Source organism: Enterococcus sp. DIV1208 (genome assembly GCF_050530455.1).
Taxonomy (GTDB): domain Bacteria; phylum Bacillota; class Bacilli; order Lactobacillales; family Enterococcaceae; genus Enterococcus_B; species Enterococcus_B hirae.
This window is the reverse complement of the sequence record NZ_CP172887.1, coordinates 563,185-620,855: the sequence shown is the minus strand read 5'-3', so window position 1 is coordinate 620,855 and position 57,671 is coordinate 563,185. Positions and strand designations below refer to the sequence as shown.

Here is a 57,671-nt window from a genome sequence, read left to right as displayed (position 1 = left end):
ATCGCTACTTTTTCAAGGGTTTCTTGACGATTTAAGGCTTTTTTCAATTCAATCGGTCCTAGCTGGATACTAAAAACACTTGGCAGAAATTCATCTAATCGTCCAAGATTTTTTTCGCGACTGCCACATAACGCAATAACTTTTTTCCCATGTTTCTTTGCCAGTTTAGCTACACCATATGGTACTTTCCCATTGATCGTCTGCTGATCGATTCGTCCCTCACCTGTAATCACGAGATCTGCTTGTTTGATGGCTTCTTCTAAACCAATCAGTTGAGCAACAAGTGAAAAACCAGAAACCATTTTACCACCGACAAGCAATAACGCTCCACCGATTCCACCAGCAGCCCCACTTCCAGAAACAGCATTTAAATCAATATTAGTCGTTTGTTTTATCTGTTCGGTTAAATTCGTTGCCTGTTTGTCCAGAAATGCTAAAGTTGTTTTTGTACCACCTTTTTGCTTACCGTAAATTTGAGCTGCTCCTTGTGGGCCACTATAAAAACTTGTCACATCAGCAGCAACTAGCAATTGAACCTTTTTGAATTTTTCACGGCTTTTGCCCCACTCGATTCGTTTCGTCGTCAGCAGTGGATTTCCCTCTGTAGCCCCAACTAACTTGGCTCCTAGCGACTGCAACAGACCTAAGCCACCATCTGAACAGCCACTCCCACCTAATGTGACAATCACCTGATCAACCTCTTGTGTCAAAGCATCTTTCAAAAGTTCTCCCAAGCCAAAGCTAGAAGCTGATCGAATCGTTTGATCAGTTGGCTCCTTTAATAAATCAAGACCGATTACTTCAGTTGATTCAATCACTGCCAGGCGTTTTCCCGCATAAACCGTGAGTAAATATCTGCAACTTACTTTTCGAAAAAGCAGATCTACCCCTTCGATTACCCGCCATTGACCACCTAAAGCATGATAGATCGCCTCTGCTGTTCCTTCTCCTCCATCAGCAATCGGGCGATTGATTTTTTCTCCTTTTTTTGAAAACCAGCCGTTCAAAGCTGCTTGATTTAATTCAAACGATGAGGCACTTCCTTTAAATGAATCAATGGCTGCTAAGATCGTCATTGTCGTTCCTCCTCTGTACGTTGCTCTCCTTACTAGTAAGACATGTTTCTCTTTTTTTGACAACCAATACAAGTTGAAAATTTGCAAAAAACAATACGCGGATGGGGCTAAACAATTAGCGAGGCTGTTTTTCATAAATAGAAAAGTGACGTTCAAGAATTCACTTCCTTCTTGAACGCCCACTTTCGATTATTGCTATTTGATTCTTGCTGTTTATAAGTGCTTTTTATTTGAAACAACCGACCATGTGGTATTAAGATGCTCATATTTCCTGTTCAAAGAAATTGGTATCACCCTCGTGTTTTCAGTGTCAAATCCACATTGATATACAGTATAATCACAATACACGATTCTGTGCGTAAAATACAAGCATTCATCTGGTAATTCTTCTAACGAATGATAAATCATTGGATTCAGTTCAGTATATTCATTCATTTCGGACATGAGTAGTTCACGATAAAAAATTTGCTTTACAACACTAGGAGCCACAATGAAAATTTCAGTAGGTTGTTCTTCTTTTTCGTCTGTAATCAAGGTCATACTTTTGACAAATTTTCTGATCAAGTTGTGATTCCATCTTACTTTTGGATAGTATGTTTCCTTCCAATCATTGAGAATAACTATGATATCCTCATACAGTTTTTTTTCTGCAGTAGTTAATAAATAGATTTGATCAGGGAGAAATACTTGACCATCTGCCCAGATCGTACGAATAAACTGTAAAAATGATTTTTTTAAAATAAAATCATTTTTACAATTTTTGTCAATTCTAGTTACAATTTTTTCGATTAGCTCATGGAGACAAGGCGTGTTTTCAATGAAACTGGTATAAACAACTTCAAAATCTTTTTTCAATAATTCCATATTTTCGTTCGTATAATTTCGTGTGTTAAATAACGAAAAAATATAATACACGTCTTCTTCTTGTATATCTAAATGTTCTTTTTGTTCAGCTAACCCTTGGCTAACAATATGAAATAAAGGCTTTTTTTCAGCTGACTTTTTATCTTCTTCATCAAAATAAAGAGGATATTCTTTACGTCCAATCGCTATTTCAATTCCTCGAACAATCAAAAATCTATCTTCCTCAGAATATCTTCGTTTGAAAAAATGTGTTTCGACAAAATCAATCAATTGGTGACAAGCATCTATTACTTGATGATTTTTATTTTCATACCCTTCCCAATTAATGTATCTCACTAAGGAAAGTAAAAGATTTCGCACGTCAAATTCAGGAATGATAATTTGTTTATTTCTTAAATAGGAATTAGCTTTAAAGAAATCTAAGACTGTCTTTTTGATCGTATAAACTTTACTTAAAGAGATAAAGTCAAGATCTGATAATTCCGTACTAGTGAATTGCCCTCTAAAATAATAACTTAAAAATTTTAAAAAATACGATTGTCCATATAAAAACTGTGTTAACTCTGATAATTCAATACCATGTTTAAATATGACTCTATAGATATGCTTTTCTCGCTTAATGTCTTCGATACAATATTCTAAACATTCGGTGATACTTTCAAGATCGTGTAACACAGTAGGCATTGTCACACCTAACATTTTGGCAATATATTCGATATCTATTTCTTGAAATTCAAATAATTGCTCACAAAGATAGACTTTTCTCGAAATATTCCGCTCAATGTAATTTTCCAACATGCCTTTTTCGCTCCTCTAATTTATATATATACTTATTTAAACATATTACTTAAAACCCATTTTTTTATTCCCTTAAAAGGAAAACGTTTACAAAAACAAAATAAAAAAGTCTGAGCTGGGAAAAAGCTTCTTCCCAGCCCGAACAAACCAATCATTAACTATAAATAAATGACAGTGAAGCATTTTTTGCATCGAGTAAAAAAGATTCAACTAAGGAGGAATCTGTCTTTCATCATTCTGCTTAATACTTTCTCGCTAATTTTAGTCAAAAATATCAACATCGAGTTTTTCGACAACATCTTTTAAAAGTTGGATTCCAGCTGCGCTATTACCAAAAGCATCTAATGCTGGGCTGAAAACACCCATGCCATAATAATTAGGAACAGCTACCATTAGGCCCCCACCGACACCACTTTTAGCTGGAACACCGACATGAACAGAAAATTCCCCTGATTCATCGTACAATCCTGCAGTTGTCATAATTGATTTGACAATCGTTGCGCTTTCTTCTGTAATGATTTGTTGTCCACTCCAAGGAGCAATACCTTTATTCGCTAAGACAGCGCCTAACTTGGCAATCCCTTTAGCAGTCACATTTACTGAACATTGTTTAAAATACACATCGAGGATTTCTGATACATCTCCGTCGATCATTTGATTACCTTTCATGTAATAAGCCAAGGAGCGATTAATATCCCCAGTTCTTGATTCAGAATGATAAATTTCTTCGTTCAATGTAATTTGAGGATCATCACAAATTTCTTTCATAAAAGCTAAAATACGATTGAATTTGTCCTCTGGATCTTTTCCGGCAATCAAAGAAGTGGTTGCAATCGCACCAGCATTCACAAATGGATTCATTGGATGATGACGATGATTGAGTTCCATATTCAAAATCGAGTTAAAAGCAAAACCTGTTGGTTCTGTATTGATCGTTTGAAAGACTTTATCGATGCCATTATCTTGGATGGCTAATAATAATACGGGGACTTTTGACATGCTTTCAATCGCAAAACGAACTTGCGAATCACCCGCTTCGATTAATTGATTTTTCTTCAAATCATAAATTGCCATTCCTAATTGTTCCGGATTTACTTGCGCAAGCGCTGGGATATAATCTGCTACATGTCCTGTTTGATAGTAGTGGAAATTTTTCCCAATCAATTGTTCTAATTCTTTGACATCCATTTTAATAACCAGCTTTCAATTTTTATTTATTATTTGCATGTTGAAATTTATGACGACATGCATAAATCGTAAAAGGAATAACTGCAACAATGAGATATGAAATGACTAAAATCGTTTCATAGATTCCATGTTGTCCTGCAGCAATACTTGAAGGTGGTACAAAAGAAATACAAAAGGCAAATAGTGAAGTCAATAATCCTAAACAAGCGACAATAGTTTTGACAACTTTTCCACCTGGCACTTGATAAGCCCGTTCTAATGAATCATCTTTGTAAACTAATTTTAAATAGCCAATAAAAAACATAAAATACAACATCAAATAGATAACTACTGTTAGTGACATAGCTGCAAGGAAGGATAAATTATTTCCGCCACCACTTAATGTAAAGACAGTTGCCCAAATGGATGCAACGATCCCATTAGCAATCATTAAGTTTGCCGGTACACCATAAGCATTTTCTTTCGCAAAATGTGCGGGTAATAAACCTTCTTCGGCAGCCACATGTAAGGCTTTAGATGGTGAAGTGACCCATGATGCAATTTCTCCAATAACCCCTAAGCACACTAAGATAGCAAGAATTTTTGCAATCCAAGCAAGACTAGGATCAATGTGTCGCAATAAAAATTCAAGAGATTGAATAACCCCTGTATTGAGTGATAATCCTTGTTGAGGAACAGTTGTTGCCACTGTCAATCCACCAAATGTATCCAAAATAATCGCTAATATAACTAATACGAACATCGCTAGTGGATAATTCTTTTTAGGATTTTCCATTTCATTTGCATGACTAGCGGAAGTTTCTACCCCCATATACGCTAAAATAAATGAAACAAAAACGACTAATGTTGGTAATTTTGAGAAATCAGGTATCAATGTTTTCATTGATAGTGTCGTTTGTAAGGGTGCGCCAGAAGCCACATAGTGGATACCTAATACGAATAGAACTAGTGCTGGTAACAAGATCCCTGCAATAAACCCGATCCGAGCAATCAATGAAGTATATTTTGTCCCTCTTAATTGAGACAATAAAATAGCCCAAAAAATAATTAAAAGAATCGCTAATTTCAAAAACTTATTATTTTGAATCGCAGAGATTCCTGTTGCATAAGATAATGCTCCTGTCAGGAAATACAGCATCGTTAAGTAACCAACTGTGATTTCAAACCATTGGAAAAAGATAGCAGCAAATCCAAATCTTTTACCTAGCGTGCGACTTACCCAAGTGTAGACACCGCCTTTTTCCCAGCCTTTAACAGTTGCCATTTCAGCCGCGCATAATGCTACCGGAATAAACCATAACAAACCGCCTAACAACAGGAAGAAAACCAAACTAAAGCCCGATGTCGCAAATGTTGGGTACTCATAAAGTGAAACAACCATTGAGATCGTCATGGCTAAAAAGCCAAAAAATGTTAATTTCTTCGCAGGAATTTTCGCTTTGCTTTCTTGCATGAAACTTCCTCTTTTCTACTATATTTAATTTATTTATTTTCAAAAAACGTGAAATCTAATCCTTCTTCTTGTTCTTCTTTCGTCGTCGTGATGATCGTTAGACACATGATGCTCTTTAAGATACCTGCTGTGAGCGCATAAGCGTATAAGGCAACTAGACAAACACCGATGATTTGAACACCTAATAGGAACCAGCTGTGTGAATCAGAGAGCAAATGAGCATTTGTAGCAAAAAGCCCAATTAAGATGGTTCCAGTAAAACCACCCATGCCATGTACACCCCATACATCAAGTGCATCATCCCAATTTTTCTTCTTACGAAATGCAACAGCATACTGACAAACAATTCCGGCAATGATTCCGATGATGATGGCACTTCTTGGATTGATATAGCCTGCACACGGTGTAACTGTTGCAAGTCCAGCGACAGAACCAGTTAAAATGTCGACAAAATCAAAACCATTCCCTCTGATTTTCGCTAAGATCAACCACGTCATCATCGCAAATGCCAACGCAACAAAAGTTGAACCAAAAGCATTGACCGCTTGGTAATCTGCTCGGAGTGCCCCTCCAGCATTAAATCCAAACCAGCCAAACCAAAGAAGACCTGTTCCAATAGCTGCTGCCATCAAACTACTATGTCCTGATCGTTCAGAAGCAGGAATCTTTCTTTGTCCAAGTGTCAAAATACATGCCAGCGAGCCGAACCCTGCAGTCGTATGGATGACAGCACCACCAGCAAAATCTCGGAAGCCTAATTGTGCTAAAAATCCGCCTCCCCATATCCAGTGACAAACAGGGAAATAAATCAGAAGATTCCAAAAAATCAAAAGCAAAACATAACCTTTAAGATTCAATCTTCCAGCAAAGGCCCCCGTCATCAATGGAACGGTGATTACGATGAACATCAATTGATATAAAAAGAACATCAAAAAAGGAATCGTTGCTCCATGTAATAAATTAGGTGCGTTAGAGACATGCTTCATTAAAAAAAAGTCAGCTGGATTACCAATTAGTCCACCGATATCTCTACCGAAAGCTAATCCAAAACCACCAAATATCCACATCAAAGTTGTTATTCCTACTGAAAGAAACGACTGTGCCATAATAGTTGTGATGTTATTTTTCCGTGCCAACCCGCCATAAAAAAATGCCAAGCCAGGAGTCATCAAGCAAACCATTGCGGTACATAAAATCATAAATGCTGTATCACCTGTATTGATAGGTAAATGATTCATTCGTTTTCACCTCTTTTCTATGGTTTGAGTATAAGAAATTTTAACATCTGTTTTTTGTTTATCTTTTTGCGTTTTGTATCGTCAAATCCGAAATAAACTAAAATATTGGTCTAATTACTTCTTAAAAGTCTTACCTTATTTAATATGTATCCGTTTTTTTAATCACTTTATCTAGCTGTCTGATGGATTTCCAGAGAAAATTCGCACAAAAATAATGCTGTTTTTTGTTTTTTTATTTTGTTATCGTTCAACTTTTTGAACAAAAATAAACTTTCTCTTTATTTTTTTCATTAAACTGAATCATTAGTAAACAAAACAAAAAAGAGTCTGGATATCAATCCGACTCTTTCTATGTAATACATATAAATATGATGTTCGATTTGCACAGAATTGCTTCACACGTTTAAACTCTATTCAATTGCTTTAGTGTTAATCCAAAGATTGGTCCGATCGCTAGTACACATAGAAGTGTTCCGATACCAATAGGGGCACCTAATAATACGCCCACAATGACCATTAGTGCATCTAAACCGATCCGAATAAAAGTTAAACTAAATCCCGTAAATTTAAAAAGCAATTGAGTCAGTGCTTCTAATGCAGCAGATCCTTTGTTTGAAGAAACATATAATCCCGCTCCAACCCCAAATAAAATAGGGGCTAAAAGAACTGCCATGATCGAATAGCCAGTCATTTTAACTGAAAGTTTATTTAGCCATGGTTCAATCTGTCCAATCAGTAATCCCAATCCAAAACCATTGATTAAACTACCGATCCCTAATTCTTTTCGATTGAAGATAGCAACGATTCCTAACACTACTGCATTAAACAACAAACTAGCTACCCAAAAGGGAATATCAATCAACGTCAACATACCTAATAAAAAAACACTGATCGTATCTGCGCCTTTATGTGCAGTGATCAATAATGTGATCGCTAATGCAATCATACTTGTCCCTAAAATCACTTGTATTATTTTTTTTCGTTCTAATCTATTCATTTTTCCTCCATCAAACCAAAAGATCCGCTTGTTGAACGATCAGATATTAAACAAATGACGATACATTTATCATATCTGATACGCCAACTAAACCTATGGAGCCTATTTTACTATTAAATAGGAAGAAATAACTATCAACTATTACGGCTACCACTGAAATAATTAACGTAAAAGGAAGCGATTTATCTAGTATAATGAGAAAAGGTTTACATCGTTAAAAGAACAACTGTTTTTCTAAAAAATTTTTCCAGCTTTTTCACCCATACATTCTTAATCTTCTTTATGATACTCATATTTTTCAAAGTCTACTTTATCTAGCCATAAAAACCTTTGAGCCCAATTATTGACATCAAAAAAGTTTAAAATGTTCGGATCAACTGGCTGAAAAGGTGAATGCAGAAATTCCGGCAATTCATCCAAATTTCGTTCCTGCAGTAAAAAGATATTTTGAGGATTATAAAAATAGTAGCTTTTATTTGCTTCATTGTCAGTCACTAACTTTTTCTCAAAAAAACTAGATTCAAAAGTTCGTAAAGTGACCCCTTTTTGACCTGCTCTCATGAGTTCTAAAATTCCTTGTGATTGTGCGGTCAATGCTAAATAATCTGCGTAAGAAAGATAATTCGCCTGCTCATTTCCTCGTGAAGGTAAAATATAATAATTGGTTGTAAGTCCACGCTGTTCAAATTCCTTGCGATAACTCTCTGCTAGCTCCTTACGACCATTATCAGTGGCACCAAAAAACAAATCAGAAGTGACTTCCACCTGAGGAATCTTCATCTTTTTAGAATAAAATGAACTATTGTGGCGTAATCCAAGTTTTTGCGCCTCTATCCGGTCAAAATGGTATATTTCATCGACGGCCGATTCGTTTTGTGCTTGTTGAAGCATTCGAAAGTGTTCCTCTTCTTTCAAATGATTCCAAAAGTATAAAACGATTTTAGCTGTTGTATAAGGGCGGATCTTCGCAGCTATTTCCGTTTCGAATCCATAATCTAAAAAAACGATCAATTCATATTCTTTCAATTTGGGATGGAAAAAATTAAAATACACTGGATCTAATAAATCTTTTCCCGAAATGACATCTAATGAATCAATCGAGGGTAAAAAATACAACGCTTTATCTTTTGCAACCAATAAGATAGGCAATTTTGACATTCTGGTTTCCTCACTTTCCTATGACCATTATGGTTCATTTGATTAATTCAATAGTAACATGAAAATTAGTGATTTTTTGCTATCATAATTTCTTCCCTTAGGAAAAGACAAACAAAACGCTCTCTTATTAGGGTTTGCTCCTACTATCAAGTTTTACGCTTACATAGGAAATTTATGACAAACATATGATGTTTTCATTAAAGTAGAAATTTTTATTTACAGAATTGTTGAAATTGTCAGATAATTTGCTATGATATAAAAAGTTATTTTTCTACTTAATATAGTTATCAATCATTTGACTATGATTGTTTCGTCGTCAATAGTTTAGTCTTAGAAAAGGGGTTGCTTATGGAGAAAACTGAAACAAACAAACTAAAAAAACAACTAAGTTCCAGACACATCACGATGCTAGCACTGGGGGGTGCTATTGGTGCGGGACTATTTAAAGGAAGTGGCGAAGCTATTGGGATTGCCGGTCCTGGTGTCTTGATTGCTTTTTTGATTGGTGGGGCTGTTTTATTCATCGTAATGAATGGTCTTGGTAAATTAGTTTTAGATGACGGGGATACCCAGCATGGATTATCGGGGCTTGTTCGACCTTTTTTAGGTGCCCATTCTGCTGACTTTATCGACTGGGTTTACTATTCATTATGGACGATCAATATTATTGCCGAAGCTGTAGCGGCAGCATCCTTCTTACAATTATGGTTTCCAACGATTCCACCTTGGACCTTTGTCTTAATTCTAGCCGTGTTGACAACGTTGATTAATTTATATTCTGTGCGGTTATTTGCTGAAACTGAGTATTGGTTGGCATTTGCTAAAATCAGCGTAATCATATTGTTGATTATCTTCGGGATATACCTGGTAGGTCATCAAATGTTTGACATTGGGGTCTTTCCTACACTAAACAGTATTACGGATCATGGTGGCTTTGCCCCTCATGGTATGAAAGGAATCGTCAACTCGCTACTCGTAGTTATATATTCTTATGGTGGTTCAGAATTGATTGCGATCACAGTAAGTGAAGCCGACAATCCCAAAAAAGCGATTCCTAAGGCAATTCGTGGAGTAATGGGACGAATCATTTCATTTTATATCATTCCATTGTTCTTGTTGTTAATCATTTTTCCTTGGGATACCTTGGCAAACTCATCTGCTAGCCCATTTGTGATGGTATTTGAAAAAATGCATATTCCATTTGCCGCTGATCTTGTAAACTTTGTGATCATCTTAGCGCTCTTTTCTTCCATCAACTCAGGTGTATATGCTTCTTCACGTTTGCTGTATTTCCGTTTAAAAGACAAAAAAGGTGCAGCAAAAAAACTATCTGTTTTGAATAAACACCATGTTCCACAACGTTCCGTATTATTTTGCGCAAGTGTTTTATATTTAGGCGTTGTTCTTTCTTACTTTGTTGGTGACAAACTATTTGGCTATTTGGCTGGTTCTCTTTCCTACACTGTCTTAGTCATCTGGCTTATGATCAGTATTGCAGCCTTTATCCTTGCTTTAAAGAAAGGTTCTCTTTTTGAAAAAGGGGTAAACTTATTAGCAATCGTAGTTTTAGGATTGATCTTTGTGGGAATCTTCTTCACTAATTCAATTGGTGTGACATTATTGACTGCCCTTCTTTACTTGGTGATTTTCTTTAGCTACCGCAAGAAAAATGATATCTTTGCTTAAAAGCCCTATAAATAGCTTGAGTTCCTTAAGCCAAAAACAAGCAACTAAGTTGTACCAAACAATTTAGTTGCTTGTTTTTTTGTAAGCTGAGAAGATAAAAGTTGGGGAAAAAATAAAAGGAGTGTTTTTAAATGACAAAGTATTGGAAATTTTTATTAATGATTGGGGTATCGACCGTCATCATGTTTGGTATGATGTATTTGAACGTCTACTCGATCGATCATCTTTTCTTTAGTCGTACACGGGTGTTCATGGCATTGATGATGGGCGCTGTAATGGCGATCATCATGCTCTTATTTATGTGGAAAATGTATGAGAATAAAACATTGAACAAAATCATTTTAGGGGTAAGTGTCTTAGTATTTGCCGGTTCTTTGTTTATGGTCCGTAGTCAAACAACAGTCAGTGATGTCGCTTGGATGAAAGCCATGATCCCTCATCATTCGATTGCTATTTTAACCAGTAAACGTGCCAATTTGAAAGATCCTGAAGTCAAGAAATTAGCAAACGACATCATCGAAGCGCAAGAAAAAGAAATCGAACAAATGAAGAAGTTGATTGAAGAACAAAAATAAGTATATCGTAAAAAAACGCCCGAAACATTGCTGTTTTGAGCGTTTTTTTGATTCAAATATTCCGAGAGTTTATTCGTTTGTATCGATACCAAGCGTTCCATTCGGCTTTTCGTCTATTTTTTCGATCCCTAATCCAGTAAAGGCGCTAACCATTGAAAAAACTGGTGAGAGTAAACTGAAAAAGACAAATGGTAAGTATGTGAGGGTTGGAATCCCAAAGGTACTAGCTACAAAGCTGCCCGCAATTCCCCAAGGTACAAGGTAATTGATCACTGTGCCACCATCTTCTAACGTTCTACCTAAAACAGTTGGGTCAAACCCAGCTTTCTGGTAAGTCTCTTTGAACGCATTCCCAGGTAAGATAACTGATAAAAATTGTTCTCCAATAAAGAGATTGACACCAATACTTGTCATCAATGTGGTGAAAATCAATTTTGGTGTATTGGTCATTTTCTTAGAAACGACATCCATAACAGTTGAAATCAAACCGAATTCAATGAGTAATCCACCAAGTGATAATGTTAAAATGATCAAAGAAACAGTTGGCATCATACTTTCGATCCCACCACGACTAAGTAATGAATCAATTTGTTGATTGCCAGTAGTTGCAACGAATCCAGATTCAATCACTGTCGCTAAACTACTAAGAGAAGTTTGCGGATTCTGAATAAAGATCATCCCCACCGCCACAGCTATATTTAACAGAATAGTCAAGATAGCTGGTACTTTTTTCCAAGCACATAATAACATTAAGAACAAGGGAATCAACGACCAAAAAGAAATTGTAAAGTTTGCTTCCAGGATATCAGTGACTTCTCGGATAGCCGTTAGACTAGTTTCTCTATTTGTGTGTCCAAGAACCATGAACAAAAAGAAGGAAACGACAAAAGCTGGAACCGTAGACCACATCATATGTTTGATGTGCTTGAATAAATCGGCATCAACGATTGCTGCGGCTAGATTGGTTGACTCTGACAAAGGAGACATTTTATCTCCAAAAACAGCACCTGAAACAATTGATCCCACGACTAACGCTGGATTAATTCCTAATGTCATACCAATACCGAAAAATGCGATCCCAATCGTTGACATGACAGTAAAAGCACTCCCTACTGCACTACCGACGATAGCACAAACAACAAATACAGAAGGAACAAACCACTTGACACTTATCAATTTAAAACCAATAACCATAAGTGTCGGGATAATTCCTGCTTGGATCCACACCGCAATCAGTGCGCCGACTAATATAAAGATAAAAATCGGAATGATTCCCGGTTTGATTCCATTGATAATTCCTTCATGTAACCACTCTGTTGGGTATCTTTTCACTACAGCGTAAAGCATGATCATTCCAATTGCTGCTAAGATCGTAATGTTTGGTGATAATTTTAATCCGACAACCCCAATTGCTATACTTGCCACAATCACCAATAAGACAAATACAGCTTCTTTAAAACTCGGTTTTCCTTTTTTCTTCATAATCATTCTCCTTTTTTAGTTAATCGAAGTACTAAAAAAGAATAGATATCGAATGACTCCGCCACAATTCATGGGCATTTCCCCCTCTAATCAAACAAAAAGAACTATTTTCAACTAAGGACGAATGACTCCGCGGTACCACCTTAATTAAAAACAGTTCTGTTTTTCACTTTGATTTAACTATTTAGTTTTTATTCCTTTTCATGTAATTCGACATTTCGGCTTGATCGGTTCGCAGCTACCACCGACTTTCTGAACAAAACACCTGAAACGCTACTATGTGAAAAGTTGACTTTCATGAAGTTTACCTTCTGCGAGATTTTTTGTCAATACAAAATGACTATTTTTTTCAAATCATAAATCATTATTTATTTAAAAAGTCGAACCAGTTAACTGACTTTTTTCTAAAAGTTGTTGGTGTTCTTCCTGAATCTTTGTCAATAAAGCTGGTTGTTCGAATAAATCTAAAGCGGTAGCCGCTAATAGTTCTGCTGCAATGGCGATCGATGCCAACCCTTTTTCACTTTTTGCGGCTGCTTTAAACTCTTCTGAATGTCCAGCGATATACTCATCTGAAATCGAAATAGTTGGTTGAATCGTCGGAATCACTTGACTGACATTCCCTACATCAGAGGACCCTAAGCTGGTCTTTTCTGTTACATCGATTTCCGTTTCTGGAACTCCAGCTGCTTTTGCATGTGTAAAAAACAACTCATCGAAAGAAGGTGTCGGAATCATATGATCTACCGCATTTTGAAACAAACCAAATTCATAGCTTGTGCCCGTACTCAACGCAGCCCCTTTCACGATTTGTTCCACTTTTTTAAAGACTATATCTAATGTTTGGCGATTGCCAGCCCGTAAATAAAAACGTCCTGCAGCATATTCAGGGATGACGTTAGCAGCAACTCCGCCGTTAGTGATGATCCCATGGATATTGACATCTTTAGGTAATTGTAAGCGTAGTGCGTTGATACCATTAAAAACTTGGATCAGTGCTTCTAATGCGTTAACTCCCTTTTCGGGTGCAGCAGCAGCGTGAGAAGCAACTCCATAAAATTTGATATCAACTGGATCATTAGCTAGCGATTCGGTTGTTTTTCCGTAACGGTAAGCTGGATGAGCACATAAAGCAGCCGCCACATCGTCAAATAATCCCTCACGAACAAAGCTCCCTTTCGCTGAACCATTCTCTCCTCCTTCTTCCCCTGGTGTTCCATACACTCGGATCTCACCACCAATTTCGTCAATTTGTTTCTTAATGATACTCGCGGCTAATACGGAATACGTTCCAAAAAGATTATGTCCACACGCATGTCCAATTCCAGGAAGTGCATCAAATTCAGCTAAAAATGCAATCGTCGGACCTGGTTTATCTGAGCGATAGCTAGCAGCAAATCCTGTACGGTGTCCAGCGACCTCCTTTTCAACTGTAAAGCCTTCTTTTTCTAACTGGCGAATCAATGCAGCAGATGAATAAAATTCGTAATTGCTCACTTCTGGATGTTGATGGATATCCAAGGCAAGTGCTTGATATTCTGGTAATCTTTCTTGGATCGCTTCTTTCAATAAACTGGATCGATTCGTTGAAATAGTTGATGTAGTCATAAAAAAATTCCTCCTTGTATGCTGGCTTCCGATAAAAATTTCTAGTTCATTTGAGCTGTACTTTCTGATGATGCTCATTTACGACCAAAGGTTTTCCATGCTGGAACACTCGAACCTTTTGACGTTTCTTCAATGACTTTAGCAGTTGCTTCAGTTTGATAAGTATCAACGATTTTTTGATACGTACGGTTTGTTTCATCTTCTTTTCGGGCAACAATGATGTTGACATAAGGGCGGGCACGATCATCCACTGGTTCTAAGAAAATTGCATCTTTCGTTGGTGTGAACCCTGCATCGACTGCTACCCCACTATTGATGACCGAAAGACTCACATCGTTTAGCGCACGTGCTGTTTGCGAAGCATCCAATTCTGTGAGCTTAAGTTTTTTATCGTTTTCTGTCACATCAGAAATCGTCGGAGTCTGTCCCTTCGATGGATCAACTTTGATCAGCCCCGCTGATTGAAGAAGAAGTAAAGCGCGTCCCCCATTGGTTACATCATTAGGGATGGCTACTTTTGCACCTTCTTTTACTTCCTCAATCTTTTTGATCGTATTGGAATAGATTCCTAATGGGGCATTTACGGTGTTTCCGATTGAAACTAGATTTGTGCCATGTTCTTCATTATAGTTATCTAAAAAGAACTGGTGTTGAAAGGCATTCAAATCAATTGAGCCATCAGCTAAGGCCGCATTTGGTTGATTATAATCGGTAAACTTTACATATTCTAATTCAATATTCTCCTTTTTTAGACGTGCTTTTACATCGTCCCAAACATCTGTATCTTCACCAATCACCCCTAATTTGACAGTTGTTTCTTTTGTTTTTGTATCTGCCTTTCCTTGACTACAGCCTGCCAACCAAAATAATGCGACGAATGTCACTACAGCAAATCGAATCACTTTTTTCATTTTTTCTCCTCCATTAATGTGATATTTTTTTAATTAGAAAATTACTGATAAATTGACTTAAAAACACCAATGCCAAAATCAATAATGTCGCAACAACCGTTACGTCTGTTTGAAATCGATTATAGCCCCGAGAAATAGCTAAATTTCCTAAACCACCAGCTCCTACAGCACCTGCCATTGCGGTTAAGCCAATAACATTGATGATCGTTAAAGCTGAGACACGAATGATACTAGGTAGTCCTTCCAGTAAATAAACACGAAAAATGATACCCAATGGACTCGTTCCCATTGCTTGTGCAGCTTCGATAACACCGGGATCAACTTCAAGCAAGGCATTTTCGATTTGTCGAGCAAAAAAAGGAACGATGCCGACAATCAAAGGAACTAGTGCTGCCGTTGCTCCAATTGTTGTTCCGACAATAAAACGAGTCGTCAATGCAAGTAAAGAGAGTAAAATGATAAATGGAATGGATCGTACGATATTGATCACCTTATCAAAAAGTTCAAAACATAAGCGGTTTTCAATTAATCCTTTAGGGCGGGTAACGACTAAAACCACCCCTAATATAATGCCCAAGATTCCCCCAATCAAAGCAGACCAGAAAGTCATATATAGTGTTTGCTTTGTCGCTTCAATGAATTCATCTGGGATCAAATAAACATTTGGCAGATAGCTTTTGAGCCATTCGTTCATCTTAAACGCCTCCTTCAACGAGTTTGATTCTTTCTTGTGTTTCATGTTTTTGTAAGAGATTGACTTTGATACCTAATTGGATCAAATAATCTAGAGCTTTTTGTTTTTGAATGCTATCTCCCGCTAAAGTTACCACCAAGCTACCTATCGGTGTTTCTTGCAGCCATTCGATATTGCCATAAAGAATGTTTGCTGTTACTTGGTATTTGCTATACAACTGGGCAATCAATGGTTCATTCGTTTGGCTCCCCACATAACTCAGTTCAACTAGCCATTTATCCGTAAGCTCTTCTGCAAAGCCTTGCTGTCCAGTAATCTTTTCCAATGCTTGATCTAAGTGAGTCGCTGTACGTATAAAATCTTTCGTTAGTTCTTCTTTTGGATGACTAAAAATTTGAACACTACTTCCACTTTCGATGATTCGTCCAGCTTCCATCACCGCCACTTTATTACAAATTTCTTTCACTACTTGCATTTCGTGGGTGATCAAGACGATCGTTAATCCTAATTGGCGATTTAATTTTTTGAGCAACGCTAGAATTTGATGAGTCGTTTTTGGGTCAAGGGCACTCGTCGCTTCATCACAAAGCAATATTTTGGGATCATTTGCTAAAGCTCTCGCAATCGCTACTCGTTGTTTCTGTCCTCCAGATAATTGGTTGGGATAGGCAGAAGCTTTTTCCTTTAACCCTACTAAATCCAGTAAGTCACTTACTTTCTGACGACGTTCCTGTTTTGATTTCCCAGTATACTTTAAGGAGAAATCAACGTTGTCAAAAATTGTGCGACTTTCCATTAAGTTGAAATGTTGAAAAATCATACCAATCGTTTTCCGTTCTTTTCTCAATTCTTTTGGTGTGAGATCACCTAAATTCGTCTGTTGGATGATTACTTCCCCCTTCGTTGGTTTCTGTAAAAAATTCATCACACGAACTAATGTGCTTTTTCCTGCCCCAGAATAGCCCACAATGCCATAGATATCTCCTTGGGACACCGACAAATTCACTTCATTGACAGCTGGGATGTCTTTACCTTTTTGCTCAAAATGGACACTGATGTTTTTTAACTCAATCATTCGTTCTCCTCCTTGTTGTATAATAAAAAAGGCATCCTCAAGAAAATGAACTCAATCATTTCCTTGAGGACGCCTTTTTGCGTGTTACCACCTCATATTCAAGCCACATTCACATGTCGCTCCTCTTCAAGTACAAACATACTCTAGCGAGATACCGGTCGCAGCCGTTACCGCCTCACAAAATGCTTGGGGTAAAATGCTCAGTAGCCATTTTCCAATCGTTCCTCTTTGCTTCTTCTCAGCTCCCGAAGCTCTCTGTTAAAAGATTTCCAACTGTACTTACTACATCATTGCAAAAAAATATATAAAAAAAATCCTCTTACCAACAAAAAATGTTAGTAAAAGGACGACGAATCGTGGTACCACCTTTATTCGGAAGTTTCCTTCCCTCTAGCCAACGTCTCATTCCTGAGAGATTGGGGTTCAGTTTAACGGTTGAACGACGACCGAATTTATCTACTTATCGACAAATTATTCTCCAAGGCCATTTTCAACTTTGCGGATTTGACTCTTTTCACCAAACAGAGCCTCTCTAGGAAATCGTTCAAGTTTACTCTCCCTATCAACGAATATACTTATTTAGTTGTTGCGAATAATTTACCGTACTCATAATTAAAAGTCAAGGAAGAAGTTTACAAAAAAATGATTGAATTATTTTGTTGTTTTTTTATCTAACATTTCAATAACAGTTCGTAAGTCGTTTCCTTCAGCAAGTAAATTTAATTTTTCTTTTTCTTCTGCTGTATAATTTCGTTCAAAACTAGTATCTGGAATTAAAACAACGCCCATCCCAGCTCGGGAAGCAGAAGTAGCTCCAACTAAAGAATCTTCCACTGCAAATGCTTCTGAAGCAACTAATTTTGTTCTTTCTAAAGCGGTCAAGTAAGGAACAGGTGAAGGCTTGTTTTCACTTACTTCATCACCGAATGTCATCGTATCAAAATAATTAGCCAAATCAAATTGGGCTAAGATATCAGTCGCTCTTTTAGTAACTGTCGTTGTCGCTAATCCAAGTCGTAAGTCACGTTTTTTTAATTCAGTTAAAACTTCTTTCGCATAGGGTTTTAATTGTATCCCACCGTTATGAAGCTGTTGATAAAAATATTCTTCACGCTTAGCACGAACTTCTTGAACTTTTTCAGGGCTTCCAGCTGCTTTCACTAAGATGTCAAAACTTTGCTTCCAGTTTTTACCTCCCCAAGCATCTACTACTTCTTTGGGAATCGCTAAATCATACTGTTGGAATCCCCATAACCAACCATCACGATAGGTTTTCTCCGTGTCAACTAATAGTCCATCTAAATCAAATATTGCGCCTTTCATTTTTCACTATTCCTTTCAGAAAACAATATCCATAGTTTAGCATGTTTCATTGTTATTTGCACAGAACGAATCATATTTTCCTTTCATAATAAAATGAAAGGTATAGAAAAAAATGAGTCCGAGGCACTTTTGAAGTGCCCCGAACTCATGATTAGAGGTGAGAACGGACGGGTAAACGGTGTTCATTCATCAACCATTACAATAGTTCACCAAATTTTTTAATATAGAATTTTTTGACCATTGTCACTAATGTCAAGTAAGCTAAAATCGTTACGACTAACCAAGTCCAGTAAGTTCCTGGTAACGGCATCAAACCTAGTTCTGCACCAAAGCCTGTAAATGGCAGAATCGAACCTACAACGATTCCTAATGTCGTAATCGTAAACATCGCAAATGTCGCATTGCTTTGAATAAATGGAATCTTTGGTGTCCGTAGTGCGTGTAGGACTAATGTTTGTGACCATAATGATTCAACGAACCAACCTGCATGGAACAACGCAATAAATACGATCTTTTGTTGTGCATCTAATGTATGGAAATCTCCACCTACAACTGCTGGACAAATGATAAAGTACATCAATAAGTAGGTAGTGATATCAAAAATCGAACTCGTAGGTCCAAAATATACCATAAATTTCCCAATGCTTGATGCTTCCCATTTTTTAGGCTCATGTAGATATTCTTTATCCATTTTATCCCATGGAAGTGAGATACAAGACACATCGTAAATCAAATTCAAAAAGAGAATTTGCAGTGGCAACATTGGTAAGAATGGTAAGAATGTGCTAGCAACTAAGACAGAGAACATATTCCCAAAGTTTGAACTTGCAGTTGCCTTGATGTATTTCATGATGTTCCCAAATGTTTCTCGACCAGATAAAAGACCTCTTTCTAAAATCGTTAAATCTTTTTCTAGTAAGATCACATCGGCTGATTCTTTTGCGATATCTACTGCTGTATCAACCGAAATACCGATATCCGCTACTTTCATTGCCGGTGCATCATTGATACCATCACCTAAAAAGCCCACGGTATGGCCATTTTGACGTAAAGCAGTCGTTAAACGAGCCTTTTGTTGAGGATTCAATTTAACAAATACTTCATGATTTTCAGCAACTTGTGCTAATTCGCGATCATCCATTTCTGAAATCTTTTCGCCAGTGATCAATTCATTAATTTCCAGACCCACTTGACGACAAACCGAACGAGTGACTAATTCATTATCACCAGTTAAGACTTTGACTGCGACACCATGATCTTTCAATGCTTTTAGTGCTTGTTTCGTCGTTTCTTTTGGAGGATCAAGGAAAGCAAGGTATCCAATCAATACCATATCTGACTCATCTTTCACTGAAAATTCGCCAACTACGCTTGGGTTTGTTTTTTGGGCCACCCCGATTACACGTAGACCATCTTCATTTAAATCTCTCACTTTTGCAAGAACTGATTCTCTTTTTTCATTGGTTAATGGACTAACGATCCCATCAATGTCGATGTAATTAGAGATACTCAACATCTCTTCGATCGCACCTTTGGTAATCATTTGTGTTTTACCTGCGGTGTCCTCTACAACGACACTCATCCGACGACGTTCAAAGTCAAATGGAATTTCATCCACTTTGCGGTAATTGATTTTATCGGTTGCTAACGTTTGTTTGGCTTCATCAATAATTGCTACATCCAACAGATTTTTTAATCCTGTTTGATAGTAACTATTTAAATACGCATGGCGTAAAACACGATCATCTTCTTTACCAGAACAATCCATGTGGTATTCTAAAATGATTTTATCTTGAGTCAATGTCCCAGTTTTATCCGTACATAACACGTCGATCGCACCAAAGTTTTGGATCGCATTCAAATTTTTGATGACTGTTCCTTTTTTCGCCATCACACTAGCGCCTTTAACTAAGTTCGTAGTAACAATCATTGGTAACATTTCAGGTGTAAGACCGACTGCTACAGATAAACCGAATAGAAAAGCTTCCAGCCAATCCCCTTTAGTCAACCCATTGATAACGATAACTGTTGGTGCCATTAAAGCCATGAATTTGATCAATAACATGGATGTTTTATGAATACCAATTTCAAAGTTTGATTTGATCGGTTTTTCAGAGAGCGTTTGAGCCACATGTCCAAATAATGTTTCATTACCAACAGATACAATAATACCTTCAGCACTCCCGCTGATAACGTTACTTCCCATAAAAGCCAAATTTTCATAACTAGTTTCACTCAAAGTCTCATCATCGTAAACAATCGCTTGCTTTTCGACAGGGTAACTTTCACCAGTTAAGGCAGCTTGTGAAATAAATAAATCTTTGGCTGACAACAGACGCATATCTGCAGGAATCATATCACCTGCTGATAATCGAACAAGGTCTCCACAAACGATTTCTTCCATTGGAATCTCAGTATAATCACCGTTACGTTTAACTGCTGCGGTTACTTTTACCAATGATTTTAATTTTTCTGCGGCTTGGTTAGAGCGAACAGATTGAACCAACGTCATCGTTCCACTGACGATGACCATCGTAAAGATGATAATTACTCCAAATAAATCTTTATCCCCAGGAGCGGCTAACACGTATTCTGTGATAAATGAAATCACTCCGAGTGCAATCAATACCAAGGTGAATGGTGTAATATAAGCTTTTAAAGCTTCTACAATAAAGGGTGTTTTCTTCCCATAAGAGATTGAATTTTCACCATATTTTTCTCTTGATTCTTCAATTTGTTCGTCTTTCATTCCTTGATCAGTCGAATGAAAGAAGTTCAATAATTCTTGTTTTGTCTTTCCTGCAAATGCAGCATACATTTTTTGTGTATCTCTCTTTTTTTCCATCTCATTTTTCTCCTTAGACCCAGTAAATATAAGCAATACTTATTTAAGCTGGGTTATTTTTAGTTAGTTGAGTAATGGAGAAAATGCTGTATTTAAAGGGGCTGAAAACAGATAGATAATAGCCTCAGCCAGCAATTTCTCTCGCATTATTTTCTTCGCAGGACTGTCATCCATTTGTTCTCATCTCCTTTAACTTGATAGAATTGTTCTTATTTCTCTTTCGTTTTAAAAGCATCAACTTCCCAACGAAACCACCTCCATTTTTTGTTTGTTAGGATTGTTTCAACACAAAAAGACCTTTCATCAAAAATTCAGCGAAAGGTCGAAAAAGCACATAAAAAAAAGCTTCTTTGATCTCATCGTTGAGTTTTGACACTGTACAACGTAAAAAGCAATTCCTTGCTTTTAGCTACCTTATGAAAAGCCTTGTCTCGACAATTCCTGTTCTACCCATTGGCGTCTCTCGACGTTTTTGGGCAGTAGCCTGTGTTTGTATAGGAGCCTCACCTAACAAATCCTATTTAGTTTTCCTTCGTAAATATAACAACTTATGCACCGATTGTCAAACTTATTTTTTGCTTTTTGCAAACATTTATGGTAAATAAATTGTTTTTGATTGATGGGGTTAGAAAATTCTTATTGTACTTAATAGCTCGTATGTTGATCAGCTTTTTCACTTTGATTGTGGGTTTACTCAGACACCAGTATAATAAAGGTATAACAAAAAAAGGGGTGTATCAGATGGAACGTACATTGGTCATTATCAAACCGGATGGTGTCAGACGTCATTTAATTGGGCGGATCATCCAACGATTTGAAGAAAAAGGATTAGCAATTACTGAAATGAAGTTTGCAACAATGACAAAAGAACTCGCACAAGAGCATTATCATCACTTAAGCGGTCGGAGCTTTTTCGATGAATTAATTGATTATATGACCTCGGGACCAGTAGTCTATCTTGTTTTAGCTGGAGAGGATGTCATCGATATCGTCCGTAAGATGGTCGGTGCAACTAAAGCTGTAGATGCTGTTCCTGGAACGATTCGTGGAGATTATGCCTTACCTGGAACTGAAAATATCATTCATGCATCTGATTCAAGAGATGCTGCAACCAATGAAATCAATCGTTTTTTCCCATTATTCGATACAAAAAAGCAAAAATCTGAGATCGTTCATCCTGAATGACCAAACAGATTTGCTCTTACTGATAGTTGAGTGAAAGAGCAGAAAAGTACCTGACAGTTCGTTTAGCCAATGATTATTGCAAGGTCTTTTCTACTCTTATTCACTTGCCTTACTTATTCTTGTTCTATTTTTGCAATCTGTTCAAACAACATCATTTTTTTCTCTTCTTCTTTTATCACTTCCAAAAGTTTCTCTTCAAGACGTTTGCGCTCTTTCTTGCCTAGGGTATATTCGATGACCGTAAAAAAAGTATTCAACTCTTTTGAAAGTGGTTCACCTAAGGCTTGTGCAATCAGCTTTCTGTAGTATTCTGTCATCAAACTTTCATAAATGATTGTTGATTTTTCTTTGTGTGCCAAACTGCGAGACATATCGAGGTTGATACTACGCGCTTTTTTGAAACGTTTTTTATCGATATAATAAAGTGTGAGATTCATTAAAAATGTAAATAAATAGTCTTCATTCAAAGAATCGGTCATTTGTCGCATTCTTTTTTTGATTTTCAAGTAATGATTGTCTAGAAATGAATCACTGAAAATATAGGGATACTTGGAAAGAATGTCTAACTCAAAATGACCATATTCCCTGATTTTCATAAAGTATTCTTCAATCGTACGACACTCATATCCTAGAAATTCTAATTGCAACTCCATTTTTCCATTCGTCTGCCAAAACATCTGTAGATTTAACATTAAATAGTATAAATCAGCTGTTTTTTTATATTGCTTTCGGTTGTTGGCAATTTCCTTATAAGGATCAAAGTTCTCTTCTTGGATTTTATTTAAAAGATGCCGACTTTTCTTCGTTTTTTTGGGTTCTTCAAGCTGATTACGTAACCATTCATATTCGGCCAAAGAAATATTTAAGCGTTCCAAGAAGGCTTTTAGTGTACAAAAAGAGATCTTCTTTACGGTATGATTTTCGATTCCTACTAGAGATGTTTTAGAACAGATTCCCTTTGCTAACTGTGTTTGTGTCAACTTTCGATTCACTCGAAGTTGCTTGATTAATTCTCCATCATACATAATTGATCGTTACCAAAACCAATAACTGAGTGAGTGCCATGTACGAAACAGTTGATCTTTCATCCTTCTTGTAACACTTCTACAACACGTATCACATGACCGTTTGTATGATAAGAAATGTTTAGCCAAAGTGTTGAAAAATAAATTAGCTGCTTGGATCTGTGCTTCTATATGTACATGTTCGTTCATTGCCAGTTGTTGTTTTGATTAAACGTTTCCCCTCCTTGTTGTTTCTGATTTTTATTCTTCGGTCAACCTATAGCTGACAAGTTTATCCTATTTTCCTTTTCTATTTTTATTTGATTCAACTGAATTCAGCCATCATTTTTTACACCTATCCAAATTTCCTCGGATTTTTCACTTCCAAAAGAATCGCTGTAAAAAATTTGTTTCCTTCACTAATTACATACGCTAAAATAAAAAAGTTTACGAATTATATAAAAAAAACTTCCAAAAAAGTGAAAACAAATCGACTTTTTTGGAAGTTTTATTAACTATTCATTTAATTATTCTCATCTGTTTCTGCAGGGTAAAGGTTAGTCGTTGTTTTATTTCCATTTTTAGAATAAACACTCGTGGACTTGCTTCCTTTTTGTTTTTCAATGGTTTCATTTTTCTCTGCATCATTTTTATAATCATACTTTTTGGGATCAATCGTTTTAAAGTTATCTGGTACATAGAAACGTAATAGATTCTCTTGATTCAACTTATCAGATAAACTTAAAGCCGTTTTGACTTGATTCTGATCTTTTTCCACTTCTTTTTGGATACCAGCTTTTTTAGGATCAATGATTTCCCCTGTTTGGTTATTATAAGTTTTTCCATCTAAAACGGTATATTTAGGTGTCGCAAAATTACCATTTCTAAAGGCAACCAACTGATCATGCTGTGGTGAAAGCAAATCTGTACCAAAATGGATATAGTCTTTATCATTGATTCCTACTAAGTGTAACAGGGTAGGTAACACATCAATTTCGCCACCATATTCATGATTGATCTCACCTTTTTTATAACCTGGAATGTGGAACATCAATGGCACTCGCTGCATTTGAGCATTATCAAAATCATCCCAAGTAGCAGGGTCTTTTCCTAAGGCTTTCGCCAAGTCTTTATTATCCGTATTGGATATTCCAAAATGATCTCCGTAGATGACAAACATCGAATTTTGATAGATACCGGATTTTTTCAAATACGTAAAGAATTGTTCCAACGATTGATCTAAATAATGAGCTGTCCGGACGTAATCATCTACTCTGCTATTGCCAGTCTTCAATGATGGGAAATTAAAATGTTTATCGTCTGTATAGTATGGCGTATGATTGGTTACCGAAAGAAACTTAGTATAGAACGGTTGTTGTAAATGTTCCAAATATTTAGCTGATTCTCTGAATAAGTCCTTATCTAAAATACCATATCCCAACGTTTCATCTGAACTATTGAAATAAGAACGATCAAAGAAGTTGTCATAGCCTAAATTTTTATACACATGATCTCGGTTCCAGAAGCTCCCGACATTCCCATGGAAAACCGCGCTCGTATAGCCTTGCTGTTGCGCCAAGATTGCTGGAGCAGCTTGGAACGTGTTATCTGAACCTAGCTCGGTAAACAAAGAACCTTGTGGTAAACCAAAAGTTCCCGTCTCTAACATATTTTCTGCATCACTTGTTTTTCCTTGCCCAACTTCATGGAAGAAATTGTCAAAGCTGATCGTTGATTGATTCTTATAGATACTATTTAAGAATGGCGTTACTTCTTGACCATCTACCTTCATATTGATTAGAAATTGTTGGAAGCTTTCTAAATGCAGGACAATGATGTTTTTCCCTTTAGCCACGCCAAATGTTGCTGGATTAGGAGCAGCATAATGATTTTCGGTGTATTTTCTCACTTCTTCTACACCATTACTACTTGCATGCGCACGAACACTACTTGTCATCCCTGTTTTGATAGCATCGTAAATAGTATAGGCATCGATTCCCAAATATTTGACGATGTAAGAACGGTCAAACGTCCGTTGCAACAATTGGGGACGATTTGCTTCACTAAGCGCTAAATTTCCTGAAAAAATCAACGCTGACAGACAAGTAACTGCGATCGCCACTGGTTTAGAGACTGCAGGACTTTTTACTGGTATTTTTTTAACAAACATCCAGATGATGAGTCCTACAAATACTAATATATCCAACCAATACAAAATGTCATGAGGTCTCATTAATGCAAAGGAACTTCCTGATAAACCTTGTGAAACTTTAGAAAAGCCTAGAATAGACTTTACGGTCACGAAATCTGTAAATTCTCGATAAAAAATAATATTCAAATAAAGCAAAAGTGTATTTAAAATATCAATGATTAAAAGAACAATCAATGCGGGTTTCAATTTTTTTATATATAATGCTAAACCAAAAAACAACAATGTCGTTGCAATTGGATTAATCCACAGAATAAAGTATTGGATGCTGCCTTCAACGCCCAATGAAAAATCAACGTAATAGGCAAAGATCGTTTTCAGCCAAAAGAAAAAACTAGCTGTCAAAACAATCAGCAAACGATTTTGGCACAATTTTTTCAAATGTGTCACAAGTATCACTTCTCTCTTTTATTTTTTTTTATTCTGCTCCTAAAAAATGAAAATTTCCTAAAAAAAGGGTTATTTTAAGATTTTTTTTAGAAATGAAGGGAGCAATTATGGATATCTATGCCAAAAAAAAGAACCCCTCAGACTAAATATGTCCATCTTGAGGAGTTTTTGTTAGCTGTTTTTGTTTTGGTCAACCTGAACTACAATAGTTCTAGTTATCGAATGAAGCAAGAACAATCAGTCAAAGATTCAGCAAAAAACAGTAACTTAGTAAAAACAAATGAACTTCCATCATTTCAAACGAATGACTATCATGCACCTTTCAGTACTTGAGCTGGAAAAGACGTGTTGCCCCATCTATTTCACAGTTTGCGTACTCTTACTAAAATACTCGTGTTACTTTGCCTTCTGTTGCTGACTTGCTTTGCTGTTTTTTGTGCTATTTTTAGTTGTACGACTCGATTGCGTCTTGGACTTACTTTGGGTCGTACTTTGAATTGTTTCCGAACGTTCAGAAGAACTTTCCTGAGTCGTATCAGAATTTTCTTTGACTTCTTTATTCATTTTTATCCAATCTTTCAGACGGGTACTAACAACCTCACGATTCACCTTATCTGAATAGCTGGTTATTACTTTTCCGTTCTTTAATCGAGCTAGTTTTTCTCCGTCATTGGTTAAAAGTAAGACGGTCAAATGTTTATCGTTGAATTGATATTGTCTTAACGATATAGCACTTAAGACATCATCAATATTGATAAACTGATTACTTTCCTTGTCTTTTGGCAAATAAAGCTCTAATTCTCCCTTATCATAGTTGGCTACTATCTTGTAATCCTTCCACCAATAAGTAGAAAATTCTTTTTTAAATTTATCTACTGATTCTTTACTTGCAATGATTTTTTCTGTTTCTAGTTGAGCGATATCTGCTGTCATTTTTCCTGAAACTGCGGCTGATAAAAAAAGCAGTAAGAAAAAACCAACTAACCAAAAGAGAAGAAAAGGACGTTTTTTTCTCATACCTTTCTCCACTCCCATTCAAATTTGCCTATTCCATTATATACAAAAAATGAAGAGTAAAGACAAAAAAGTAAAAAAAGATATTAAATAACGAAAATTTTTTTATAAATAACCCATACTGATGGATCGTTTTATAAAAAAGGTTGTAACTAAATTTATAGTAAAGCAAATTTAGAACGTTTCTAAGAACATACTTTCACCAAAAAAACGTTATAAGTACATTGAAAATAACCTGAAACTTACAACACTTGAGACTGTTAATCATTTACAACAATTACCTTTTGGATTAGTTTTGATAAACAATTTTGTTAATTGCATGCTTCGATTTATTTACCTTCGTTTTGGCTTGCTCTTTTCTTGAATAGACTTGAATAGACAGATTTCACTAATTTCTGTCCCCCTTGTTTACTTGATTACCCGAAAGTTATGATTTACTTCAGCATGAATTCGTTGATGTTTTCTTAAATAATCAGCAATCAGTTCAGTCATATCGATTTGGATTTCACGAATGATTTTATCGGCAGAGAACATGTGATAATTCCCACCACCGACCGCTCTGTACTGATTCATGACTACTTCCAGATCTTCCTCAGGATGGATCGGTTTGCCTGCTCTGGCTAATTTAGTGATCCTTTGCCCTACTGGTTGACGTAAATCGATCTCATAATCAATGCCCTCATACATGTCATAATTATAATACTGTGGTTTAGGTTCAATGAACGTAGGATTAAATACGATCTCGCCTGATTCTATTGCCAAGAAGTTTGCTGTTTGTTCTAAGGCATCTCTTAGATCCTGCCCTGTAATTTTAAGAACTGCTAAAGTATTAGGATAAATATAATTGGTAATAATTTCTCTCATTGTAATAGTTTCATTGAATCCTTGACCTTCATTGTTGAACAGAGCCGTTCCAGAAATCGGTACTCCGCTGGCAGCCATTTGCACCCGATTAATAAACTCAATATAAGGATGTTCCACGATTCGTGCTTGCATCGGATCAGTGATTTTCATGTTTCCTTGTACCTCTCCCACTGGTTGATCAAGCCATGTTTGCAATTCATTTTCTGTTTTTTGAACAAGTGAAAGAATGTCTTCATCTGCCTCGTCAGTTACTAAGGAAATCAGTTCTGCTTTTCCGTCCGAAACACGATAACCATTAACCGTTCGTTCCAAGGATAATTCGATTTTACCTAAAAATTCGCCACGATAGCCCGGTTGGATAATCGGCACACCATTTACCTTCGTAGCAATCACTCGATGTTGGTGCCCAGTAATCAACGCATCCATCCCAGCTACTTCTTGGAGTAGTTGGAAGCCTTCATTTTCGCCAGTCAATGCTTCGGTGGGTTCGCCAGTCTCTAAATCTTTCTCGAATCCACCATGATAAGCTACAACCACTACATCTGCTAATTCTCTAAGTTTAGGTACATACTGTTTCGCTGCTTCAACTGCAGATACAAATTGTAGGTCTTTAATTGTTTCAGGTTGTTCCCAATGGGGGATATATTGCGTGGTCAACCCTAAAATCGCCACTTTGATCCCTTGTTTTTCAATCATCACATAGGGCTGTCCAAAATAAGGATCGCCTTTGCTCGTTAAAATATTAGCAGATAAGACAGGATGATGATAACTAGCGATAGCTTGTTCTAAGTAAGATAAGCCATAATTAAATTCATGATTTCCTAATATACTAGCATCCACATCCATTTCATTTAAGACATTCGTTAATTCTGAGACGTGGTGATCTTGTTGTTTTGCTAAGTAGTAACTAAAAGGTGACCCCTGAATGAAGTCACCGTTATCAATGACATAAAGAGGGTCTGGGCTAGTTTCTCTGATTTGTTTGATCCTACTGGCAATTTTAGCATAGCCATAAGGTTGTTCTTGATCCGTCGCATAGTTCGTTGGATAGATATACCCATGGACGTCACTAGTTGCTAACAATGTTATTTTCATACTTGTCTCCCATTTCATGAGACTGAACCAAAACTTGCCTCAGTCTCTTTTAGTCTCTCTAAAAACGAATAAACGGCGTTCAAACATCAGCTCCTTGAAATAAGCCTGAATTTTTCAAAACATGAGAAGCTGTTTCAAAAAATTCTTTCTTATTGTCATCAGAGCTACCCGATGTTTTCACGACCTCTGATTTACGGTGTTCAAAGAGCTGACCTTGGGCGATAAGTCAAAAAATCTCAAAACATGGAAAGCTGTTTCGAGATTTTCTTCCTTAATGCTCCTGCGATTACTCGTCGCAGTTTTTACTTGGTGAGCGCTCAGGTCAAGACACTCTTTTCACGACCGCTTACTAAACGGCGTTCAAGAAGCAATTCCTCAACAATAAGCGATGATTTTCTAAAATATGAGGAACTATTTTAAAAAATCCTCTCTTATCCGCTCGGAGCTAAACGCTTCTCTCACAGCCTCTTGTTCACAGCGAGACAAAAGCAGCATCTTCGAAAAATAAGCCGAAATTGACCCAAAATTTGAGAAGAAAATTTCGGAAACTCCTTCTTATTTCTTGATGTTAAACACTTTTGTCTCAACCGCCTAAAGCAAACAAGCTAACGTTCTGAACGTTCTTTCGTTCGATTGTTTATTGATTCCAAGCATCTTCCAATTGAGGAACGGAATCTTTTATCAGTTTCTTCGTATCTTGATTCGTATTCGATAAAATGTTTTCCATGATCGAACGTACCTCATTATAAGCAGGATCTGCGTTTTCAATCACAGGGATCGAGAATAGATCAGAAGTGGCTTCTTCTAAATATTGTGGTACTTTTGTCTCTTTAGAATCCTTGTATTCATCACTTTCAAGAACCGATTCAACGATTGGCATATAACCAGTCATATTTGCCCAATACAGTTGGTTTTCCGGTTGCGCTAAAAATTTCATATATTCAAAAGCAGCTGTGCGTTTTTCAGCACTGGCACTACTGAACATATAGATATCCGTTCCTTGTTGCAAATTGATTTTTTCAGGACGTGGCGCAACGCCATACTCAAATTTTCCTTCAGTATCTTTTTTCACATAACCTTCTCCAGCACTCGAGCCAACAAACATTGCCACTTGTTCATTTGCAAAAGGACCTGACAAGTACTTATCCGATCCAGCAATTCGGAAATAACCATCTTTGACACCCTCAGCATAGTAATCGATCACTTTTTGTGATTCTTTCCCATCTAAAGCTAAGTCTTTGTCAAAATCAACACCTTGATTCTTCATACCGATCGCATAGTAGTTATTCAATGAATCAAACCCAGCACCCACCACTTGCCCATCTGATTTTTCATAGATCGTTTTTGAAGCTTCTTTTAATTCTGCTAGTGTCGTCGGCACTTCAACGTTATATTGTTTTAATAGATCTGCATTGTAGAAAAGCATTTCCGTTGATTTGTTAAAAGGGATACCATATTGTTTGTCATCAATTTTAGCACCTTCTAATAATGAATCACGGATTTCTTCCTGATCCTTCCAGCCAATCGTATCATTTTCGATATATGGGTCTAAATCAACCAACATCTCATCTTGAGCGGCATTCCATAGCCATCCTGGATAAGCTTGAGTGATTGTCGGCAGATCCTTAGGTGAAGGTAATGTCGAATTGATTTTTGCTTGAAGATCCGAATATTGCGATTGATTTTGCAACTCTACCTTGATATTAGGATTTTCTTTCATGAAGTCATCTGTAAGTTTAGTTAATGCTTCTTCTTGCGCACCATTCATCGCATGCCAGAAGTTGATCGTTGTCTTTTCATTGATTTCTGTTACGATATCCTCACTTGAACTATCTACCTTTTCATTCTTTCCACAAGCACTTAACGCAAATACTGCTGCTGCAGCCACAAACACAGAAGCCCATTTTTTCATTTTCATCTTCTTTTTACTCTCCCTTTTCTCTTATAAAATAATTTGTTCGCCACGTTTTGGCAAAATTCTTTCTCCATAAGGATTGACTAATTTCTCGGGTTTTAACGTATGGATCGGCACTAACACTTTTGGTTGTATCTTGTCGATGATTTCAGCTAAATCAGCTGGAAATGCGTGTCCAGACAGCGATAATCGAACAAATTCAACTTGCTTTTCAGCTAAAATCTTTAAAAAGACAGCATATTGTGGATCAAAATCTCCCAATGGTTGGGCATCACTATGAATGTATAAACCTCCTCCTTGCAAGTTTTCTATATTATCAACGACTTGCCAAACAAAAGTTGTTTCATCGTTGCGTAAAACTTCGTAGGGATATTCTAATTCTGACTGAAGAATCGGAATGACTGGACTATCCGTTAAATAGTAATAGGGCACATCCATTCCTAGAACTTCTTTCATTAATGCAGCCATATTCGCTTCTAAAACCATCGTTCGCGGGGATTGTTTCACCAGCATTTCAAAGCGTTTAAGGTTTGCTGGGTACCCATTGAAAGTAATTTGACGATTAGGATATTGATCGACCAGTTCACAAAAGCGCTGAACTAGCTCTTCTTCCGTAGCAATTGGCGTTTGTTCGCTTATTTCTCGGTCAGGAAAACTGATGCTGACGCCTTCCATCATCAATAAGTCAGTCTGAAATGATTTTTGACAAAACGTTTCTGTCATTTGCCGGTCATATCCATGAAGACGCAAGTCACCAGTGTAAGTCAAGAATCGGTCAGGCGTTTTGATTAGTAAAGCAGCTGCACCATACGCATCATGATCGACTGGTAGTATCTCCACACTGATTTCTCCGATCTGGACAGTTTCATAAGGAGATAATCCATTCATTTCACGTACAAACCCTTCTTTTTCAAAAGGAGAAGGAATCAAGAAATCGTTGTTTCGATGAAGGGAATGTAAGATTTGCTTCGTTTCATTTAAAGTGTATAAAGGAATTGCTGGATCAAGATAATTGATCATTTTTGAATGATCCAAATGAGCGTGAGATAAGAAAACGGCTGTATGCTGATACGGCTCTCTTTCTCCTACTTGTATGTGCTGTACTTGATCAAACAGCCTTGGATCATATAATCCATTCAAGTCAGGAATCAATCGATGTTCAAGCAATGTATTTAAAGATTCATCAGCTAAGTCTAATTCTGGACGGTACTCTGTGCCAAAATCAAAAAAGATGTGTGAATCGTGGTAGGCAACTTCAATGATCGTTCCACCGATCGTTAAGATTCCACTATGGAAAGTAATCACTGTTTTATCCTTTGATTCCATTTTTCGCCACTCCTCGTATAATTTCTTTTCTAAAAATCAAATAAATAATCAAAATCGGGATAACTGTTAACGTCGCCGCCGCCATTTGTAAATGAACGTCACTCCCACTTTCAGAGGTAAAAGCGGCTAAACCATTATTTAACAGGCGGAATTTTTTCTCGTTCGTCACAAGCAGTGGCCATAAAAATGAATTCCAACTTGAAATAAACGTCAAGATACCCACCGTGACTAGTGCTGGTTTAGACATCGGCACTAAAATTTTCCAAATATACTCTAGATCACTGGCACCATCGATTTTAGCTGCTTTATAAAAGGTACTGGAAATACTCTTTAAATACCCGTTCAAATAATAAATATAAAAAATACTGGTCAAGAAAGGAATGATCAATGCACTATAGCTGTTTAGTAATCCCATTCGTGAAATCGTATTATAATTCGTAAAAATAATGGACTCATAAGGAACCATTAGTAATGAGATCATGATCCCGATAATCAATTTTTTAAAACGAAATTCCAGACTTGTTAACGCAAAAGCCGCTAAAACAGATGTGATGACTGTAGCGATCGTAGTTACTAACGAAACAAAGACGGTATTGAAGAAATAACGTAAAAATGGTGCTTTTGCAAATACCTCCGTATAATTTCCCCATTGAAATGATGTTGGCAGTAAGGTTGGCGGAATACTCGTTGCCTCACTATATGTCATCAACCCAGCTAAAATCATATAAATAAATGGAAAAATCGTTACGATCCCTAAAATTCCGATAAATAGCAATGAGAGTCCTGTAACAACTTTTTTCATCCTCTTCTCCCTACTTTCTTCAACAATTTATTTTGAATAAATGTGATCAATAAAATGACGAGGAACAAAATAACCGTCGCCGCCATAGCGATCCCTGGTCGACCAGCGATGTGGAATTTATCGTAAATATAAAAGACCGCTGTCGTAGCACTTTTGGCGATCCCTGGCTGCCCACCAAACAAAGCATAGACTTGAGTATAGACTTTAAACGCTCCGATGATATTGACAGTCAACAAGAAGGTGATCGTTGGGATCAATTGAGGAAACGTGATCCGACTAAAAATCTCCCAAGCATCTGCTCCAAACATTCGAGCGATTTTATAATGCTCTTCGTCAATATTTCTTAAACCAGCCAATAAGATAATGATATTGAATGCGAGACTGGTCCAAACCCCAAAGATGATCAACGTTGTCATACTCATCGAAACATTATCTAACCAATTGATTGATTCAAATCCTAAAAAATTCAGCAAATAATTAATGAGCCCATAGGACCCGTTGAAAAAATAGCGAAAGACGATCCCGATAGCAATCGTACTTGTCACATAAGGCATGAAAAAAATCGTTTCAAAAAAAGTCTTATGTTTCACTTTTTCAAAGATCACCCAAGCGATTCCCAGTGAAAGGAGCAATGAAATAGGAACAACTGTAAAAGCAAACAATGCGGTGTTTCTTAATGCTTTGATAAAGACTGGGTCTGACAACACACGCTGATAATTCTCAATTCCTGCAAATTGTTGATTGATTAAGGAGCCTTTTTGAAAGCTCATCGCTAGTGAACGGAACAACGGATAGATACTGAACAAAACAATAATGACCAATGATGGCAGTAAGAAGAACCAAGCTTTCGGTTGATTTTCTGGATCATATGCTTTTTTGAACATTAGTACACCCGCTCCCCTTCTTCATCGAAAAGAAACATTTTATGGTACTGAAAATCAAAAGAGAGTACCGTATCTTCCTCGATGAGCTTTTCAATACTAACGATCGATTTCAGACGTTTCGCAGCGAGCGAAAAATTCAAAATCTGTTCACGTCCGATCAATTCAACTCCAGAAACTTGTACTTCGAACAATCCGTTAGTCGTTGGAAAAACGTCTTCTGGTCGAATCCCTAAGATATATTTTCCATCCACTAATGGTTTTCTTAATTGAGCGGATTCCAGTTTCGTCAGAGGAATTTGAAAATCCGTATGGCTGATTTTCCCTTCACGAACATTGACCTCGACCGGTAACGTATTGATGATCGGGTTACCGATAAAATTGGCAACAAACAGGTTAGCCGGGTCTAAGTATAAATTCTGCGGAATATCATTTTGTTGAATCACACCTTCATTCAGTAAAATGATTTTGTCACTAATCGAAAGTGCTTCTTCTTGATCATGCGTCACAAAAATCGTAGTGATTCCAACTTCTTTTACCAAACGACGGATTTCTTCTCGTATCTTTAATCGCAAGCGTGCATCCAAATTACTTAAGGGCTCGTCTAATAATAAAACTTCTGGTTTCTGGACTAAGGCTCGTGTAATAGCCACACGTTGTTGTTGTCCACCTGATAAAGTCCCTGGTTTTTTATCTTGGAGTTCTTCGATATTCGTTAGTTTCATATATTCCTGTGATATTTTTTTAGCTTCCGCTTTTTTGATTTTATTTTCGCCAACCGTCAATGGAAACATAATATTCTCAACCACAGTCATATGCGGGTATAAAGCATAATTTTGAAATACAAAACCAATATTCCGATCTTTCGGTTCCGTTCGTACCACCGACTCTCCACTAAAACGAATGTCCCCATGACTAGGGCTTAATAACCCCGCAATCAAATTCAAAATCGTTGATTTTCCACAACCACTAGGGCCAAGCAAACAAACCAAATCCCCTTTTTCGATTTGAAAATCAACAGACTTCAGTGCTTCAAACCCATTATCGAATACTTTCTTCAGATTGATAACCTCAATCATTTTTCATAGCCCCTCACGTAATAAAATTTCTTTTTACAGGTGTTAATAATTTCTACCTTATAATCAATGCTAACGCTTCTATGTGTAGATTGATTTAATTCTGTGTAAATATCTTGAAAAGAAAACCATCTGCTCACACTTCCTCCAAAAAAAGATAACGTTCGTATTTTAATCATATAGAAACGGTTACAATTGATAAAAACTAAAAAAATCACTTAAAAAGCATACTTACTTTATAAAGATATCAAATAACATTCTTTATTTATATACATTCAAAAGCGTTTTCATTGTATTCTAATTTTTCAAACAAACAAAAATATTCCTCTTGACCGTTTATTAAACGGATCAAGAGGAACGTTGACTTTTTTATATTGTAAATTGGTTGGTATCAGATAGTTTTTTAAACCAGTGACCAGATTTTTTGATTGTCCGTTTACCATCATTCGCTAAATCAACGGAAATAAATCCATAACGATTTTTGTAAGCATTGGTCCACGACCAGTTATCCATACACGTCCACATATGATACCCCAAGCAATTAGCACCTTCTTCGATTGCTTGGTGAACATATTTTAGATGTTCTTGGACAAATTCAATGCGATAATCATCGTGGATCATCCCATCTTCTTCGATAAAACGTGCTTCATTTTCAACACCCATACCGTTTTCAGAAATGAAACAGTCAATATTACCATAATGGTCTCGAACATTGATTAAGATATCATAAATTCCCTTTTCATAAATTTCCCAACCACGATAAGGATTCATTTTACGATTTGGCATTTCATAATTATCAAAATAATCTTCTGGCATTGGTCCATTTTCATGATCAATCGGTGTTTCTTTTGCTTTGACTCTTCTTGGTTGGTAATAATTGATTCCTAATAAGTCAATGGTATTTTCTTTAATGATCGCTAAGTCATCTTCTTGCATCGCTGGTACCATGTCTAATTCTTTCACAATGGCGATCAATTCTGGTGGGAACTCACCTTTAACTGCTGGATCAAGAAACGAACGATTAAAAAAGGCATCAGCTAATTTAGCTGCTTTGACATCTTCTGGGTTGTTTTCATCCCGAGGATAGCTTGGTGTTAGATTCAAAATGATTCCGATTGAGCCATCTAATGCCATGGAATGATACGCTTTGACGGCTAATGCAGAAGCCAGCGCTTCATGATAGCCTACTTGGATCGCCTTTTTCATATCGGACTCTTCCGGGTAATGCCAACGGTAAAGATACCCAGCTTCAACTGGCACGATTGGCTCATTATGGGTAAACCATTTTTTGATTTTCGTCCCAAATAATTCAAAACAAATCTTAGCATACCTTTCATACGCTTCAACCGTTTCCCGATTGAGCCATCCGCCTTTTTCTTGCAAAGGCATCGGCATATCAAAATGATATAAATTCACAAATGGTTCAATGCCATTAGCGATCAATTCATCGAAATACGAATGGTAAAAATCAACAGCTTGTTGGTTCACTTCGCCAGTCCCTTCAGGAATCAGGCGACTCCATTGGATCGAAGTACGAAAACTATTGTGTCCAGTTTGTTTCATTAATTGAACGTCTTCTTTATACTTCGTGTACACTTGTGATGTCTTTTCAGGACCTACTTGATCAAAGAACTTTTCTGGTTCTTGGCTAAACCAATAATCAAAAATATTCTCTCCTTTACCATCGCCAGCAATACGACCTTCTGTTTGTGGGCCACTTGCGGCTGATCCCCACCAAAAATTACTTGGAAATTGATAATTTGTCATCCACTCACACCTTCTATTAAAGAGTTCAGTTTATTTGCTAAATAATACTTGTTCCCTACTCAATATAGCAAACGTTTACACCAGTTACAAGTTAATTTAGCAAACGTTTTATTTAGTTGAAACGACTCGTACACCCCTACTTCATTTGCTGTACTGAGCAAACCAGTCCTTTTGAAGGGGAGTTGACATCTGTAAAGAAATGAGATTGAATAGAAGAGACATAAACACCTTTTTTCAATGGAATAGACAAAAGCTAGTATTCCTAAATCTTATAATAGAAGCTATACTAATTTATTAGTCACAGTAAACGCAACGACAGAAACCCAGCCAACTTGGTTGACTAGAGGATTCACACCGTTTGTAGTTAAAGCTGTATCATACAATGGAGGAAATATTTTGAAGAAATTAGTCATCATGGTTCTTTCGCTTGTCAGCTGTTTTACTTTATCAGGATGCAGCCTATTCGGTGGATCTGGTAATTCAGCAGACCAAACGACAGATTCATCGACTCTACAAGCTGAAAAAGAGGATATCAGTAACAGTAACTATTCATTAAAAGTCCGCAAAGACATGAATTTAGTCAGTGGGCAAATCATTTTTAGCGATCATAAAATGGAATGGACACGTACCTATACAGGAACTGAAAAAGATACCGCAAGTACTTCTCAAGAAAAAACAGTACTCAATGATATCAAGATCAAGACCGAAGCAGACACTTATACCATCTCTGGTAAAGAAGATGGTAAAGAAGTATCCGTTACCTTCAAAAAGATCGGAAACTACCGAATCGAAGATCAGGATGGAAATATTTATAGTTTGTAAAAGACCTAAAAAGACCGACTTGACCTGATCAGTAAAGGAAAAACTTTTAGAACAGCTTTTATTTTTGAAAAAACTTGCAACTGTTCTGGCTGTTTTCTTGTCACTTCGTACAAAAAAACGAGAGCTGACATGGCTCACTCGCTAGGAATTAACTGAAATTAAGAGAAATTGTTAATTTCTCTTAATTTTTTTGTTTCTGCCATTTCTTTCTGGTATATTGGGTAAGCACAATGTGATAAAGGAGAAAAAAATGAGTATATTTGATAGTCATGATTATTGTACTTGTACAACCAGTAAAAATATTCATACCGAATTTAGTGATCAAGGAAGCTTAAGTATTTGCGATCACTGTCATAAAACTGTAAAAGATTCATTTAAGTCATTTGAATCCTATACGAAAGAAAGACATGCGGATGTTTTAACTGTTAAATAAAGTCTCGGCCTTATTTTGTATAAGTATGGCAGGATACCAATAGGTCAAAAGATTTGAAGATGTCAAAAGACACGTTCAAATCTTTTGATCTATTTTTACTATCTTTTTCACTTAGCCAAAAACAGATTTTTCCTTGATAAATTGATTACTATCGAACTGTGTTCTTTCGAATCATGGCTTTTCAGGAACCGCTCTATCAAAAACAAGCTGGAAAACCTCCAAATCGTTTCGACTATCTTGGAGGTTTTCCAGCTTGTTTCTTAAAATGAACGATGTCATCATCTTTTTAAAATGGAACATTATGACTGTTTACTGACCCAGTCCTTGTCCTTTTGCATGTTGATTCTCAGTAAAGTATTTCCCTGCCTCTACATCGCTTAATTCTGCTAATTTTTGTTGGATTTGTTCAATGACCTCTTTTGCATGTTCTGGCTTTTCAACAAAATCGAAGCGGTCACCATCGATTTGAATCTTCGGACAAACATCAAAATCTTCATACCATTGATCATAACGTTGATTTAAAGAGCGATAATAGTCATAAAGTGTCTCATCACTTTCCAGCTGTTCATAATCACGACCCCGTTTTTTGATGCGATCCAACATTGTATCCAAGGACACTTTGATATGAACCATCAAGTCTGGACGTTTCTTAGGAGCAACATCGTCTAACTCGTTAAGCATCGTATCCAATAAATTATCATATTGTTGCACTTCAATATCGGTCACTCGACCTAGATCTGCATTTAAATGAAATAGCAGGCTATCTTCATAGATCGAACGGTCTAACACGTTATCATCATCCACTAAAGCATTTTTCATCGCTAAAAATCGTTTATTCAAAAAGAAAATTTGCAATAAAAAAGCATACTGTTCTGGATTTGAATAAAAAAGTGGTAACACTTCATTATCCTCAACACTTTCATAAAATGGTTTTGAGTCGATTTCTTTCGCAAGCATATCTGTCAAACTGCTTTTTCCTGCACCAATCGTTCCTGAAATTAATATCACTGACATGCAATCCTTCCTCTTTCTATTTCTATAAGTACTCGCCTACGTATTTCGTTACTGGTAATGTTTTAAAATCGTAGTCACGTACTTCGTCAACTGTTTTTAAATAAGTATGCAAACTTTGAGTAATCATCAAATTAGTTGGAACAGTCTCTTCTTGGAAAACAATCATTGGTTTTTTCATCATTGTTGCTGCCCCTAATTCATAAGCTGTCCCTGGATCAATGATTTGATGTTCATAATCTAAAATAGCTACTACGTAATCAGCTGCTGTTAGTTCTGCCATATCTTTTTCATAAACTTCTTGTGCCCAACCTGCACTAAACATTTCATAATTACTTTCTTGATGATGTCTTGGTGAATAAAAACCAGTCACCGTTGGATTTTCTTCCAATGCTTTTTCGATACGAGCAACACGCTCAACTTGCTCCTCTGAAAAGAATGGACCTGCTAAATAAATTTGACTCATTAATTTGCCTCCTCTAATAATAGTTGTGTTTCACTTACTTCTGCGCGTAATAAATCGACTAGTTCTAATGGGTTATTTGAAAAAAAGACGTAATCCAGCCATTTGGCATCCATAAATTCTTCTTTGGCAAACGTTTCTAATAACGTCTTTAAACCTTCATAATATCCTCCGATATCTAAAATACCAATCGGTTTCTTCGCTGTTAAATCAATGGCCATCCAAGATAAAAGTTGAGAAAACTCTTCTAAGGTTCCCAATCCTCCAGGAAAGATCAAAACAGCATCTCCTTGTTCAAATAACAATACTTTTCGTTCGTCGATTGTCTCGGTAGGAATAAAAGTTGTTACATTTGTATTCGGTAACTCAGAATCAAAAAGCCCTGTTGGATAGATACCAGTGACTTTCCCATTGTTTTCTAGTAAAGTCTGACTGAAAACTCCCATGATACCCGATTCTGATCCACCATAAACCAGCTCAATCTCTTCTTGAGCCATATATTTTCCTAACGTTTGGGCAATAAATTTATAGCTTTCTTTATTACCAAAACGGGAGCCACAAAAAACTGTTAGTTTCAAAAAAACACATCCCAACTCAAAAGTCTAACTTCATTTTACACTTGTTTTTTTAAAATAAAAGACTAGATTTTGTGATTTTTTAGTGGTATATAAGAAAACAAACACTATATCTAGTGTTTGTTGGCGAAAACTTTTTTAATCTTTTTTATTTTAAAAAAACATTAAATAACATAAATGTTTAAATTTGAAACGACTTTCTTAATTAAGAAAGCTTGCTTTCATCGTGTTCTGACAATAACATTCACTCATTTAACGAGAATCTAGCATCATTCTTTTCTCGAAAAAAATTTGATAAAATAATTGTTATGTTTCATTATCTGTAAATGTTTCGCTAAAAATTTTATGTACATGAACTCCCCAATCAAATGTTTTCTTGAATTGTTCTATTTTCTGATATTCATCACATTTTGACAACCAATAAGAAAGACCAACTTTTTATCTAATAGCAAAAAAATAAGCCAATACTTGAAAGATAATCTGCACTCCTTCAATATATCGGTTTTATCTCATGGTACGACGGCTCACTCAATTATTGTTCTGATCTTGAAAAACGATAGAAACAGCCAAATGCTTTTATTCTAAAACATGTGCTTTTTATGTTCCTTGAAAAAGCCAAAACCAACATTGACACACTTTACTCGCCCAAGTAAACTCTCCCCTATTTGTTGCACTTGCTATCTTCATTTTACTCGTTATCCTCAGGTGTATGTTTTTGGATAAAAAAATGGACTGGACACATCGTATCCAATCCATTTATGGCACAGTAAATAAAACACATGTAATTCATCTATTTTTCTCATCAAAAAAGGTAGATTTCTCCTTTAAGATTCGATACAATAAACGAAGTTGATGGTTTCCATTGACTATGGCAAACTTGATTGGTCAATGTGGTTGACTTTTTCAAGACCTCTGTTTCTGGCTGCCACTAGAAATGGAGGTGCCTTTTTTATTCGGCTGTTTCTATCTGTTCCTTATAATACTGATCGCTTACGTGGTAGTCAAGAGAAAACGAAAACCTACAAAAAACTGTACTGTTTTTCTCCCAGATTTTTGTCAAAAATATTTCTCCTTCTTTTAGACCCTAAAAACAACAGAGAAAGTTAGCGATCTAAAACGACCGCTACAGTTGCAACTCTATTCAATCATTTCTGGATTTTTACCTTCTGCTTGATAAACTCTTGGCTGATCTGCTATCTACTAAAAGCTAACTTTTAATATTTCAGACGATGTCAAAAAGTCTCGAAACACTGATTCCCATTTCAAGACTTTCTTAACGCTCCGATGCATTTTATTTCGTCCATTCATCGCAAGACTATTTCTTAGCGAATCAAATCGACATCTGGCGCATCTAGTAATTGTTGAACCTGTTTTCTAGTTGTGAGCGGAACATCTCCTTGGATTGCGTGAGCCAAACGAGCATTTCCTGTTGCAAACTCGACGGTTCTAGTCAATGACCAGTTTTCCGCATATCCTAATAATATCCCAGCCGCAAAAGCATCCCCTGCACCAATTCGGTCTAAAACAAATAACTCGTAAAAAGGTGTTTCAGCGTCTTCTGTGACGGTGATCAAATATCCTTTTAATTGTTTTCTTCCTTCATGGCTGGTTCGTTTCGTACCAGCAAACCATTCGATGTCATAATAAGCTAAAAAGGATTGGATATAGGCGATAGGATTTTTCGTTGAATCGCTTGTTCGCCATTCTAATAATTCCGTCAAATCACGGATCGAGCCAAATAAAATCGTACAATAAGGTAAAATTTCCTCATAGCGTTGTTTCAAGATGTTTCTTTGATCTTGTTCCTGGTTCAATGTTGGCCGAAAGTTGAAATCAAAACATACTTTTTTCCCTGAACATGTGCTTTCTTGGCAAGAGAAATCGCTGTTTCGGCACACTGATCAGACAAACTCAAACTGATCCCGCAAATATGCACAAGATCTACTGTTTCAATAAACGCCTGTAATTCATAGTCATTTTCTTGAGACAATCCAAAAGAACTATGTTTTCGATTTTGGTAAGTAACTTCAGTAGGACGAACACCATACCCCATTTCTGCGAAATAGGTACCGATATGTTGTTCTTGTTGGATTACATACTTCGTTTCAACACCGATACTTTTTAAGTTAGCTAATGCAGCACTGCCTAAGCGATTATCGGGCAGAGCCGTCAATAGATAACTCTCCATATCAAAATGAGCTAGATTACCAACTAGATTCACACCTGTTCCGGTATATGCCAGTCTTAATGTATGGGTTTGTTCTAGCATCAAGTGTTCTGGAGGTGTCAATCGCAACATCACTTCTCCGAATGCCCCAAATTTCATTTTCTCACCTTTTTTCATCTTAGCTGACAACTTTTTTCATGATTTGTAGTAATGTCCGGACATCCTCTGGCTTCGTATTGCCCGTTTCAGGGTCAATAATCGAGCTGTAGACATGAGGAATAATCTTTTTCACCTTGGCATCGACAGCGATTTGAAGGATCTCTTCAAAGTTGGTTAAATCAATTCCTCCTGTTGGTTCTAATGCAAAATCATAAGTGGCACAAGCTTGCGCTACCGCCTCATACTCTTTTTGATGTGCTAACCCTTTCATTGGAAAATACTTGATTGATGTTCCTCCCATATCTTGCAGTAAGCGAATCGCTGTTTCAATCGTGACTACGCCTGCTGTACCTTGAGAACTTAAAGGACCGGTTGCAATATTGACATACCCTTCTTTACCTGTTGGTGAAACTAATCCATTGACCACTGTTTCATTTTGACCTAACACAGCTCGTGAAGCACCCACTCCAGTAAATACTTGGTTCACATGTTGTGGTTGCAAGACTTTTGCCAAACGAGTCACCATTTGACTCTGGTTTGGATCACCTGCTCCCAAGCCAACTGATAGCGCATTATTCGTTGCTGCTTGATACTTTTTCATGTCAGCAATCGCTGCTTCGTCTGTTTTATAGTTTTTTGAAAGCACCCCTAACAAAATATGTCCTTCAGCTGCTTCATAACACTCCACCGCATTTTCAACAGAATTAGCTAAAACATTCAAACAAACTTGATCGTGTAAATAGTTAGGAATTCGTGACATTTTTTTCTCTCCTTTTTCACTCAAGATAATTTTGTTTCATTCATGATTTCTTGCAGGCGAACAATGATTTTTTGCATTTCTTCTTGATTGACCGAACGTATGTCAAATTCAATGATACCATGATTCGCTTGATAATCTCGTGTATAGACTGCTGGATTTTTTTCTTTTAGTGCCTGAATAACTGAATGTGCAGAACGATCACTGATTTTAACACTCGCTCGATAAATCTCTCGACCAGCTGGATCTTGAACAATAGTTGCTGACAAATGATCAATGTGATTCAACTCTTCAACAAATGGTTGTAAACGGTGCTTCATTGACTCACCAGATTCACTGCCATGTTCAAGATAATCGGTGACCGCTTGAGTAAACCCTAAAATATTCTCTTTACCGATTTTCATCGAACGACCGATCCCTTTTGATTGTAATCGCACCCATGGTATATAAGGATTCTTTCCAATCACCATTCCTGCACTTGGACCTTCGATCGCCTTTGCACCCGAATAGATCACTAGGTCCGCTCCTAGTTTAGTGTATTTGAATAAATCCTCTTCTGCTGCTGCATCAACAATCAACGGGATTTCATGTTTTTGGGCAACTGCTACTGCTTCTTCTACTGACAACATACTTTTTTGAACCGTATGGTGACTTTTGACATAAAGAATCGCTGCGGTATTTTCAGTGATACAGCTTTCAAGATGTTCAGTGCTACACATATTGGCATAACCTGCCTCGATTACTTGCCCCCCACCTTGTTGAATCATTAATTCAACGGATGTGCCGTAATCAACATTGTGTCCTTTGGGTAAAATAATTTCCTTTTTCTTGATAGTTGTTGAATAAGGATGATAAACATGAGTTAGACTTCCTTTGCCAATAACCGCTGCCACTGCTTGAACAATACCTGCAGAAGCACAAGAAACGATCTGAACATCCTCAACTGCTAAGAGATTCGCCAGGTAAGCACCCGTTTTTTCACTCAGGTCTGACATTTCAAAAAAATGTTCGCCGCCAAAGCGTTGCGCTGCCAAAACAGATTCCGATACTTTGGAAACACCTAAAATCGTCATCCGGCCTGAAGCATTGATCACTTCTTTTAAATTGAATTTATCATAACTTACACTCATAACTCTTTCCCCCAATAACTACGCTAACTGGTTTGATTTGTTGATCGATCACTTGCTGTTGCCCATTCGAGTCAGTAATCGTCTTTTCTTGGTCAACAAATTCAAATATTGTAAAATCCGCATCAAAACCTACTTCTATCTGACCTTTCGTTCCTAAATGGAAATTTTCAGCCGGCACACAAGTTACCTTTTCTAAAATTTCTGACCAGGAATAGCCGATAAAATGCAATTTTTCCATCGTTGTCGCTAAATCGTAAACGGGGCCGTTCTTTCGATTACGAATATAGATATCCGTGCTAATAGAGTCCGCTTTGATTCCTTGGTCATAGGCTGCTTTTGCCACCTCAAAATTAAAACTGTCAGTGCCATGACCAATATCGAAAATCACCCCTTTGGCTAAGGCATCTTTGACAAACGGTTTAATCTGATGAGTTTCTTTCTCCATAATCCCGTTATCTTTCCCATTAAAACAATGGGTCAAGATATCGCCTTTTTCCAGAAGCTGCAAAATTTCTTCTAAATGTGGTGGGGCAGAGCCAATATGCACCATCAAAGGAATTTGATGATTCTCTTTTTGAATTTTTTTCGCCCATTCCAGCGGTGTCAATCCATTATTCCCAACCACGGTTTTGCTCATTCTAGCTTTGATTCCCACGATAAATTCTGGAAATTCAGTCAATTTTTCTTTGACCAAATTCGCTTGTGTCTTGGATAAATCAGCTAATTCATCTTGTTCTACGATGCCCCACTTTGAAATATTCAACAAGGCATACACATTGGTTTTGGCTTTTTTTGCTCGTTCATAAAATTGATGGATATTTTCGGCACCTGTTGTTCCTGCATCGATAACCGTTGTTATCCCTTTACTCACACCAATCTGGTCTGGGTAATCATAATATAAAGTCATTTCCTCAAAACAATGGACATGGTCATCGATCCAGCCAGCAGAAAGATAGTGCCCTGCCTGCAACGTTTGTTCTGTTTTTCCTTTTTCTGGGATACTTGTTGCGATTTTCTGGATTTTTCCATCATTGATCCCAATATCCATTGTTTCGCCAGTTAGTGTACGAGCATTTCTGATCACTAAATCGAACATCACAACGCCTACTTTTCTATAAATTTGAACTTCGACCATGGGTGGATAAAATCTAGTAAGAGATGTTCTTCTGGTACAATTGCACCAACTTTATTTTTCCTTGCATCCCGATGGGGTTCTAAAACAATTTGAAGTTCATTTTTGTATTTGCCAAATGTATCATTTCCAATGACTACATCACCAATTTGAAATTCATTTTCATTGTCATGGGCTTCATTTTTTGCATCTTTATATTTTTTTCGAACTTCAGTGGAACGAATAACCTGTTCAGTGATATCCCCTCGACGAACATGTTGTTCTCCTAATACAATTTGTCGTTCTACTTCATGAGCAGCTGTCTGCCACTCGATCGTAAATACTGTTTGATAGCGATCCATTTCCCCTAACATACGCAGCTCTTCTTCAGATGCGTAGGCATTTCCAATAATGACATCATCGATCAACCCAGTAGCAAACAAATGTTTTGCTGCTACATGGACCGGTAAATGACGGTGCATCTCTAACGTAGTCAACCCATCATTGATATCCCACGGTCCGATTGTTCCCACCTGAGAAGAAACAAAAGCAGCCGTTCGTAACCCTTGTTTTTTAAATCGTTGGCTGCAAGACTCAAAAAATCGGTAAGGTAAGCCTGTTCCTTCTTGAGGATAAAAATTATGACACCCATAGAGAAAGGGTTTATTTGCTTGATGAGACAAAATATTATCCAAATAAGCAACATCATCACTCATATTCAACTCAATCGCTAAATGATAAGGGTTATATGACAGCAAAGCTTCTTTTCCGCCGTCAAATCCTAAATCAAGACGGATTCCATCTGCACCAGTTTCGTGGAAAAAACTTAAGTCGTCATACGAAATGTCCAACTGTTCAAAAATGTTGGGAGCAACATCTAAAATCGTTTCAAATCCCAATTCTTTCGCAAAATGAATCAATTTTTGAAACTTTTGTTTTACGATCAGAGGATCTTCCGTTACTTCTAACATACTCATAAAAATACGGGTAAACCCATAACGTTGTGCTAATTGCAAATATTCTTGATCTTTGATTGGATCACTATGATCTGGGTAAAGTGAAATCCCTAGTGCACGTTTCATAGCCACTAACCTCCATTTTTTATTATGCTTGTTCCTCGGTAACGCCCGTCACCATTGGTGCTTCTTATTGCGCTTGTTCTTCTGCTTCACGAGCCAGTTGTTGTTTTTCGAATACTTTGAAGAACGGATAATAAATAGCCAATGTGATCAGGAAGTTAGCAATAACTAACACGCCAGCTGCTACGCTCCAGTTTGTACTCATCCAAGCGGCGATTGGCGAAGGAATAGCAAATGGTAACCGAGCCGTCATCATTGGGATGAGACCACTAACCGTTAAGACATATGACAAAGTAGTCGTTACTAACGGTGCAAGAATGAACGGAATCCCTAATACCGGATTCATTACAATCGGTGCCCCGAAGATCATTGGTTCATTGATGTTGAATAGTCCTGGTAAAATCGATAATCGACCTAAACTCTTTAAATATTTTGATTTGGAGAACATGAATAAAACCACTAAAGCCAAGGTTGTTCCTGCGCCACCAATCCACACGTACCACTGTAAAAACTGTTCTGTAAAAATATTCGGCATATTATGAGCATTCGCACCAGCGTTGAAAGCATCAATGTTTTCAGCAATCGAAATATCCCAAAATGGGCGAATCACTGGGCCCATAATGGCTGGGCCATGAATCCCAAGAACCCAGAAAAAACAAATCAAGAAGACTGTTAATAAACCACCAAACAAACTATTTCCTGCAAGTATGCCTTTTAGCGGCATCAATAACTCACTTAAGAACCCATTCAGATCAAAACCAAGCATATGTCGGATCACCCAGAAGAAAATCAAAATCACCGCTCCAGGAATCAACGCAACAAAAGAGTTTGTCACTTCTGGTGGCACCCCATCAGGCATCTTGATTGTAATTTTCTTTTCAATGAAGAAACGATAAATCTCGACAGAAATAATTGCTGTAACAATGGCACCAAATAATGAACCTGATCCTAGATTCGCAATATTGATATAACGTCCTGCTGTGATTCCTTCCAAGTCTTCTAATACCTGTGTCGGTGGTGCTGCCACGATCAGAAAAGACATCAATGCTAATATACCAGCCGTCAAGGAATCAACTTTATAACTTTTTGCTAATGATGAAGCAATCCCAAATGTTGCGTATAATGCCAAAATCCCTATCGTATAACGAAAAGGAATATCCAAAATTTGCCGATAGGGTTCAATCACTGCTGCCACAGATTCAATCGGAATGTTCAGTAAAATCGTAAAAAATGAACCGACGATCGTTAGTGGCATCGTTGCAATAATTCCTTTTCTAATTGCCGTCATGTGCCTCTGTGTTCCAATTCGGTTAGCTACTGGCATAATCTTTTGTTCAATCAATCCTACAAACTTATCCATTACCGCTCTCTTCTTTTATAACATTATAATGTTTATCAAAGTGATCGTACCATATTATGCTAACTTTGTAAACGATTTCTATAAATAGTAAAAATTTTTCTACTCTCTAAGGAAGCTAATCCTAAAAATACACAATCTTTCCCCCATCACAAGAAACCACCTGCGAATATCTTGACCCATGTATCTGATGGCTTCTGCGGTAATAACGGCGTGCCTTACAAAATATGAAAAGCTATTTTCTGGTAAGCCTTTAACCTCAGGCTTTTACCTCCTGATAGACGGTGTTTAAAAGGTTGCTTCTGCGGTAATAACGAGCGTACTTACAAAATATGAAAAGCTATTTTCTGGTGAGTCTTTAACCTGGGACCTTTACCTCCTGATAGACGGTGTTTGAACGATTGCTTCTGCGGTAATAACGGCGAGCCTTACAAAATATGAAAAGCTATTTTCTAAGGCTCGCCGTTATTACTTGAAGCAGAACATCGTTCAAACAACCTTATGTTTCATAGTCGATATGATAAGGATGCAGATTGGTCTCGTAAATTGCTTCTGAATATTCGATTGTTTTCCCCAAGTGAGTCTTTGATTGTCGCGTTCTTTTAATCGCGATTTCTGAGGTAGTTTTTAAAATTTCCCGTTCATCCTTTGTTAGAAACACAGCGGAAAAATCATCGGCAAAGGAGTCGATGGCATAACCTTTTTGGGTCAATAAACGATATAAAGACTCTTCATCAAATACTTTGCGCTTGATTTCTAACAAATCACTTGGCAGATAATGCGTAAAGTAAATATAAGGACGGTCGTTTAAGTAGTATAATCGCTTAAAACAGACAGCCGTTGAACCAAAAGAGGCAAATAATGGGTGATCTTTTTTTAAAGTGATTTTCTTTAATTCCAACGTTTCTTTGTGAACTGTATGTTGTGAGTTTTCTAGAATCTGTGTAAAACTTGCCGCTTTTGACAAACGATTGTATGGACGATTACTTACTACCGTCGTCCCTCGTCCGCTTTTCTTTTCGACATATTCATCTGTTGCTAATAATTCAATGGCCTTACGAACCGTGATCTTACTTACTTGAAACATTTCTTCTAATTCATTTTCTGTAGGCAACATGGTGCCGACAGGATACTTTCCTGAAAAGATATCTTCTTTGATCTTGTCTGCAACTTCTAGGTATAGTACACGTGTCCTTTTCATAACTTCACCTTTCGATTTTATTACTAGAATCATAGCACATATAAAATAAAAAAAGAATATAAACGCCATGGATTAGCTATGTTGGTGGATTGAGGATTGAGACAATAGTTCTTCTTTTTTATCTATAAAATTATAATAGGAAGAAATTATTTTATCAGTTACAAAAAACACCAAAGTAAGCAAAACGCAAACTTCGATGTTCTTATTAGGCTTCTAACTTATCGTTCAACATGCTTATTTCAATGATGCTTATAGCTTGCATAGTAAAATCCTGATACGAATATTGCACCGCCGACAATATTACCGATATAAACTGGGATAAAATTCAAGAGAAATTCTGTCCAAGTTGCTTGTCCTTCAAAAATTGCGGCTGGGATCACAAAGCAGTTAGCCACACTATGCTGAAAGCCAATGGCAACAAAAATCATTACGGGAAACCAAATAGTCAATACTTTTCCAGCTGCATCTTTTGCTCCATAGGATAGCCATAATGCTAAGCCGACAAACCAGTTACAACCGATTCCCGAACCAAGTGCTTGCCACCAAGAAGCTTCGATCTTATGATCAGCAATATGGATGACTTGGTCCAAATAAACGCCTGAATGAGTCAATCCGACAAAGTGTCCAAAGAAATATGCAACAAAAATGGCACCCACGATATTAGCTAACGTGATAATTGTCCAATTTTTAACTAATTGTGAAAAAGTTACTTTTTTATCCATAAAAGCAATTGCAACCGCCATCATATTTCCAGTAATCAATTCCCCGCCACCAAGCAGGATCACCAATAGTCCGATAGGAAACACAGCCGCCCCTACTAAACTAGTTAAACTCGCCAGTGATTCTGGAATCGAAGCTGAAACTCTGATGTAGGCTAAATAACCTAACGAGATCATTGCTCCTCCGATAAAACCTAGAATCATTTTCGCAAGAATTGGCTTTTGGATCTTTTTCGTTCCAAGATGGATACTGATATCCATAATTTCTTCTGGTGTATACATAGATGTTCAAACCCACACTTCCCATATTTTTTCAAAAACAATAGTGATTTATTTCACATTTTCATTCTAGATTATATCATCTTCCCTTCCTAATCCCTATGATTATTTTAAAATAACCGATATTTTTTTATCATTCTATGACAAATCATACAAGTGAGACTTTCCCACATCTCGTGATTTTTTTCTTTAGAACAACGAGAGTAAAATGAATCGCTCGATCAAATAGAAAAAAAGATCATTTTCGACAGTGATTTGTCAAAAATGACCTTATTTTCTTTATCAGAAATGAACTATTCTTAATTTCTTAGTAAACAACGGTTCTATCATGAATACAAACTTACAGTTCTTCTCCATTGGTGGCAATGACTTTTTGATACCACTCAAAAGATTTTTTCTTTGAACGATTTTTGGTTCCGTTCCCTTCATCATCCAAATCAACATAGATAAATCCATAACGTTTACTCATTTCACCAGTCGAAGCACTTACCAGATCAATACATCCCCATGGCGTATATCCCATGAGTTCTACTCCATCAGCCACAGCTTCTCCCATTGCTTCGATATGCCGACGTAAGTAATCAATACGGTAATCGTCATTGATGCGCCCGTCTTCTTCTACCTTATCAATTGCGCCTAACCCATTTTCAACAATAAACAATGGTTTTTCGTAACGGTTGTACAACTCGTTTAATGCAATCCGTAAACCTTCTGGATCAATCTGCCATCCCCATTCACTGGCTTCTAAGAACGGATTTTTAACTCCACCTAAAAGATTACCGGCTGAGGCCGCTGCATCTGGGTCCGTTTTGTTGACTGCAGTAGACATATAATAGCTGAAACCGATATAGTCGACTGGATATGCTTGCAACAACTCAAAATCTTCAGTCGTTTGTTCTAATTTGGCACTATCTACGCCATATTTTTCATACGTGCGGTTTGTGTATGCCGGGTATTTGCCCCGTACTTGAACATCCGCACAGAAGAAATTAAATTCTTGGTTCTGGATCAATGTAGCTACTTGATTGATTGGATTAGCATCTATGCTATACGTCGTTGCATAGATAATCATACAACCCACTTGGCTATCCTCCCGTAATTCATGAGCGATTTTTACTGCTTTACTACTTGCTACAAATTGGTTATGCCATGCTTGGAAGATATTTTGATAATCAGCTGCACCATTACTTTTTACTAATCCTTGACTCAAAGCTGGAAAATGAAAAGCTGAATTGATCTCATTGAACGTCATCCAATATTTGACTTTATCGCTGAATCGTTCAAGCACCACTTTAGCAAAGCGTTCGTAAAATTCAATCAGTTCTCGGTTTTTCCATCCGCCATATTTTTTTGCTAGATTTAATGGCATCTCGTAATGGGAAATCGTGATCACAGGTTCAATCCCATATTTCAAACATTCATCAATCACTTCTTCATAAAACGTTAAGCCTTTCTCATTCGGTGTTACTTCGTCTCCTTGAGGGAAAATCCGAGTCCAAGCAATGGAGAAACGATAACATTTAAAGCCCATTTCAGCAAAAAGCGCAATGTCTTCTTTAAACCGATAATAATGATCGATCCCTTGATGGTTAGGATAGGTATATTTATCTGGTTGGATCGTCCAATCAAAGTCTTCACTGCCAATAACTGCAAATCGTTGTTTCCCCCCAGGCATCGCATCAGCAACTGAGAGCCCTTTCCCATCTTGATCGTAAGCACCTTCTAATTGATTGGCAGCTGTAGCGCCACCCCATAAAAAATCTTTTGAAAACTTTGTAGTCATCTGCTATTTCCTCCTTATTTGACAATTGCTAGAAAATCTTCACTAGCAATCAGTTCTTCTTGATTTAATTCCAACACATCAGCAAAATGTTCCGTATTTGTAATAACGATTGGCGTGATCACACTGTATCCAGCGGCTTTAATCGCTTCAATATCAAATCGAACCAATAAATCACCAGCTTTTACTTGATCCCCTTGTTTTACAAAAGTCTCAAACCCTTGTCCTTCAAGCTCAACGGTATCCATACCGATATGCATCAAGATTTCAATCCCATCTTTCGTTGTTAAACCAACCGCATGACCTGTTGGGAAAATGGTCGTGATCTCCCCATCTGCTGGCGCAATCAATTCACCTTTTTCCGGATCAATCGCAAGCCCTTTTCCCATCGCTCCAGAAGAGAAAACTTTATCCGGAACATCAGATAATGGCAGGACTTTCCCGCTTAAAGGACTTTTTAGATTATGTCGAGCAGAACTAATCGTGTCACCTGCTGTTGTTTGTTGATTTGTTTCTAGTTTTTCATCTTGGACGGTTTCATCAAATCCAACGATCATCGTACCTACGAATGCTAAGACAAATGAAAGAGCTGTCGCAAGGATTGCCATGGTCACATTGGATTCAACTGCTTGGTTCGTACTAATAAACGTTGGGATCGTTAACAAGCTTACTAACCCGCTAGAGAAAGCTTTCACACCAGCAAAACCAATCATTGCGCCTCCGATACCGGCTGACAGACAAGCAACGACAAACGGTTTCTTTAACGGTAAAGTTACCCCATAAACAGTTGGTTCCGTAATGCCAAAAAGTGAGGTAATTGTAGATGAAATACCTAATGAACGAAGCTTAGTATCTTTGGTCCGAATCGCCACTGCTAAGGCTGCACCACCTTGAGCTAAAACGGCTGGTAAAAGCATTGGAACCATGACGTCAAACCCATATTGTTCAATATTCAAGAACATGATCGGTACAAAGCCCCAGTGCATCCCAAACATTACGAACACTTGCCATAAACTTCCCATAATCAAGCCCGCAACTAATGGACTAAAGCTGTAAATCGAATTAAATAGACTACCTAACCCATTACCGATAACTGTCCCGATTGGACCTAACAGTAAGAAAGTTAATGGCACCATCACCAATAAAACGATCATTGGTACAAAAATCATTTGTAAAAATTGTGGAATCACTTTTTTCACCAGCGGTTCAAATTTGCTTTGGACCCAAACAGCCAAAATGATCGGAATCACTGAAGATGTGTAACCTGATTGAGCTAACACGATTGGTAATCCAAAGAAATCCACTGCCCCTCCAGCTCCAGCTAGTTGCGTGATTGCTGGATAAACTAACGCCATAGCAATTGCCACAGATAAAAATTGGTTCGTTTTGAATTTTTTGGCTGCAGTAAAAGCTAACATCACTGGTAAAAAGGTAAAGACACCATCTGCGGCTGCAAATAGAATTTGGTAAGCCCCAGTATCCGCTGAAAGCCACCCTAACACCGTTGCCAAAGATAAAAATCCTTTTAAGATCCCTGCAGCTGCCATTGCGCCTAAAAATGGCGTGAAAATACTAGAAATAATATCAATCAAGCGATTCAAAGGATTTTTTGACTGATCCTCTGTTCCCGATTGATCTGTCAGACCTTGCTCATCAACGATTGCTTGGTAAACGTCAGCCACATTACTACCGATAACTACTTGGTACTGACCACCACTTTGTACTACTTGAATCACATCTGGATCCTGTTTTAACTTTTGTGTATCTGCGACCGATTCATCTTTTAATTTGAAACGTAAACGTGTCGCACAATGTACTAAACTATTAACGTTCTTTTCGCCTCCGACTGCCTCCCATACTCTTTTACCAACTGCTTGATTATCCATCTTCTTTTCCTTCTTTCTAGTTGATTTAATCAAATAAAAAACCTAGATTGAAAAAACGGTCACGAAAATTCGTGCCCTATTTTTCAATCTAGGTTTTGCCTGCTTTACCAGTAACAATCCTTAAGATTGGGTACTTTGTTTTTCACTCACTACACGTTGGATGTGAATCGTTAAATAGATTTGTTCTGCGACTCCCATTGGTTCCTGTTGTGTTTTTAAGAGATAGTCATTGATCCGTTCCGAACAGCGAAAGGCTTTTGGATATTTCCCTTGAACAAGCGCATAGAGAAATTCATCCTGCTCATCCGAACTTTCGCCCTTTAAATAGCGTTGTGTAAAAAATTGTAAATGGGTAATGATTCGTTGGTAATTCAACGATTCCTCGTCAAATGTCACACCAAAGAACTTACTAATAATGCTGAGAATATCTCTAACGATCGTCGTTGCAGTCATCGTGACTTGCATATCCCCATTTCCTTGTTGGCTATTCACTAAATGAAAAGCGATAAATCCTGCTTCGTCAATCGGCAGACTGACTCCAACTTTTCTCTGGATCAATTGCAATACTTCTTTGGCCACCAAGTATTCTTTCGGATAAAATTTCTTTGTTTCAAAAAGAAGCGGATTTGGTAACTGGATATTTTCGTTCGCTCGACAAATCGCATAATGAATATGATCGGTCAATGTCAAATAAATATTTGACGACAACGAAACGCCTAATCGTTCTTCCGCCACATCAACGATCTGTTTGACTAATTCTACTTCTTCTAATGGGACATCCGCCATCAGCTGTTGAAATTGATTGGTTGCTAAGGAATCTTTTAAAACAAATTCTTTTTGAACTGCTGTTTTATCAATCCTATCACCAGGTCTTTTTTGAAACGCGAGGCCTTTGCCCATACAGATAATCTCTTCACCTCGTTCGTTTTTTGAAATGACGACGTTATTATTTAAGACTTTTTCAATAACCATTTTCCCTCGCCCTCTCATAAAAAAATAAAAAAACCTAGAATCCCCCTGTACTTTAGGTTGAATTCTGGTTTTGCCTGCCGAGCAGTAACAATCCATCGATTATCTGAACCAAGCATAGCACCCTTCTTTTATTTTTTGCAAGCCTTTTCAACTTTTTTTTTTTAGTAATTGTAAAAATGAGAAATTAAAAAACCGACGAAAACTATTAGCTATTCGAGCGAACTAGCAATCGTCGGTTTTTCATTAACTATTTTCGTCTAAAATGTTCGTGTTTCCATATTGAATGCTGCCTTCATTTCTTTCGTCGCTTTTTTCATTGGTGTAACCTTCTCTAATTCTCCTTGAACGACTAATCGAGTCACCGCATTCATATCTCCGCACGTAATCAACGTAACGAGCGATTTTCCTTCTTGGATATTTAACAGCTGGGTCTCCGTCGGTGCCACTTTTTCTTTAAAGGTTGCTTTATACGTATAGACATTTTCCAAATCTACCAAATAGATTTTATCTCCTAATGATAAATTTTCTAGTGGCGTAAATAATAGTTGTGGATTGCTCGAACGATGACTCGCTAAAGCATAATTTCCTTTTCCCATTTGCTGATTAGGATCTAATGTCCCCGCACCATAAAGCAAGTTCGCATTATCTAAACCTCTAAAAATCGGGATATTGATTGCCACAGAAGGAACAGCAATACTACCAATAACTGGTAAGTCTGTTCGATTCAGTTGGGCACGCAACACACTTTCCGTACTCATTGACTCCACTGCATCAAAATCAAAACTTGCCTCTTTTTCGTTGTTTTTCTTAATTTCATCTTTTGTCACATTGGCAATTGCGTATTTATCTCCGGTATTTTTAACAAAATAATCTTTGATCTGTTCATTAAAAATTAACGCTAAGCCAACCAATAATAGTAAAAATAAGAAAAAATTGGCGATCCATCTTTTTACTCGACCTTTGCTTGGTTTTTCCTTCATTCACTTGCCTCCCTTATTTAGCTAAAATAAACGCAACCTGTAGTTTCACACTTAAAGTTCTGTATATTTCTTTCGTTGTCCTCGACTTGCTTCTACTGGATATTTCAATTTATTTTTTGCTAATTTTTCTTCAATAATTTCATCAAGATCCAACTGTAAATTGTCAGCCATCATGTAAGAATAGATCAAGACATCTGCCAGTTCTTCTTTGATCCGCTCTAATGATGTTTCCTTCACTTCTTCTGGTTGCTTCCATTGAAAAAGCTCCAGTAATTCAGAAGCTTCTAAGGAAATAGAAATTGCAAGATCTTTTTCGTTATGAAATTGTCGCCAATTTCTTTCGTCTCTAAATTGATTGACTTTCGCCATACTATCCATGAACATTCACCTATTTCTTTATTCGATTACTAATAATCATACCATGTTTTTAATAGAAAATAAGTATATTTACCTAGATAAAATAAAATATACGTATTTATTTAACGATCTTTTTATAAAGCAAAATGATAACGAATGTTACTTATCCACTGATAACTTACACCAATGGATGTTATTCTTGTAAGCTGAATTTTAATTCTTTTACACCAGTAAGTGTCCACAAGACCACTAGACTGACAAGATAAATACTACTTAGAAAAATAATCACAGCAGATAATTGATAATGATCCATCAAAAAGCCAATAATGATCGAAGAAAATCCACCTACAGCTCTACCTAAATTCATAATAAAGTTATTGGCTGTTGCACGGATCTCAGTAGGATACAGGCTACTAATGATTGCACCATAGCCGCCATACATGCCATTGATAAAGTAACCAACAACCACCGCTGCTGCTACTAAACTCCATTGACTACGAGCTAAAACGAGTAAGAAGACCGAGAGCGCTGAACAAATCAAGAATAAAGTAAAGGCTGTTCTGGGACCTAATTTATCCATGATGATCCCAAAAGTCAACATACCTAATGACATCCCCACAATCGTACTCACCATCCATAAAGACGAACCTGAAACGGATAATCCTAGTTGTGCTTGCATGATCGAAGGTAACCAATTCATCAAACCAAAATAACCAGCAATTTGGACAGTCACCATGGTACTCAAGCCAATCGTCTGCCAAGTAAGTTGTTTTGTTTCAAATAGATTACGTAACTTTGTCGCCTTTTTAGTTGCTTTCGCAGCTTGAAATGCCTCCGGTTCTTTTAAACCATGTCGGATGACTAAAACTAATAATACGGGTAATACACCAATCACATATAGCATGCGCCACCCGAGCCATGGAATGACGATTGCCGCCAAAATAGCAGCGAGAGCCGCGCCTACTTGGGCTCCAATACCAGCAATGGACGAAGCTCGTCCAATTTGTTTTTTTGAAAAAGTTTCAGAGATCAAAGACATACAAGCGCCATACTCGCCCCCAGCCCCGATTCCGGCAATAAACCGAAACAAGTAGACTAAATAAATCGTTGAAGAAAAATACATCAATAATGAAGCAATTGAAAATAAGATAACCGTTTGAGAGAACACCTTTACTCGACCATATTTATCCGCCATCAGACCAAAAAAAATACCTCCAACGAGCATCCCCAGATTAGTGATCGTCGCAATCATTCCCGCTTGTGTTCCACTAATATGAAAAGTTGCAATCATTGAAGATAAAGAAAAAGCTAGGAACATGATATCCATATTCTCTAATGCAATCCCTGATGATGTTGCTAATAAAACCTTCCGTTGATACTTCGTCATTTTTGTTACCCCTTTTCTTTCATTTTTACCCTAAATTGTTAAAATCATATATAAAAATCAAGAAAAAAGCAAGAACTTTTGTTTTTTTATGTCAATTCATTCACTCAACTGATCTACGCTGTTTTTGAGAACTATCACTTGCTCAATAATTACGAAATCGCTACACTTATTTTGTAGTCAAAAAATAAAGCGTTTTTCTAAACCGCTTATTTGTTTGAGCAAGCAATTTATCTTAGATGACCGTTATCTAAGTAATCACTTTTTTGCTACCATTCGCATAGCCTTAGCTCTTTGCGAAACGTTTTTGTGAAACTGAGAAAAAACTATAAAGGAGAAAAACAGAATGGACAAACAATTATTCTTAGAAAAAATTGCTGGTGGGCTGATCGTTTCCTGCCAAGCCTTACCTGGAGAACCTTTTTATACAGAAGAAGGTAGTTTGATGCCTTATTTTGCTTTAGCTGCTGAAAAAGCAGGAGCTGTTGGTATCCGTGCGAACTCAGTACGAGATATTATGGCAATCAAAGAAAAAGTTTCCTTGCCGATC

At 37.0% G+C, this 57,671-nt stretch carries 47 protein-coding genes, 1 pseudogene, 1 riboswitch and 2 other annotated features (2 of these 51 only partly in view); of the genes and pseudogenes, 7 read left to right on the top strand and 41 right to left on the bottom strand.

What is annotated here, in order from left to right:
• The 7 genes from IGK91_RS02850 to IGK91_RS02820 form a co-directional block, all read right to left on the bottom strand.
• Positions 1–1,076, bottom strand: partial view of a glycerate kinase family protein gene (locus IGK91_RS02850; protein ID WP_034866328.1) — the 5' portion only. Its footprint begins 46 nt before the window's first position; 1,076 of the gene's 1,122 nt are visible here — the first part of the coding sequence; its start codon is at positions 1,074–1,076; its stop codon lies off the left edge, out of view.
• 213 nt (positions 1,077–1,289) lie between these two features.
• Positions 1,290–2,738 carry a hypothetical protein gene (locus IGK91_RS02845; RefSeq protein ID WP_081123009.1) on the bottom strand — a complete coding sequence of 483 codons (1,449 nt, stop codon included), beginning with the start codon at positions 2,736–2,738 and terminating at the stop codon, positions 1,290–1,292.
• Positions 2,739–2,999: 261 nt separating this feature from the next.
• Positions 3,000–3,926 carry a glutaminase A gene (gene glsA, locus IGK91_RS02840; protein ID WP_010738321.1) on the bottom strand — a complete coding sequence of 309 codons (927 nt, stop codon included), beginning with the start codon at positions 3,924–3,926 and terminating at the stop codon, positions 3,000–3,002.
• Positions 3,927–3,948: 22 nt separating this feature from the next.
• Positions 3,949–5,379 carry an amino acid permease gene (locus IGK91_RS02835; RefSeq protein ID WP_181934194.1) on the bottom strand — a complete coding sequence of 477 codons (1,431 nt, stop codon included), beginning with the start codon at positions 5,377–5,379 and terminating at the stop codon, positions 3,949–3,951.
• A gap of 29 nt (positions 5,380–5,408) precedes the next feature.
• The gene (locus tag IGK91_RS02830; protein ID WP_010738323.1) at positions 5,409–6,617 is read right to left on the bottom strand and encodes an ammonium transporter; all 1,209 of its coding nucleotides are present in this window, start codon (positions 6,615–6,617) and stop codon (positions 5,409–5,411) included.
• Between the two features lie 403 nt (positions 6,618–7,020).
• The gene (locus IGK91_RS02825) at positions 7,021–7,614 is read right to left on the bottom strand and encodes a YczE/YyaS/YitT family protein (protein WP_081123006.1); all 594 of its coding nucleotides are present in this window, start codon (positions 7,612–7,614) and stop codon (positions 7,021–7,023) included.
• 270 nt (positions 7,615–7,884) lie between these two features.
• Complete coding sequence (locus tag IGK91_RS02820; protein WP_181934192.1) at positions 7,885–8,772, bottom strand: oligosaccharide biosynthesis protein Alg14; 888 nt, start codon at positions 8,770–8,772, stop codon at positions 7,885–7,887.
• 348 nt (positions 8,773–9,120) lie between these two features.
• On the opposite strand from IGK91_RS02820, the gene IGK91_RS02815 reads away from it, so the two are divergent.
• Together IGK91_RS02815 and IGK91_RS02810 are read left to right on the top strand one after the other, a co-directional pair.
• The gene (locus IGK91_RS02815) at positions 9,121–10,458 is read left to right on the top strand and encodes an amino acid permease (RefSeq protein ID WP_010719900.1); all 1,338 of its coding nucleotides are present in this window, start codon (positions 9,121–9,123) and stop codon (positions 10,456–10,458) included.
• 131 nt (positions 10,459–10,589) lie between these two features.
• Positions 10,590–11,033, top strand: coding sequence for a DUF305 domain-containing protein (locus IGK91_RS02810; RefSeq protein WP_010738326.1), 444 nt, complete (start codon positions 10,590–10,592; stop codon positions 11,031–11,033).
• A gap of 69 nt (positions 11,034–11,102) precedes the next feature.
• On the opposite strand, the gene nhaC is transcribed toward IGK91_RS02810, so the two are convergent.
• The 7 genes from nhaC to mgtA form a co-directional block, all read right to left on the bottom strand.
• Positions 11,103–12,515, bottom strand: coding sequence for a Na+/H+ antiporter NhaC (gene nhaC / locus IGK91_RS02805; RefSeq protein ID WP_081123005.1), 1,413 nt, complete (start codon positions 12,513–12,515; stop codon positions 11,103–11,105).
• Positions 12,516–12,887: 372 nt separating this feature from the next.
• Positions 12,888–14,123 carry a M20 family metallopeptidase gene (locus IGK91_RS02800; RefSeq protein ID WP_010738328.1) on the bottom strand — a complete coding sequence of 412 codons (1,236 nt, stop codon included), beginning with the start codon at positions 14,121–14,123 and terminating at the stop codon, positions 12,888–12,890.
• A 74-nt stretch (positions 14,124–14,197) separates the two neighbouring features.
• Entirely contained in the window at positions 14,198–15,034 is an 837-nt protein-coding gene (locus IGK91_RS02795; protein ID WP_010738329.1) for a MetQ/NlpA family ABC transporter substrate-binding protein, read from the bottom strand.
• 13 nt (positions 15,035–15,047) lie between these two features.
• Entirely contained in the window at positions 15,048–15,728 is a 681-nt protein-coding gene (locus tag IGK91_RS02790; RefSeq protein ID WP_010719905.1) for a methionine ABC transporter permease, read from the bottom strand.
• Position 15,729: 1 nt separating this feature from the next.
• The gene (locus tag IGK91_RS02785; protein WP_010738330.1) at positions 15,730–16,803 is read right to left on the bottom strand and encodes a methionine ABC transporter ATP-binding protein; all 1,074 of its coding nucleotides are present in this window, start codon (positions 16,801–16,803) and stop codon (positions 15,730–15,732) included.
• Between the two features lie 62 nt (positions 16,804–16,865).
• Positions 16,866–17,103: a binding site (T-box leader), on the bottom strand.
• 39 nt (positions 17,104–17,142) lie between these two features.
• Positions 17,143–17,378 (bottom strand) — a binding site (T-box leader).
• A 76-nt stretch (positions 17,379–17,454) separates the two neighbouring features.
• Positions 17,455–18,126 carry an HAD family hydrolase gene (locus IGK91_RS02780; protein ID WP_010738331.1) on the bottom strand — a complete coding sequence of 224 codons (672 nt, stop codon included), beginning with the start codon at positions 18,124–18,126 and terminating at the stop codon, positions 17,455–17,457.
• 196 nt (positions 18,127–18,322) lie between these two features.
• Positions 18,323–20,971: a magnesium-translocating P-type ATPase gene (gene mgtA / locus IGK91_RS02775; RefSeq protein WP_081123002.1), complete on the bottom strand. Its 2,649-nt coding sequence runs from the start codon at positions 20,969–20,971 to the stop codon at positions 18,323–18,325.
• A 347-nt stretch (positions 20,972–21,318) separates the two neighbouring features.
• Positions 21,319–21,493, bottom strand: a riboswitch (M-box (ykoK) riboswitch).
• A gap of 219 nt (positions 21,494–21,712) precedes the next feature.
• Between mgtA and ndk the strand changes: the two genes are divergently transcribed.
• Positions 21,713–22,156: a nucleoside-diphosphate kinase gene (gene ndk / locus IGK91_RS02770; RefSeq protein ID WP_010719910.1), complete on the top strand. Its 444-nt coding sequence runs from the start codon at positions 21,713–21,715 to the stop codon at positions 22,154–22,156.
• Positions 22,157–22,269: 113 nt separating this feature from the next.
• On the opposite strand, the gene IGK91_RS02765 is transcribed toward ndk, so the two are convergent.
• Together IGK91_RS02765 and IGK91_RS02760 are read right to left on the bottom strand one after the other, a co-directional pair.
• Positions 22,270–23,181, bottom strand: a complete 912-nt coding sequence (locus IGK91_RS02765) for a helix-turn-helix domain-containing protein (protein WP_010738334.1) — start codon at positions 23,179–23,181, stop codon at positions 22,270–22,272.
• Positions 23,182–23,683: 502 nt separating this feature from the next.
• Positions 23,684–25,759: an LTA synthase family protein gene (locus tag IGK91_RS02760; protein WP_081122999.1), complete on the bottom strand. Its 2,076-nt coding sequence runs from the start codon at positions 25,757–25,759 to the stop codon at positions 23,684–23,686.
• Positions 25,760–25,876: 117 nt separating this feature from the next.
• On the opposite strand from IGK91_RS02760, the gene IGK91_RS02755 reads away from it, so the two are divergent.
• Positions 25,877–26,092 carry a hypothetical protein gene (locus IGK91_RS02755; protein ID WP_010719914.1) on the top strand — a complete coding sequence of 72 codons (216 nt, stop codon included), beginning with the start codon at positions 25,877–25,879 and terminating at the stop codon, positions 26,090–26,092.
• Between the two features lie 63 nt (positions 26,093–26,155).
• On the opposite strand, the gene IGK91_RS02750 is transcribed toward IGK91_RS02755, so the two are convergent.
• From IGK91_RS02750 to IGK91_RS02715, 8 genes are all read right to left on the bottom strand, one after another.
• Positions 26,156–26,776: a hypothetical protein gene (locus tag IGK91_RS02750; protein WP_010738336.1), complete on the bottom strand. Its 621-nt coding sequence runs from the start codon at positions 26,774–26,776 to the stop codon at positions 26,156–26,158.
• 405 nt (positions 26,777–27,181) lie between these two features.
• Positions 27,182–28,732 carry a bifunctional metallophosphatase/5'-nucleotidase gene (locus IGK91_RS02745; protein ID WP_081129427.1) on the bottom strand — a complete coding sequence of 517 codons (1,551 nt, stop codon included), beginning with the start codon at positions 28,730–28,732 and terminating at the stop codon, positions 27,182–27,184.
• Positions 28,733–29,369: 637 nt separating this feature from the next.
• Positions 29,370–30,650, bottom strand: a complete 1,281-nt coding sequence (locus IGK91_RS02740) for an ABC transporter substrate-binding protein (protein WP_181934190.1) — start codon at positions 30,648–30,650, stop codon at positions 29,370–29,372.
• A 24-nt stretch (positions 30,651–30,674) separates the two neighbouring features.
• Complete coding sequence (locus IGK91_RS02735; protein ID WP_010738339.1) at positions 30,675–31,973, bottom strand: MBL fold metallo-hydrolase; 1,299 nt, start codon at positions 31,971–31,973, stop codon at positions 30,675–30,677.
• Complete coding sequence (locus tag IGK91_RS02730) at positions 31,957–32,775, bottom strand: carbohydrate ABC transporter permease (RefSeq protein WP_010738340.1); 819 nt, start codon at positions 32,773–32,775, stop codon at positions 31,957–31,959. Before IGK91_RS02730 ends, IGK91_RS02735 begins: the two co-directional genes overlap by 17 nt.
• Positions 32,772–33,659 carry a carbohydrate ABC transporter permease gene (locus IGK91_RS02725; protein ID WP_010719920.1) on the bottom strand — a complete coding sequence of 296 codons (888 nt, stop codon included), beginning with the start codon at positions 33,657–33,659 and terminating at the stop codon, positions 32,772–32,774. Before IGK91_RS02725 ends, IGK91_RS02730 begins: the two co-directional genes overlap by 4 nt.
• Positions 33,659–34,735: an ABC transporter ATP-binding protein gene (locus IGK91_RS02720; RefSeq protein ID WP_010738341.1), complete on the bottom strand. Its 1,077-nt coding sequence runs from the start codon at positions 34,733–34,735 to the stop codon at positions 33,659–33,661. Before IGK91_RS02720 ends, IGK91_RS02725 begins: the two co-directional genes overlap by 1 nt.
• A gap of 366 nt (positions 34,736–35,101) precedes the next feature.
• Positions 35,102–36,499: a glycoside hydrolase family 1 protein gene (locus tag IGK91_RS02715; RefSeq protein WP_010738342.1), complete on the bottom strand. Its 1,398-nt coding sequence runs from the start codon at positions 36,497–36,499 to the stop codon at positions 35,102–35,104.
• Positions 36,500–36,895: 396 nt separating this feature from the next.
• Between IGK91_RS02715 and IGK91_RS02710 the strand changes: the two genes are divergently transcribed.
• A complete protein-coding gene (locus IGK91_RS02710) occupies positions 36,896–37,321 on the top strand; it encodes a hypothetical protein (protein WP_010719923.1) in 426 nt (141 codons plus the stop codon).
• Between the two features lie 250 nt (positions 37,322–37,571).
• Complete coding sequence (locus IGK91_RS02705; RefSeq protein WP_010719924.1) at positions 37,572–37,754, top strand: hypothetical protein; 183 nt, start codon at positions 37,572–37,574, stop codon at positions 37,752–37,754.
• Positions 37,755–38,063: 309 nt separating this feature from the next.
• Here the strand turns inward: IGK91_RS02705 and IGK91_RS02700 are convergent, their stop codons facing one another.
• The 17 genes and pseudogenes from IGK91_RS02700 to IGK91_RS02620 form a co-directional block, all read right to left on the bottom strand.
• Positions 38,064–38,768, bottom strand: a complete 705-nt coding sequence (locus tag IGK91_RS02700; protein WP_010719925.1) for a deoxynucleoside kinase — start codon at positions 38,766–38,768, stop codon at positions 38,064–38,066.
• Between the two features lie 22 nt (positions 38,769–38,790).
• The gene (locus IGK91_RS02695) at positions 38,791–39,231 is read right to left on the bottom strand and encodes a nucleoside 2-deoxyribosyltransferase (protein WP_010719926.1); all 441 of its coding nucleotides are present in this window, start codon (positions 39,229–39,231) and stop codon (positions 38,791–38,793) included.
• Positions 39,231–39,806: a TIGR00730 family Rossman fold protein gene (locus tag IGK91_RS02690; RefSeq protein WP_010719927.1), complete on the bottom strand. Its 576-nt coding sequence runs from the start codon at positions 39,804–39,806 to the stop codon at positions 39,231–39,233. The genes IGK91_RS02695 and IGK91_RS02690 overlap by 1 nt, the downstream gene beginning before the upstream one ends.
• 1,319 nt (positions 39,807–41,125) lie before the next feature.
• A pseudogene (locus IGK91_RS02685) lies at positions 41,126–42,129 on the bottom strand (sugar kinase).
• A 19-nt stretch (positions 42,130–42,148) separates the two neighbouring features.
• A complete protein-coding gene (gene dagF / locus IGK91_RS02680; RefSeq protein ID WP_010738344.1) occupies positions 42,149–42,889 on the bottom strand; it encodes a 2-dehydro-3-deoxy-phosphogluconate aldolase in 741 nt (246 codons plus the stop codon).
• A gap of 20 nt (positions 42,890–42,909) precedes the next feature.
• Positions 42,910–44,016 carry a DgaE family pyridoxal phosphate-dependent ammonia lyase gene (locus tag IGK91_RS02675; protein WP_010738345.1) on the bottom strand — a complete coding sequence of 369 codons (1,107 nt, stop codon included), beginning with the start codon at positions 44,014–44,016 and terminating at the stop codon, positions 42,910–42,912.
• Positions 44,000–45,112 (bottom strand): amidohydrolase/deacetylase family metallohydrolase, encoded by a 1,113-nt coding sequence (locus IGK91_RS02670; protein ID WP_430605322.1) that lies wholly within the window; start codon positions 45,110–45,112, stop codon positions 44,000–44,002. Before IGK91_RS02670 ends, IGK91_RS02675 begins: the two co-directional genes overlap by 17 nt.
• Before the next feature lie 8 nt (positions 45,113–45,120).
• Complete coding sequence (locus IGK91_RS02665; RefSeq protein ID WP_081122993.1) at positions 45,121–46,209, bottom strand: DUF871 domain-containing protein; 1,089 nt, start codon at positions 46,207–46,209, stop codon at positions 45,121–45,123.
• A gap of 64 nt (positions 46,210–46,273) precedes the next feature.
• Positions 46,274–47,566: a PTS sugar transporter subunit IIC gene (locus IGK91_RS02660; RefSeq protein WP_113803717.1), complete on the bottom strand. Its 1,293-nt coding sequence runs from the start codon at positions 47,564–47,566 to the stop codon at positions 46,274–46,276.
• A 496-nt stretch (positions 47,567–48,062) separates the two neighbouring features.
• On the bottom strand, positions 48,063–48,764 hold the full coding sequence (locus IGK91_RS02655) for a GntR family transcriptional regulator (protein ID WP_010719934.1): 702 nt from the start codon (positions 48,762–48,764) through the stop codon (positions 48,063–48,065).
• A 239-nt stretch (positions 48,765–49,003) separates the two neighbouring features.
• The gene (locus IGK91_RS02650; protein ID WP_113803716.1) at positions 49,004–49,765 is read right to left on the bottom strand and encodes a formate/nitrite transporter family protein; all 762 of its coding nucleotides are present in this window, start codon (positions 49,763–49,765) and stop codon (positions 49,004–49,006) included.
• A gap of 337 nt (positions 49,766–50,102) precedes the next feature.
• Complete coding sequence (locus tag IGK91_RS02645) at positions 50,103–51,545, bottom strand: glycoside hydrolase family 1 protein (protein ID WP_181934188.1); 1,443 nt, start codon at positions 51,543–51,545, stop codon at positions 50,103–50,105.
• Between the two features lie 14 nt (positions 51,546–51,559).
• Positions 51,560–53,428, bottom strand: coding sequence for a beta-glucoside-specific PTS transporter subunit IIABC (locus tag IGK91_RS02640; RefSeq protein WP_081122990.1), 1,869 nt, complete (start codon positions 53,426–53,428; stop codon positions 51,560–51,562).
• Between the two features lie 120 nt (positions 53,429–53,548).
• Positions 53,549–54,400 carry a BglG family transcription antiterminator LicT gene (gene licT, locus IGK91_RS02635; RefSeq protein ID WP_010738350.1) on the bottom strand — a complete coding sequence of 284 codons (852 nt, stop codon included), beginning with the start codon at positions 54,398–54,400 and terminating at the stop codon, positions 53,549–53,551.
• Positions 54,401–54,657: 257 nt separating this feature from the next.
• A complete protein-coding gene (locus tag IGK91_RS02630) occupies positions 54,658–55,380 on the bottom strand; it encodes a class A sortase (protein ID WP_010738352.1) in 723 nt (240 codons plus the stop codon).
• A 51-nt stretch (positions 55,381–55,431) separates the two neighbouring features.
• Positions 55,432–55,758 carry a nucleotide pyrophosphohydrolase gene (locus IGK91_RS02625; RefSeq protein WP_010719940.1) on the bottom strand — a complete coding sequence of 109 codons (327 nt, stop codon included), beginning with the start codon at positions 55,756–55,758 and terminating at the stop codon, positions 55,432–55,434.
• A 172-nt stretch (positions 55,759–55,930) separates the two neighbouring features.
• Positions 55,931–57,124, bottom strand: a complete 1,194-nt coding sequence (locus IGK91_RS02620; RefSeq protein ID WP_010738353.1) for an MFS transporter — start codon at positions 57,122–57,124, stop codon at positions 55,931–55,933.
• A 343-nt stretch (positions 57,125–57,467) separates the two neighbouring features.
• Between IGK91_RS02620 and IGK91_RS02615 the strand changes: the two genes are divergently transcribed.
• Positions 57,468–57,671, top strand: partial view of an N-acetylmannosamine-6-phosphate 2-epimerase gene (locus tag IGK91_RS02615; protein ID WP_010738354.1) — the 5' portion only. Its footprint extends 486 nt past the window's final position; 204 of the gene's 690 nt are visible here — the first part of the coding sequence; it begins with the start codon at positions 57,468–57,470; the stop codon falls past the right edge of the window.

Bases quoted from the DNA above. Each gene is read 5' to 3' on its own strand.
- IGK91_RS02810 (WP_010738326.1), top strand. From the start codon at position 10,590: ATGACAAAGTATTGGAAATTTTTATTAATGATTGGGGTATCGACCGTC.
- IGK91_RS02715 (WP_010738342.1), bottom strand. From the start codon at position 36,499: ATGACAAATTATCAATTTCCAAGTAATTTTTGGTGGGGATCAGCCGCA.
- licT (WP_010738350.1), bottom strand. From the start codon at position 54,400: ATGGTTATTGAAAAAGTCTTAAATAATAACGTCGTCATTTCAAAAAAC.
- IGK91_RS02735 (WP_010738339.1), bottom strand. From the start codon at position 31,973: ATGGAATCAAAGGATAAAACAGTGATTACTTTCCATAGTGGAATCTTA.
- IGK91_RS02795 (WP_010738329.1), bottom strand. From the start codon at position 15,034: ATGAAAAAAGTGATTCGATTTGCTGTAGTGACATTCGTCGCATTATTT.
- IGK91_RS02670 (WP_430605322.1), bottom strand. From the start codon at position 45,112: ATGTTCGATTTAGTGATCAGAAATGCTCGTACACTAACTGGCGAAACA.
- IGK91_RS02790 (WP_010719905.1), bottom strand. From the start codon at position 15,728: ATGAACGAATGGCTCAAAAGCTATCTGCCAAATGTTTATTTGATCCCA.
- IGK91_RS02665 (WP_081122993.1), bottom strand. From the start codon at position 46,209: ATGAAACGTGCACTAGGGATTTCACTTTACCCAGATCATAGTGATCCA.
- IGK91_RS02660 (WP_113803717.1), bottom strand. From the start codon at position 47,566: ATGGATAAGTTTGTAGGATTGATTGAACAAAAGATTATGCCAGTAGCT.
- mgtA (WP_081123002.1), bottom strand. From the start codon at position 20,971: ATGGAAAAAAAGAGAGATACACAAAAAATGTATGCTGCATTTGCAGGA.
- IGK91_RS02785 (WP_010738330.1), bottom strand. From the start codon at position 16,803: ATGATTGAGTTAAAAAACATCAGTGTCCATTTTGAGCAAAAAGGTAAA.
- IGK91_RS02705 (WP_010719924.1), top strand. From the start codon at position 37,572: ATGAGTATATTTGATAGTCATGATTATTGTACTTGTACAACCAGTAAA.
- IGK91_RS02765 (WP_010738334.1), bottom strand. From the start codon at position 23,181: ATGTATGATGGAGAATTAATCAAGCAACTTCGAGTGAATCGAAAGTTG.
- IGK91_RS02835 (WP_181934194.1), bottom strand. From the start codon at position 5,379: ATGCAAGAAAGCAAAGCGAAAATTCCTGCGAAGAAATTAACATTTTTT.
- glsA (WP_010738321.1), bottom strand. From the start codon at position 3,926: ATGGATGTCAAAGAATTAGAACAATTGATTGGGAAAAATTTCCACTAC.
- IGK91_RS02755 (WP_010719914.1), top strand. From the start codon at position 25,877: ATGCCAAAAAAAAGAACCCCTCAGACTAAATATGTCCATCTTGAGGAG.
- IGK91_RS02825 (WP_081123006.1), bottom strand. From the start codon at position 7,614: ATGAATAGATTAGAACGAAAAAAAATAATACAAGTGATTTTAGGGACA.
- ndk (WP_010719910.1), top strand. From the start codon at position 21,713: ATGGAACGTACATTGGTCATTATCAAACCGGATGGTGTCAGACGTCAT.
- IGK91_RS02745 (WP_081129427.1), bottom strand. From the start codon at position 28,732: ATGAAAATAACATTGTTAGCAACTAGTGACGTCCATGGGTATATCTAT.
- IGK91_RS02815 (WP_010719900.1), top strand. From the start codon at position 9,121: ATGGAGAAAACTGAAACAAACAAACTAAAAAAACAACTAAGTTCCAGA.
- IGK91_RS02725 (WP_010719920.1), bottom strand. From the start codon at position 33,659: ATGTTCAAAAAAGCATATGATCCAGAAAATCAACCGAAAGCTTGGTTC.
- nhaC (WP_081123005.1), bottom strand. From the start codon at position 12,515: ATGAAGAAAAAAGGAAAACCGAGTTTTAAAGAAGCTGTATTTGTCTTA.
- IGK91_RS02780 (WP_010738331.1), bottom strand. From the start codon at position 18,126: ATGAAAGGCGCAATATTTGATTTAGATGGACTATTAGTTGACACGGAG.
- IGK91_RS02700 (WP_010719925.1), bottom strand. From the start codon at position 38,768: ATGTCAGTGATATTAATTTCAGGAACGATTGGTGCAGGAAAAAGCAGT.
- IGK91_RS02630 (WP_010738352.1), bottom strand. From the start codon at position 55,380: ATGAAGGAAAAACCAAGCAAAGGTCGAGTAAAAAGATGGATCGCCAAT.
- IGK91_RS02695 (WP_010719926.1), bottom strand. From the start codon at position 39,231: ATGAGTCAAATTTATTTAGCAGGTCCATTCTTTTCAGAGGAGCAAGTT.
- IGK91_RS02750 (WP_010738336.1), bottom strand. From the start codon at position 26,776: ATGAGAAAAAAACGTCCTTTTCTTCTCTTTTGGTTAGTTGGTTTTTTC.
- IGK91_RS02740 (WP_181934190.1), bottom strand. From the start codon at position 30,650: ATGAAAATGAAAAAATGGGCTTCTGTGTTTGTGGCTGCAGCAGCAGTA.
- IGK91_RS02800 (WP_010738328.1), bottom strand. From the start codon at position 14,123: ATGACTACATCAACTATTTCAACGAATCGATCCAGTTTATTGAAAGAA.
- IGK91_RS02720 (WP_010738341.1), bottom strand. From the start codon at position 34,735: ATGATTGAGGTTATCAATCTGAAGAAAGTATTCGATAATGGGTTTGAA.
- IGK91_RS02730 (WP_010738340.1), bottom strand. From the start codon at position 32,775: ATGAAAAAAGTTGTTACAGGACTCTCATTGCTATTTATCGGAATTTTA.
- dagF (WP_010738344.1), bottom strand. From the start codon at position 42,889: ATGTCACGAATTCCTAACTATTTACACGATCAAGTTTGTTTGAATGTT.
- IGK91_RS02625 (WP_010719940.1), bottom strand. From the start codon at position 55,758: ATGGATAGTATGGCGAAAGTCAATCAATTTAGAGACGAAAGAAATTGG.
- IGK91_RS02675 (WP_010738345.1), bottom strand. From the start codon at position 44,016: ATGAGTGTAAGTTATGATAAATTCAATTTAAAAGAAGTGATCAATGCT.
- IGK91_RS02650 (WP_113803716.1), bottom strand. From the start codon at position 49,765: ATGTATACACCAGAAGAAATTATGGATATCAGTATCCATCTTGGAACG.
- IGK91_RS02620 (WP_010738353.1), bottom strand. From the start codon at position 57,124: ATGACGAAGTATCAACGGAAGGTTTTATTAGCAACATCATCAGGGATT.
- IGK91_RS02640 (WP_081122990.1), bottom strand. From the start codon at position 53,428: ATGGATAATCAAGCAGTTGGTAAAAGAGTATGGGAGGCAGTCGGAGGC.
- IGK91_RS02845 (WP_081123009.1), bottom strand. From the start codon at position 2,738: ATGTTGGAAAATTACATTGAGCGGAATATTTCGAGAAAAGTCTATCTT.
- IGK91_RS02820 (WP_181934192.1), bottom strand. From the start codon at position 8,772: ATGTCAAAATTGCCTATCTTATTGGTTGCAAAAGATAAAGCGTTGTAT.
- IGK91_RS02655 (WP_010719934.1), bottom strand. From the start codon at position 48,764: ATGAAAAGGACACGTGTACTATACCTAGAAGTTGCAGACAAGATCAAA.
- IGK91_RS02830 (WP_010738323.1), bottom strand. From the start codon at position 6,617: ATGAATCATTTACCTATCAATACAGGTGATACAGCATTTATGATTTTA.
- IGK91_RS02645 (WP_181934188.1), bottom strand. From the start codon at position 51,545: ATGACTACAAAGTTTTCAAAAGATTTTTTATGGGGTGGCGCTACAGCT.